The sequence below is a fragment of the Paracandidimonas lactea genome, assembly GCF_021653995.1.
Classification (GTDB): Bacteria; Pseudomonadota; Gammaproteobacteria; order Burkholderiales; family Burkholderiaceae_B; genus Allopusillimonas; species Allopusillimonas lactea.
On the sequence record NZ_JAJJOZ010000003.1, the window covers coordinates 285,847 to 341,580 of the forward strand.

Sequence of the window (55,734 nt, forward strand, 5' to 3'; positions counted from 1 at the left end):
GATGTGGCGGCTCGCATTGGCGGCGGTCGTTTCACAGGCGGCTGGATCGACCATCGCGCTGGGAGTGTGCAGCCCTTGGGCTATACGCGGGGGTTGGCGCATGCGGCGCTGGCGCAGGGGGCCCGTATTCACGGCAACACCCGTGTGACCAGCCTCAAAAGGGCAGCGGATCGCTGGCGGGTGGGAACAGAGCGTGGCCATAGCCTGACTGCTTCGCATGTTCTGATCGCAACGAATGGCTACACCGATGGCTTATGGCCGGGGCTACGGCGCACCGTCCTGGCCGCACAGAGTTTTCTGGTGGCGACACGCCCCTTGCACGGCAGCGAAGACACGATATTGCCTGGCCGGGAGGTCACCTCGGATTCGCGGCGTCTGTTGGTTTATTTCAGGCGCGATGCAGACGGCCGCTTGGTGCTCGGCGGCCGAGGGCCGTTCGACATGCCGCATGCGGCATCCGAGTGGGCGCATATCGAGCGGGCGGTAACACTGATGTTTCCGCGCCTGAAGGGCATCGAATACGAATACCGATGGCAGGGCAGGCTGGCAGTGACGGCGGATTTCATGCCCCATGTGCATGAGCCCGCGCCTGGCCTGAGTATCGTCCTGGGCTATAACGGCCGCGGCATCGCAATGGCAACCATGATGGGCAAAATGATTGCCGGCCGCATCCGGCAGGGACGGGCCGGTGACTTTCCGTATCCCGTTACACCCATCAGCCCGATCCCCCTGCATGGCCTGCAACGGTGGTACATGGCCGCGGGCGTGGCTTGGTACCGATTGCTGGACGCGCTGTCCTGATCCGGCCCGCGCGTGCGGGCCGGTTGGGGCGTCAGGCCACGCCGGCCTGCTGCGCCTGACGGTCGGCGTGGTAGGACGAGCGCACCATGGCGCCAACCGCCGCATGGGTGAAGCCCATGGCATAGGCTTCGCGTTCGAGCATCTTGAACACGTCGGGGTGTGCATACCGCAGGACCGGCAGATGGTGCTCGGATGGCTGCAAATACTGACCAATGGTCAGCATGTCGACATTGTGGGCGCGCAGGTCGCGCATGACCTCGAGGATCTCTTCGTCGGTTTCGCCCAAGCCGATCATCAGGCCGGATTTGGTGGGCACCTCGGGCTGCAGTTTCTTGAACTCAGACAACAGCTTGAGCGAGTGCTGGTAATCGGCGCCTGGGCGAGCCTGCTTGTACAGGCGGGGCACGGTTTCGAGGTTGTGGTTCATGACATCGGGCGGCGCGGCGTCCAGGATGCCCAGTGCGCGGTCGAGGCGGCCACGGAAGTCTGGCACCAGCACCTCGATGCGGGTGGAAGGCGAATGCTCGCGGACCTGGCGGATACAGTCGACAAAGTGTCCCGCGCCGCCATCGCGCAGGTCGTCGCGGTCGACCGACGTGATCACCACATATGACAGCTTCATGGCGGCGATGCTGCGCGCCAGATTGGCGGGCTCGTTGACGTCCAGTGGATCGGGGCGACCATGGCCGACGTCACAGAAGGGGCAACGGCGCGTGCATTTGTCGCCCATGATCATGAACGTAGCCGTGCCATGGCCGAAACACTCGCCGATATTGGGGCAGGAGGCTTCTTCGCACACCGTATGCAGATTGTGCTCGCGCAGGATCTTTTTGATGTCGTAGAAGCGGGAGCCGGGGGCAGCCGCTTTGACGCGAATCCATTCGGGCTTTTTCAGGCGCTCGGCCTGAACGACCTTGACGGGAATACGCGAGGTTTTGTCGGCCGACTTTTGTTTCTGGGTAGGATCGTAATCGGTGTTGCGCGGACGCACCGTGGGTTGGGAAACAGGCTGATCGACGGGTGTAGTCATAAAAAGAGTTCCTGGCAAGGCGTCGGCCCCGCACGGCGGGCGCCGGCATGCTTCACGCCGTGCGCCCCGGTAATAAGAAGAGACACTGCCTGGCCGGGGCCCGATCGGGGCGCGGGAGGCGGTTTCGGGCCGGCAGCACGCACCGCCGCCGCCCATACCGGGCGACCGAGGCCCTAGTGTAACGCCACGGCGCGGCGGATGCCCAATCGGCGCGGCGATATCGTCGTCTAGCCGAGACAGATCGCCCTGTTTGTTTTGCCGCAAAGACCCAGGCGCCAAAGTGGCGTTCAATAGTTGCAAGCGGCCCCAAAAGGGTCTTGGGGCGGCAGCCCGCCATTCCGGCCAACACAAGGGGGCCGGCCATTAAGGTTCAGGTATTGCAAACCATGTACAGCGCCAACATTGCCTCTGGCATCCCTCGCTCAACCCGTATTACATCGGCCGGCGCCGCCCGCCCGGCTCGGGTTGTTTGTTACGCCGCGCTGGCACTGGCCGCGTTGTTGGCCGGGTGTGACGGCGGTGCGGATGTGGGGACGGAAGGCAGGGCATCCATGCCGCGGCCCAAAGCCGTGCCGGCAACCACGATTCGTGCGGACGCCTCTGCTGGCGGCGCTGTGCCGATGGCGAGCGTCCAGCCTGCCGCGCCGCAAGCCGTGGCTGCCACGCCCATTATCGTGGATGGCCTTGAGTTCGTTGTACTGCCGCCCGCCGAGGTTTTCTATTACCCACCTGGCGAGTATCTCGAGGACGGTTATCCTGTGAACCCGCCGCAGTACGTGGCCACCTTCGAGCGCGACGTGAAAATCGCCCGCCGCCAGGTCAGCCAGGCTGAATATGCGGCCTGCGTGCGTGCCGGCGCCTGCAAGCCGCTCGACCGCGCCTTCCGCGAAAACACCGCGCCCGACCTACCCGCCATAGGCATCAGTTGGCGCGATGCCACGGCGTATGCGCAGTGGTTGTCGCAAAAGACAGGCCACCACTTCCGGCTTCCGGTATATGAAGAGTGGGTCTACGCGGCCGGCTCCGCCTACAAGGAAGACGTGCTGCTGGGTAACTTTAACCCAGCCGACCCCGCACAGCGCTGGTTGGCCGAATACACGCTGGAAACCCAGCGCAAGACGTCTGTGGATCCGGCCGTTCGGCCTTTCGGCAGCTTTGGCGAAAACGACCGAGGCCTATTGGATATGGCCGGCAATGTGTGGGATTGGACCGATACCTGCCACACCCGCCGTAAAATCGGCGGCGATGGGCTGCTTGACGCGACCGGCGACAATTGCGGTATCCGCGTGACGGCCGGCCCGCACCGCAGCTATATCACCGACTTCATTCGCGACCCTAAATCGGGGGCTTGCTCGGTGGGTGTGCCGCCCAGCAACCTGGGCTTCAGGCTGGTGCTCGATGAGTCGGCGCCCGTGCAGAGTACCGGCCCCAGCCTGCGCGAGCGCTTGGGCCTTGGTTGATACGGGGGCGTGGCCCTGTGCGCTCAGCCTTGCGGCGGCGCCTCGGGCGAGGCCGCGCGAGCCGGGTGGCCGCCTTCGGCAGTACGGATGAGTTCGTCCATATTGAGTACCACAATGCGCTTGCGCCCCGAGCTTACGATACCGCGGTCTTTCCAGGCGCTCAGCAGGCGACTGACGGTATGCAGCGTTGTGCCCGTCAGTTCGGCGATATCCTGTCGCGTAATCGGAAACTCGATCTCGATGCCTTCGTCTGTTTGTTCGCCCGACTCATCCACCAGGCGCAAAATGGCCCTGGCGACCCGCTGTTCGACTTCTTCTGTGGACAGCGCGCGGATACGAGAGTGGGCATCCTGCAGCCGCTGCCCCACTGTTTGAAAGGCAAACGACGCAAATTGCGGGTTGCCCGCAAGCAGGCGATCCCAGTCGGAATCGGGCCAGGACAGCAGGAGGCTTTCCTGGACGCCGATGGTGGTGGCGGGGTAGTGGGCGCGGCGCATGGCGTGCGCAATACCGAACACATCGCCCGGGTTGACATAGCGCACCACCACTTGCTCGCCGTCGGGCGTGATCTGCACGACTTTCAGGTGGCCTGTCAGCAATACAAAAAAACGCGCGGCAGGATCGCCCTGTTTGAACACGGTTTCGCCCTCGGCGATACGGTGTGTCTGGGCGTTCTGGAGCATGGCATCCAGGCTTTCATTGGGCAACGCCCGGAAGAGATCCAGGTTCCGGATAAGAGAACGGCTGAGCTCGATGGGCATGGTCTAAAAAATTACCTGTGGAATCAAGCAGATTCTAGCATCTGGCCCCGGCACGCAACAGCCGGATGTCTTTGGGTTTGAGGTGGGCTAAAGGTTCATGTGCCAACCTTATGCGCACCAACCTTATAGCTCACGATCTTGGAATGTTGCAAATTTCAGGGAAAACCCGAATTTTCGTGTCGGGAATTTGCGCTTACGCAAAGAAGGATGTCGCCCCCTCTCTCACAATGGAACCGTCAAATCCATGACGAATTCCTTGAGAGAAGGGAGATTAGAATGAAAGCGTTCCGTACAACCCTGTTTGCAGCGCTGGCTGTCACTTTTATGGCAGGGGGCGCCGTCCGTGCAGATACGGCCGACAAACTGGAACACGTCAAAGTCGATCTCGTGGCGCCCCCGATGGTGCACAAACATGAGCAGAAAGCGACGTCGGGCCCGAAGGTCGTGCAGTTCACGATGACGATCGAAGAAAAGAAAGTAGTGATCGACGATAAAGGCACGACGCTGCAGGCCATGACCTTCAATGGCTCCATGCCCGGCCCCACTATGGTGGTGCATGAGGGCGACTATGTTGAGCTGACCCTGATCAATCCGTCGAGCAACAAGATGCCGCACAACATTGATTTCCACGCGGCCACTGGCGCGCTGGGCGGCGCTAAGCTCACCGAAGTGAACCCTGGCGAGCAGGTTGTGCTGCGCTTCAAGGCTGACCGCACTGGCGCTTTCGTGTACCACTGCGCGCCTGAAGGCATGGTGCCTTGGCACGTTGTCTCGGGCATGAGTGGCACGCTGATGGTACTGCCCCGCGAAGGCCTGAGCGACGGCAATGGCAAGCAAATCAAGTACGACCGCATCTATACGATCGGTGAGTTCGACCTCTACGTCCCCAAAGATGAAGAAGGTAACTATAAAGACTACGCCACGGCGGCCGACAGCTTCAACGACACCATGGAAGTCATGCGGGGCCTGATCCCGTCGCACATTGTGTTCAATGGCAAAGTGGGCGCGCTGACAGGCGAGGGTGCCCTGAAAGCCAAGGTTGGTGAAACGGTGCTGTTCGTACACTCGGTGGCCAACCGCGATACCCGGCCTCACTTGATCGGCGGCCACGGCGACTACGTTTGGGCAACCGGCAAGTTCATCAACAAACCCGAGCGCAACCTGGAAACCTGGTTCATTCCCGGTGGTACCGCGGGTGTGATGGCCTACACCTTCAAACAGCCCGGTGTGTACGCCTACGTTAACCACAACCTGATCGAAGCCTTCGAGAAAGGCGCCGCAGGCCACGTCGTGGTGGAGGGCGAATGGAACAATGATCTGATGAAGCAGATCAAAGCCCCCGCCGCCATCCCGGGTGAAAAGCCGGCCGCCAAGCCCGCTGCCGCGGCGCCTGCCGCCCCGGCCAAGATCGCCGCTGCGCCCGTCGCCAAGAAGGTCGCAGCAGCCGCGGGTGGCTCGACACACGCTGCCGGTGAAAAGCTGTACAAGTCGGCATGTGTGGCCTGCCACAGCACTGGCGCCGCTAATGCGCCCAAGCTGGGCGACAAGAACGCCTGGGCACCACGGCTCGCGGCAGGTGAAGATGCGGTCATGAACGTCGCCTTCAAAGGCAAGGGCGCAATGCCTGCGCGGGGCGCTTCTTCGGCCGACGACGATACGCTGCGTGCTGCGGTTCGGTACATGATCAGCACCGTGAAGTAAGCCGAAAAGCGTAGTATCGGCGGTGTGCCAGTAGCCAGGAAGGGACACGAAAATCATCGGGAAAACACCGATCATGTAATGCAACAGCTCTGGCTACACTCGCTCCATGCCCCAGGCATGGAGCTTTTTTTTGTCCGGGCGGGCCTCATCGGTTATTCCCTTCCGCCTCAGGATCAGTCTTTATGTGCCCATCAGGCACAACGAAGTACGGCAGCGCATTCCTCCAACGCACACTCACAAGCAAAGGAAGGCAGCATGACGATCAAGCTCATACGCGGCACCCTGATGGCAACGGCCCTGGCGGCCGCCGGCCTTGTCTGCAGCGGTATCGCGCAGGCGCGCGACCTCACCATCGCCCTGCGCTCGGAGCCCAGCTCCATGGATCCGCAGTTTCATTCGCTGACGCCCAATACGCAGTTGTCCGAAACCATGTTCGACCCGCTGGTGCGTACCGACAAGAACGCCAAGCCGGTGGCCTGCCTTGCTGAATCATGGACGGTGGACGGCAACGTCTGGACATTCAAGCTACGAAAGGATGTCAAGTTCTCGGACGGCACGCCGCTTACCGCTGAAGACGTATTGTTCACGTATGATCGTGTGCCCAAGGTACCCAATAGCCCTTCATCGTATGCGCTCTATCTCAGTACGGTGGAAAAGGTCGAAGCGCCCGATCCGCACACCGTGAAGATCACCACCAAAGGGCCTTCGCCGGTGTTGCTTGCCAATCTGTCGCTGGTGCCTATCATGTCGAAGAAAGCCGCATCCGGCCCTGCGCCGGAAGGCAAGACGACGGTCGAGCTTAATCGCGGCGATGGCCTGGTGGGCACGGGGCCTTATAAATTCGTTTCATGGAAGCGAGGCGCCGAGATTGTGCTGGACCGCAACCCCTATTATTGGGGCGACAAGCCCGCCTGGGACAAAGTCACCTATCGGCCTATCACCAATTCCGCGGCCCGTGTGGCTGCATTGCTGGCGGGCGATGTAGACGTCATCGAAGATCCACCCACCGATGACCTCTCGCGGCTGAAACAGGACAAGAATCTATACGTGCAGGAAACGCCATCGGTGCGTGTGATTTATATCGCGCTTAACCAGGGCAATGAGCCGCCACCGGGCATGGAGGGCACTAATGGTAAAAACCCCATGACTGACAAGCGTGTGCGCGAGGCGTTGTCGTTGGCCATCGACCGCAAGGCGATTGTCGAGCGCATCATGAACGGGGTAGGCCAGCCGGCGGGCAATTTGCTTCCTTACCCCGCTTTCGGCACGTCCAAGGAGCACGAAAACGCGCCCGCGGCGGATACGGCCAAGGCCAAGAAGCTGCTTGCCGATGCAGGGTATCCCAACGGATTCACGCTGTCGCTCGGTTCGCCGGATGGCCGCTATACCAACGACAAGCGCATCGCCCAAGCGGTGGCGGCGATGTGGGCCCGTATCGGCGTGAAGACTAATGTCGAAACTATGGCGCCGCCGGTGTTCTTCAAGCAGCGCAATGCTTTTGCGTTTAGCACATACCTGGCGGGCTGGTCGGCCTCGTCGGGTGAAATGCTCAACCCGCTGACATCGCTTGTGGTCACCAAAACACCTGCCGAGGGGCTGGGCACCACCAACTGGAGCAAGTATTCCAATCCCGAAATGGACAAGCTTACGCTGGAGGCATCTCGAACACTGGATGACAACAAGCGTTCAGCACTGCTGCAGAAGGCGGGCAATATGGTGATGGACGACTATGGCATCCTGCCGCTGCAGTTCGAGCTGTCCGTCTGGGCCATGAAAAAGGATATCCGTTATGAAGGCCGGGTAGACCAGATGACGCTGGCCCAGGATATGACGTTGGTGAAGTAGCGGAGCGCGCGGCCTGTGCTCTCCACGATTGTCCGGCGCCTGCTGCAGACGATACTTGTCGTGCTGGTGATGTCGGCGCTGGTGTTTGCCGGCTTGTATGTGATCGGCGACCCGGTGCTGATGCTCGCCAGCCCCGAGGCGACAGACGCCGAGCGCGAGGCGATCCGGCAATCGTTGGGGTTGAACCTGCCGCTGTGGCAACAGTACGGCATTTTCCTGGGCAAGGCGGTGCGCCTCGATTTCGGCAACAGCTTCCTGAATGGCGAGTCCGCTATGCGGCTGATCCTGGAGCGCATGCCCGCCACGCTTGAGCTGGCCACGCTTGCCATGCTGCTGTCGCTGCTGATCGGCGTGCCCCTGGGCATCTACGCCGGCCTGAGGCCTCGCAGCGTGGCCGCGCGCGGCATCATGACCGGGTCGGTGCTGGGGTTCTCGCTGCCCAACTTCTGGGTCGGGCTGATGCTCATCATGCTGTTTGCCGTCATGCTGGGCTGGCTGCCGGCGGGCGGGCGCGGGCCGGTAGAGCAGTTTGGCCCGATTGAACTGAGCGTTTTCAGTTGGGAGGGCCTCCAGAATTTGATCCTGCCCGCGAGCACCATCGCGGTGGCCAAGTGCGCGCTCATCATCCGCGTCACGCGTGCGGCGGCGCGCGAATGTCTGCCGCAGGATTACATCAAGTTCGCCCGCGCCAAAGGTCTGCGTGAGCGGCGTGTACTGGGTGTGCATCTGCTCAAGAACATCATGATTCCCATTGTGACGATAGGCGGGCTGGAGTACGGCCAGGTCTTCGCGTTTGCAGTGGTGACGGAAACGATTTTTTCCTGGCCCGGTATGGGCAAGCTGCTGATCGATTCGATCATCACGCTCGACCGGCCGGTGGTGGTCGCTTATTTGATGTTGACGGTTGTGTTCCTGGCGTTTCTCAATCTTGCCGTCGATATCGCATACACCATTCTGGATCCGCGCGTGCGGCTGGGAGGCGGGTGATGGCAGCGTTGAGCGAAGACACCCACGTGCCGCCCCACGAAAGCCAGTGGCGCGTGTTCATGGCGCAGTTCGCAGCCAGCAAGTTGGCCATGTTCGGGCTGGTGCTGTTGGTGGTGTTCATGGTGCTGGCGTTGTTTGCGCCCTGGATCGCGCCCCAGAACCCCTACGATATCGCTACCCTGGATATCTTCGATGCCAAGCAACCGCCGGGCAGCACAAATATGGATGGGAGCCTGACTTACTGGCTGGGCACCGACGGTCAGGCGCGCGATGTGTTGTCGGCCATACTGTATGGCTTGCGTATCAGCATGATGGTGGGCCTGCTGTCAGTGTCCGCTGCCTTCGTCATTGGTGCCATTGCGGGCCTGGTGTCGGCCTATTTCGGCGGGCGCATCGATGCGGTCATTATGCGCATCGTCGATATCCAGCTTTCCTTTCCGTCCATACTGGTGGCGCTGGTGCTGCTATCCATACTCGGCAAGGGGGTGGACAAGGTGATTTACGCGCTGATCGCCGTGCAGTGGGCGTATTTTGCCCGCGCAGCGCGCGGGGCCGCCATTGTGGAGCGCAACCGCGAATATGTTGAGGCCGCCCGCTGCATGTCGCTGCCATGGCACCGCATTCTGTGGCGCCATGTGTTTCCCAATTGCGTACCGCCGTTGATGGTGATCGCCACCATTGACCTCGCCCATGCGATTGCGCTCGAAGCGACCTTATCGTTTCTAGGTGTCGGTGTGCCGGTTACGCAGCCATCGCTCGGCATGCTGATTTCGAACGGCTTCGAGTTCATGATGTCGGGCGATTACTGGATATCCTTTTTTCCTGGCTTGGCGCTGGCGCTGGTGGTGATCGCTATCAACCTCGCGGGCGATCACCTGCGCGACATCCTGAACCCGCGCAACGAGGTATGAGGCCATGGTGACCAACGCCCCTACAACGTTTATTGCCAACGCTCCGCTGCGTGCAGCGCCTCGTGTCGGGCGCGGTGGCGACGCGGCGGAGGCCAGGCATGGCGGCTGACCTTCTGCTCGACGTTCGAGGCCTGAAGACCTGGTTCCATACGCGCGATGGTGTGGTCAAGGCTGTCGATGGCGTCGATCTGCAACTACGGCAGGGGGAGATATTGGGGCTGGTGGGCGAGTCGGGCTCCGGCAAGAGCATTACGGGCTTTTCGCTCATGCGGCTGGTTGATGCCCCTGGCCGCATCGAGGCGGCGCACATGCGTTTCAACGGCCATGATCTGCTCACACTGTCGGACGAACAGTACCGGCGGTTGCGCGGTGAAGAGATCGCGATGATTTTCCAGGATCCGATGATGACTCTGAACCCGACGCTGCGCGTGGACACGCAGATGATCGAGGCAGTGCGCGCGCATCATCGTGTATCGACCAAGGCGGCGCGGGCGCGTGCGGTCGAGGTGCTGGGCATGGTGGGCATCCCGTCGCCGGCGGAACGGCTATTGGTGTACCCGCACCATTTGTCGGGTGGCATGCGGCAGCGCGTGGCCATTGCAATTGCGCTGCTGAATCAGCCGCGGCTGATCATTGCCGACGAGCCCACCACTGCGCTGGATGTGACAATACAGGGCCAGATCCTGTACGAGGTGCAAAAGCTGTGCCGCGAGTCGGGTACGGCCCTGATCTGGATCACGCACGATCTTGCCATTGTATCGGGGCTGGCCGACAGGCTGGCAGTAATGTATGCCGGGCGTATTGTCGAAACAGGCCTCACCGCTGAGATCGTTGGGGCGGCGCGCCATCCCTATACCCATGGTTTGATCGCCTCGATTCCCTCGATCGAGACGCGTGGTCGTCCGCTGTTTCAGATCCCTGGCGCCACGCCGTCACTGCTGAACCTGCCGGCAGGCTGTCCGTTTCGCGCGCGATGTTATCGGGCGACGCCGCAGTGCGAGCAAACGCCGCAATTGACGCTGACCGCCAGCGATGTCTTAACCGACAGTGGGCGCGACACGGCTGCGGTGGTACGAGGGACGGGAGGACATGTCGCCACTGTTTTGCCGCGAGAGGCGAATCACGATAGTGGGCTGCAGGCCAGGGCGAAGCGGGATGGTCATTGGGTGCGCTGCTGGCACGAAGGGGTAAGGCAATGAGTCATGCTGTGTCGAACCGCGTTGTGTCGGTGGGCACCGACACGGGCGAATCAACGATCACGCCCATCCTGAGCCTGCACGATGTGCGTCGCGATTATGAGCAGCCAGCCGACCTTGTCGCCCGGGTGGGTCGCATCTTGCACGGGGGCGGCGAAGCGCCGGTGGTGCGCGCGGTGGCAGGTGTGGATTTAGCGATCATGTCGGGCGAAGTGATTGGCATCGTGGGTGAGTCGGGATGCGGGAAATCCACGTTGGGCCGAATGCTCAGTGGCATTTTGCCGCCCACTGGCGGTGAGATCCGCTACAAGGGAACACCGCTGCCCGCGATGACCAACGCCGAGCGGCGGCGCTACGAACTGGATGTGCAGATGATCTTCCAGGATCCGTATTCATCGCTGAACCCCCGCATGCGGGTCATCGATATCATCGGCGAAGCGCCGGTCGTACACCGCATCGTGCCGCGTCGCGAGAAGGAGGCTTATGTAGCGCAGTTGATGCGCAAGGTAGGCCTGGACCCCGCCTATCGCTTCCGCTACCCGCATCAGTTTTCGGGCGGCCAGCGCCAGCGCATTGGCGTGGCGCGCGCCTTGGCGCTGAACCCGTCGGTGATTGTGTGCGATGAGGCGGTGGCTGCGCTGGATGTGTCCATCCAGGCCCAGGTGCTTAACTTGTTCATGTCACTGCGCGAAGAATACACGCTGGCTTACTTCTTCATCAGCCACAATCTGGGGGTCGTCAGCCATATCTCCGATCGTGTCGCTATCATGTATTTGGGGCGCATCGTTGAAATGGCCGATACCAGCACCATTTTCAACGCCGCGCACCACCCGTATACCCACGCGCTTCTCAAGGAGCTGCCTTCGTTGCGTACCGACAGGCGCCGATTCGACCCCATCAAGGGCGAATTGCCCTCGCCGCTGCACCCGCCGCCGGGCTGTCCGTTTCATCCACGCTGCCCGCATGCCATGCCGCGCTGCAAGGTGGAACGCCCCTTGCTGCGCGAAATTGGCGGCCCGTCGAGTCATGTCAGCGCCTGCCATTTGGATGACCGTGTTGTTTCATTGGATGCATTGGCCCAGGCCGGCGGCAAAGCAGCTTCCGCTGGCTACTTCGACGAGGTTCCATCATGAAATTCGCAGACGATGAATTCGCGCCCTATACGCTCAGCTATCCTTCCCGAAGCACCATTCCGCTGGTGTGCGATTCGCCCCACAGCGGCACGCAGTATCCGGCGGATTTTCAGCCCGCGCTCGCTATGGCCCTGCTGCGCTCGGGGGAAGACACTTTTGTGGAGGAGTTGTGGCAGGCGGTGCCATCAGTGGGGGGCACACTGCTGGCGGCCAACTTTCCGCGCACGTATATCGATCCGAACCGCGAGGTCGACGATATTGACCCGAATATGCTGGCCGAACCCTGGCCGATGCCGTTGCGCCCTACGGAAAAGTCGCGCATGGGGCACGGCCTGCTGTGGAGTTCGGCGCGCAACGAGGCCATCTATGATCGCAAGCTATGGGTGGCCGAGATTGAGAACCGCATCGGCACCTATTACGCTCCTTACCACGAGGCTCTGCGCCGCCAGCTCGATACCGCGCACGAGCGATTTGGCGTAGTGTGGCATCTCAACCTGCACTCGATGCCCTCAGACTCTTATGAACTGCTCGACATCGATACCGACAAGACACTGTCCGATTTCGTGCTGGGCGACCGCGACGGCACCACCTGCGACCCCACGCTGGTCGGTGTAATCGAGGATTTCCTGAAGAATCGCGGTTACTCAGTTGCGCGAAATGATCCCTTCAAGGGCGTGGCGTTGATCGCTCAGCTGGGCCGGCCGGCACACAATCGGCACAGCCTTCAGATTGAGGTGAATCGCGCCCTGTACATGGATGAGGCCACTTACGAAAAATCAGAAAACTTCGAGAACCTGCAACGCGATATCTCGGAGCTGACCGTGCAGGTTGCGGACTTTGTGCGTTCAGTGATGTAGACGGTGCACGCCGCTCAGGCTTCTTCCGCATCGATCAGGCTGTACAACGGCGCCTGCCCAGGGCGGTCGTACACCTGCCAGCGGATGTGGTCGGCCTCGATGTGGATGTCGGCCGTTGCCATGGTGTTTTCGTCATCGGGATCGTTGGGTGCGTTGCGGTAGATGGGTAGCTCGGCATCGCCCTGGTCTGCCAATATGGCCAGCGGGTTGATGTCTGCCGAGGCCGCCAGCAGGGCCTCGCCGCGCGCCTGCCTGTGCGCCGACGAATCAGTGATGACCTGTGGCAGGTCGCGGATGCTTGCATGAATGATGTGATTGGCATGCAGCGCAGGCTGCTGGATATCGACGACTGACACGCCCCGTGCCGTGAACTCGACACTGTACAGCGCGGTACGACCGCGCTGGGCCAGGCTGAGATGGAAGCCGCCCGCGCGTGGTGCATCGTTGAGCAGCGCAGCTGCTTCTTCGAGCGTAGCCAGATTGAGTATGGCACGTGTGAGTACCATCCGTGGCACGCCGGCACTTACCTGCCGTGCGCGAAGGTTGTTGACCGTCATGGCCAGCCCGCTGCGCGTGACAGCGAAGGTATGGCCGGGGATGGACGCCGGGTAGACGAAGGAGGCGAAATTTGCGCCGTTGTCGGGCGCCACAATGGCCAAGCCGCAGTGGTTGCGAAAGCGCGGGTCACCGTCTTCGTTGTGCGCAATGCGCGGGCCGTTGGCCGACGGCAATTGCACCGTTGTACAGCCATCGGGTGACATCGCCCAGATGTCGCCGCGGCAATTCCATAGGAATACATCGTCGGCATCGAGTTTCAGGCCATCGGCCAAGCCCTGCAGTTCTTCGTGAATGCGTGGAAAACGCTGTTGCACCAGTTTGCGCATGGTGCGGGCCGCATCACTGCCGCGCCACTGCATGACGCTGGCCCAGGACGGTGAGGTGACCAGGTATTCGTGTGCGATCGGGGCGCCGAATTCGCCCAGCGCCTTGCCAATGCTGTAGGGGCTGCCCGAGAGATGAAGGAGAGAGAGCATAATGCGTGATTCAGTGGTGACGCAAAGGCCGGTCTTCTATTGTGCGGCTTTTTATGCCGGATGGGAAACCGAAATATCCCCTAGACATGATTGCAGCCCATAACGGCAGCCCATGACTGCCGTTATGGCGCCAGATAGGCGCCGGTTTCGTGAAGCTCCGCTTCCGCGCGCTGCAGGCCTTGCACAGCGGCCGGGCCCGCACGGGCCAGCAGGTGTTCGATCAGGATCTCCACCAGTGCCAGCGCCGGTGCGCTGGACGGGAAGAACGATGAAGTTTCAGTGGAAAACACCAGTACACAATCGGCGTCCAGCGCAATTGGTGCTACAAGGCTGTCGCAGATCGCCAGTACGCGGGCGTCGGCTTTGCGGGCCGCTTGCACCACCCTCAGCGATTCGCGGGAGTAAGGTGCAAACCCGATCACGGCGACCGCGTCGGCCTTGCTAACGGCGCGCAGTTCCATTTCCAGTGTGCCCGCATCGCCGCGCAGCAAGGAAACCGTGGGCCGGAACAACCGGTACAGGTATTGGAAGGTGAAGGCAGGTGCGAACGATGCCCGGAAGCCGGCGATATGCACGTGCCGCGCCTGCGCAAGCAAGCCCACGGCTTCGGCCATGCGGCCGTCGTTCAGGTGTTCGAGCAGGCGCAGATTGTCGGCCTGCATGGCCACTGACCGCGCCAGCGCGTCAGGCGCGCTGGGCTGGCGGACGAGCTTGCGCGCTTGCGCGGCATAGCGCTTAGGAATGGCCTGAAGTGATTGTACGTAGACGCGTTTGAGCCCGTCCCACCCCTCATACCCCAAGGACTGCGCCAATCGTACCAGTGTGGCCGGCTGCACGCCGGCCTGCGTGGCGATCTTGCGCATTGATGCAAGCGGTATTTCGGCCGGGAAATCCAGCAGATAGCGTGCGCTCACCTGAAACTGGGGTGTCATGGCCGAAAACTCGCGCTGCAGCCGTGCGGTCAGTGCCTGCAGGGTGCGCGGCGCCGTGTCGGGTGATGAGGGCGAATTCATATCATGCATCGCGTTCTTGAGGTGGGGGTCATCAGCGTGTGCGGGTGGCGTGTCGGTATCGCGTTTCTATAAGGCATGTCTATATGCCGTGTCTGCATGGCGTGTAGTGCTCGCCGGTTCTTATTATCACCGCGCACGTTCCAGGTTGGCGGCCTTGCCCGGCCTGCGCTGCGCGCGTAGCCCCGAGTGTTGCATAAACCACAGCGGCGGCCGCCGGCCGATTGATTTATTTGTTGAGAAGTATATTATGAATGGAACATTTGTTGAATAGGCGGGCAGCCATGTCACACGTATTTCACCGTAATCCCAAATCTCACCTCGACGTTGCCGTGCGCGGCGAGGGTATCCAGCTGTTTGACCAGAACGGCAAGGGGTATATCGATGCGTCGGGGGGCGCCGCCGTCTCCTGCCTTGGGCATGGCCATCCCGATGTCATCGCCGCGATCAAAAAGCAGGTCGATGAGATCGCCTATGCGCATTCTTCCTTCTTTACCACCCAGGTGTGCGAAGACTTGGCCGATTTCCTCGCTGCGCGTGCACCGGGTGACCTGAATCACATTTATTTTGTGTCGGGCGGTTCCGAGGCTGTCGAGGCGTCGCTCAAGCTGGCGCGGCAGTACTTTGTCGAAGTAGGCCAGCCCAGCCGCCGCCACTTTATTGCGCGCCGGCAAAGCTACCATGGCAACACTCTGGGTGCGCTGGCCATCGGCGGCAACGAATGGCGCCGCAAGCAGTTTTTGCCGCTGCTGGTGCCGGCGCATCATGTGTCGCCCTGCTATCCCTACCGTGACCAGCGTGATGGCGAAACCGCCGAGCACTATGCGCAGCGCCTGGCTGATGAGCTCGACGCCAAAATCGTTGAACTAGGCGCCGAGAACGTTGCCGCCTTTGTGGCCGAAACCGTGGTTGGCGCCACAGCGGGCGCCCTGGCGCCGGTGGGTGGCTATCTGCAGCGCATACGCGAAGTCTGCGACCGCCACGGCGTGCTGCTGATCCTGGACGAGGTCATGTCGGGCATGGGCCGCACCGGTCACCTGTTCGCCTGCGCAGAAGACGGCGTGGTGCCCGACATCATTGCCATCGCCAAGGGCCTGGGGGCGGGTTACCAGCCCATTGGCGCCATGGTGGCCAGCAGCCGCATCTACAACACCATCGTCAACGGCAGCGGCTTCTTCCAGCACGGCCACACCTACATGGGTCATGCCACCGCTTGTGCCGCGGCCCTGGCCGTGCAGCAGGTGATTGAACGCGACCGCCTGCTTGAAAACGTCCGCGCGCGCGGCGAACAATTACGCAGTGAATTGCGCGTCGCACTGGCCGATCACCCCAATGTGGGCGATGTGCGTGGCCGAGGGTTGTTCGTGGGCGTTGAGTTCGTGGCCGACAAGGCTAGCAAGGCACCGCTCGACCCTGCCATGCAGATACATGCTGTGCTCAAGAAACAGGGCATGAAGAACGGCCTGATGATGTACCCCATGGGGGGCACCATAGATGGCGTGCGCGGCAATCATGCGCTGCTTGCGCCGCCCTTCATTTGCACGCCGGCCGATATTACCGAAATCGTTGCCCGTTTTGTGCAAAGCGTGCGGCAAGTCATGCCGGCCCAGGCTGTGCCACAATCATAGCGGCCGCTGCTGCCGCCTCGCTGCCATTGCTAAGGCACAGGCGTGCCAGTGCCGATATACGCCTTGCCTGTGTTGCGTTTGCAGCAATGGCCGCACGGGTGGGCATCGCGCCTGGCTGTTCGTGGCGCGGCGAGCGGCAATGCCCGGCGCTGCACTGCGCATTTGCCTGGCTGTTTTCAGCACATCAACACTCTACGCTCTAAGGAATAATCTCTGATGGCCCGTATCCCCTACGCGGATCTGAAAGATCCCGAAGTCAGCCCTCTCGTCGAACAGATCGTCGCCGAGCGCGGCAGTGTGCTGCACCTGTACCAGATGCTGCTGCAAAGCCCGCCCGTCGCACGGGGCTGGCTCAATCACCTCACAGGCATTCGCCACAATACGTCGCTGTCCGGCAGCCTGCGGGAAATGGTCATCATGCGCATCGCCCTGCTCAATGGCGCGCCCTACGAGGCCGATCAGCACGCGCCCATCGCCCTCAAAGAGGGCATGACGCAAGCGCAGCTCGATGCCCTTGACGATTGGGAGCCCTCAACACTGTTCAGCCCCGTCGAGCGCGCTGTGCTGGCCTATACGGACGCCATGACGCGCAACATTCAGGTGGCGGATGAGGTATTTGACGCCGTGCGCGAACATTTCGCCCCGCGTCAGCTTGTCGAGCTTACTGCCACCATCGCTACCTACAATATGGTCTCGCGCTTCCTGGAAGCGCTGCAGATCCACTCGCACGACGAGCGCTGAGCGTCCGCGCCAGCTCACGAGCTGGCTGTCACCATCCAGCCCCGCGGCTTGCCTGGCAATGCCTGGCGGCGCTGCGGCCCCGGTTGCACGACAGGCACGGGGTGATCGCCCCAAGGCCGGCGTTCAATGGTCCCAGAGGACGTCGGAGCGACCAGCGGCGCGGTTCAGCGCGCGGGCCAGTACGAAGCACAGGTCGGACAGGCGGTTCAGGTACTGGCGAACCACCTCACCCACTGGTTCGCTTCGGCCCAGTGTGATCACTGTGCGTTCGGCCCGCCGGCAGACGGTGCGCGCCAGATGTGCGATTGCCGCCGCCCGTGTGCCGCCGGGGAGGATGAATTCCTGCAGTTTTCCGAGTTCGGCGTTGTAATGCGCCAGCGCGTTGTCCAGCGATAGCACATGGTCTGTCTTCAGGGCAGTATGCCCAGGGATGCAGAGTTCGGCGCCCATGTCGAACAAATGGTGCTGGATATTGCCCAGCAGCGCGTCGATATCCGGCGGCAGCGTTTCCGCACGCCAAAGCCCGATCATGCTGTTCAGCTCATCCACATCGCCCAGCGCCGCAATTCGCGGCGCGTCTTTGTCGATGCGGCTGCCATCGCCCAGCCCAGTGGTGCCCTTGTCGCCCGTGCGCGTCGCGATGACGGAAAGCCGTGTTGCCATGATGCGGAACCTCTGCAAATATTCTGTAATAGGCCTTCTGCGCCATTCGGCGTTATGCTGAAGGTACTAAGGAGTGTAATGTATGTCTATGTTGAATGACCGCACTATGCAGATGCTGGCCGCCGCACTGGCGATCACTTCGTTCTATTCGGTGCAGGCGGTTGCACAGCAGGCCACCGCCAGCGGCGAGGTACGTCGTATCGACGCCGCCGCAGGCAAAGTAACGATCAAGCATGGCGCCATCTCCGATCTGGACCTTCCCGCCATGACGCTGGTCTATCGCTGTGACCCCGCCTTGCTCGCCCACATTAATCCTGGCGACAAAGTAACCTTCACCGCCAAGCGTGAGAACAACCAGTACGTGATCACCGCGATTTCAAAATAGCGGGGCGTAGGCAATACCGGGCATGGCATTCAATCTAGGCCCGGGCCGCAATTTAACAATCTGGCGGGATGGATGCAGCCTACCGGCCCGCGCACAAACGGGGAGGGGCGATCCCCGCTTGTGCGGTTTACAGCACGTACCGCGCCAAGTCTTCGCTGGCAGCCGCTTCGCCCAGCTTGTCGTTGACGTACGCGGCGTCGATGGTAATGGTTGTGCCGCTATTGGCTGTGGCGTCGAACGACAGGTCTTCCAACAGCTTTTCCATGACCGTGTATAGCCGCCGCGCGCCGATGTTTTCGGTGCGTTCGTTCACATTGAAAGCCAACTCGGCCAGGCGCTTGATGCCTTCTTGCGTGAAGTCGAGCGTGACATCTTCGGTGGCCATCAGGGCGCTGTATTGTTTGGTGAGCGAGGCATCGGTTTCGCACAGGATGCGCACGAAGTCGTCAGCGCTGAGGGAGTCGAGCTCGACGCGGATGGGGAAGCGGCCCTGTAGCTCGGGGATCAGATCGGATGGGCGCGAAAGATGGAATGCGCCGGATGCGATGAACAGAATGTGGTCTGTCTTGACCACCCCATACTTGGTGTTGACCGTGGTGCCTTCGACCAGCGGAAGCAGGTCGCGCTGAACCCCCTGGCGCGATACGTCGCCGCCGGAATGCTCCTGGCGGGTGGCGATTTTGTCGATTTCATCCAGGAACACGATACCATTTTGCTCGGCGTTGGTTACCGCCGCAGTGCGCAGGTCTTCTTCGTTGATGCGACGGCTGGCTTCTTCTTCGATGAGCAGCTTGAAGGCCTCCTTCACCGACATCTTCTTGGCTTTTTTCTTGTCGCGCCCCAGGCCCGCGAACATGCCGCGCAGCTGTTCGGTCATTTCTTCCATGCCGGGCGGCGCCATGATTTCCATTTGGGGCGCAGCCTGCGCGACTTCGATCTCGATCTGGGTGTTGTCGAGCTGGCCTTCGCGCAGCCGCTTGCGAAATACCTGGCGCGCGTTGTTTTCTTCGCGGTCGGGTTCGCCCTGCGCGTTGCGGGGCGGAGGTATCAGCACGTCCAGGATGCGGTCTTCCGCGGCGTCTTCTGCCTGTGTGCGTACGCGGCGCATTTCAACGTCGCGCGTCTGCTTGACCGACACGTCGACGAGGTCGCGGATGATGGTGTCTACGTCTCGGCCCACATAGCCCACTTCAGTGAACTTGGTCGCCTCGACCTTGATGAACGGTGCATTGGCCAGTTTGGCCAGGCGGCGGGCGATTTCTGTCTTGCCCACGCCGGTGGGGCCGATCATGAGGATGTTCTTGGGCACGATTTCGTGGCGCAGGGGCTCTGCCACCTGCTGACGGCGCCAGCGGTTGCGAAGCGCCACGGCCACGGAACGCTTGGCGCGGTCCTGGCCCACAATGTTTTTGTCCAGCTCGGAGACGATCTCCCCGGGCGTCATAGTGGTGGCTGACATAAGGATGATGTACCTGAGAGTGTGTGCCTGAAAGCCAAAGCGCGGCCTGCCTGCGCGGCGGCGCTTACAGGATTTCGATGAGATGGTTCTGGTTGGTGTAGATGCAGAGGTCGCCGGCAATCTCGAGCGACTTCTTGACGATCTCGGCGGGCGCGAGATCGGTATTGTGCAGCAGGGCCAGCGCGGCCGCCTGCGCATAGGCGCCGCCCGAACCGATCGCGGCCAGGCCGTGTTCGGGTTCGAGCACATCGCCGTTGCCGGTGAGCACAAGGGTGTGTGCGCTGTCAGCGACGATGAGCATGGCCTCGAGGCGGCGCAGCATGCGGTCGGTGCGCCAGTCTTTGGTGAGCTCGACCGCAGCGCGCATCAGGTTGCCTTGGTGCTTCTCGAGCTTGGCCTCGAAGCGTTCCTGCAGCGTGAACGCGTCGGCTGTTGCACCGGCAAAGCCGGCCAGCACGCGGTCGTTGTACAGGCGGCGAATCTTGCGGGCGGTGCCCTTGATCACGATATTGCCCAGGGTGACCTGGCCGTCTCCGCCCAATGCGACCTCGTTGCCGCGGCGCACGGAGACAATAGTGGTGGCGTGAAATTGTTCCATGGAATCTTCCTGTTGAAGGACAGAGATGGGGGCGGCGCCGGAAAATTCAAGGGCAGGCAGAACGCACTTTAGTACGAAGTGATTGTGGCATCGTCCCATACCTGCTGATGCGGGCGAGCAGCGCGCTTCGTGGTGCGCGGCCAAGCCATGGACGCAGTGCCAACAAAAAAGGCCCGTGCAGGGCCTTGTCAAGACTTTGGGCGGCGCCACGGCCGCCGCGGTGGGCATCAATGGCGTAACACACCCGGCATGTGCGATGCGCACCACGCACAGCGCCACCTCGACCCCCCGCGGGTCGCGGTGTGGCGCGCGCTGTATACGGCTTGCACGGCGTGCCTCGGGCCGGATCAGTCGCCGTACAGCTTCTGGCGCATTTCACGGCGCTCTTGCGCTTCGAGCGACAATGTGGCCGTGGGGCGGGCAAGAAGGCGTGGGATGCCGATGGGCTCGCCGGTTTCTTCGCACCAGCCGTATTCGCCCGTATCGATCCGCGAAATGGACTGCTGCACCTTTTTGAGCAGCTTGCGCTCACGGTCGCGGGTGCGAAGTTCCAGCGCGTGCTCTTCCTCGATCGTCGCGCGGTCGGCGGGATCGGGCACGAATTGGGTCTCACGCAGATTTTCTGTCGTGGCATCTGCGTTATTGAGGATCTCCTGCTCGAGCTCTTTCAAGCGATTGCGAAAGAATGCAAGCTGGTCCGCATTCATGTAATCGGCTTCAGGCATTGCCAGCAGTTCCTCTTCAGTCAGCAACTGACCCTGAGCCTTTGCGGCGGCTGATTTGCTAGCCATGATTGTGTCCTCTTGTTGTAGTGTTGGTACTTGGGAACCAGAATACTGCTAACGTAGCGCCAGTGCGCGTTTCGTCATCAGACCAAGCATTGTTCCAGCCCCCGGGTGAAAATTTCCTGGGGGAGTTTACGGCCTATGAATACCATCTTGGTATTAGGCTTTTCACTGGATAACCATGGTTTTCCAGGTTCTGCGCCCATCAGCATGTGTACGCCCTGGAACAGCATGCGGCGGTTGATCCCCTTCAGGTACAGGATACCCTTGTAGCGTAGCAGGTCGGGCCCGTATACCTGGACGATGCCGCCCAGGAATTCCTCGAGCCGCTCGGGGTCGAACGCTTTGTTGGAGCGGAACACGAACGCGCCGATCTGGTCGTCGTGGTGCGCATGATGGTGGTGATGATCGTGGCCGCACGCCGGACCGCATTCGCCTTCGTGATCATGATCGTGGTCATGGTCGTGATCATGGTCGTGGGCGGCGTCGGGGTGCTCGTTGGCCAGGAACTCAGGGTCGATATCAAGAATGCTGTTCAGGTTGAAACCGCTGACATCGAGCAATTTGCTGATGTCGGTTTCACCGAAGTTGACGGATTCGATCGAGGCGCGTGGGTTGATGTGCAGCAGGCGCGCGCGCAGGGTGGCGTAATCGGCCTCGTTGACCAGATCCTTCTTGGAAATGAGAATGCGGTCAGCAAAGCCCACCTGTTTCTGGGCTTCTTCCTGCTTGTCGAGTGTTTCCATGCCGTGCTTGGCATCGACAATGGTGATGACGGCATCGAGCCGGTAGTATTCGGCGATTTCGTCATCCATGAAGAAGGTTTGGCAGACCGGGCCGGGGTTGGCCATGCCGGTGGTCTCGATGATGACGCGCTCGAAGTTGAGCTGGCCCGCCTCACGTTTGACGCGCAGCTCGTTCAGTGTGCGCATGAGGTCGCCGCGCACGGTGCAGCACACGCAACCGTTGCTCAGTTCGATGATTTCTTCGTCGCTGTCCTGGACCAGAAGATCATTGTCGATGCTTTCGGGCCCGAACTCGTTTTCGATGACGGCGATGCGGCGGCCGTGATACTCGGACAGGATACGCTTGAGCAGGGTGGTTTTGCCCGCCCCCAGAAAACCGGTGAGTATGGTGACCGGCACCATTTTGCCAACATTTGCGGCGTTCATTGCTTGCCTCGCATGGCGCGGTGCGTGCCATGCATTGCGCCAGGTACAGCGCCGGAGGCAATGCAGGAAGGTACCGCGCAAAAAACTTCAACCTGCGATTACATCACAGCATGCCTTTTAGGGCAAATTATTGTGATGAAACGATTTTGTCATGGATTTGTGCCAGTTTCGGAGGCTGGGGCGTTAGTGGCAATGCCCTGCTTCAGGGGCCTCGCGGTGGCACTGGGCGCACAGCCCGCGCAGCTCGGTTTCGTGGCCCGAAAGGGCAAAACCGGCGGCGGCGACGCGCTCGGCGAGCTGGCGGTTGAGCGATGGATCGCTCAGCTCGGCCACGGCGCCGCAGCGCGTACAGACCACAAGCAGATCGTGCGGCGTGCCGGCGGCATCGAGGCAGGCCGTCCAGGCGTTGATGGCATCGAGCCTGTGCACCAGGCCTTCTTCGACGAGAAAGTCGAGTGCGCGATAGACGGTGGGCGGCGCTGCGCCAGGCTGCACGGCACGGATCATGTCGAGCAGTTCGTAGGCCTTGACGCTGCGGCGCTGGGCCAGCAGGATCTCGAGCACCTTGCGGCGGATGGGTGTAAGCCGTTTGCCCCGTTCGCTGCACAGCGCCTCGGCGGTATGCAGTTGCGTGGCAACGGTGGCGGGCGGGCGTGATTGTTTGTGCGGCATGGCTGCGCTCTGGATTCAAGCGGCATCGTCCAGATTGCAGGAAGATGCCGCCGTTCTGCAAAGAATTCATCAATGTTATAACATAACAGGCTCTGATGATCTAAAAATGTTCCCAGGCTTCCATGTCTTGCTTCCGCTCACCGGGCCCCAATGTTTCGAGTGCCTATCATGGTTCAGCCCTGCTCGCATCGGGCTGGCAGCGCTTGGCTCGGGTGCTGCCAGCGGTGCTGTTCCTGTGGCTGCTGGCCGGCTGGGGCTTGGGCTGGTGGTAAGCGACATGGCGGCCACAGGCCTCGCTCATACGTCGCTGTCCACCCAGGCGGCGTCGGGTGCTGGCAGGGTGCCTGGCCAAGGTTCCCAGGCAGCGCCGCGGTCGGTGCCGGGCCCAGATGTCGTTATTTCGCTCGACCAGGTGTCCATCGGTTGGCGTGATCGTATCGCGGTGCGCGACGTCACCGGCGCTTTCTTGCGCGGCTCGCTCACCGCCGTCGTCGGCCCCAATGGGGCGGGCAAGTCCACCCTGCTCAAAGGTATCACGGGCCAGGTCAGTCCCTTGCGTGGGCATATCCGAGTGGCCGATGGCGACGGTTCGCGCCTGGCCTGCCTGCCGCAGGCTGCCGAAATCGATCGCGGCTTTCCCATAACGGTCTATGATCTTGTGGCCACGGGCGCCTGGCGGCGCGTGGGCGCCTGGCGTGGTTTCGGCGCGGCCGAGCATGATCGCGTCCAGTCTGCGTTGCGTGTGGTCGGGCTGGCTGATTTCGGCCGACGCATTATTGGCACGCTGTCGGGCGGGCAGTTGCAGCGTGCATTGTTTGCGCGGCTCATGATGCATGAGGCCGATGTATTGCTGCTCGATGAGCCCTTTGCCGCGGTTGATCGCGCCACCACCGAAGATCTCATGGCGCTGATGCACCGTTGGCACAACGAAGGCCGTACAGTTATCGCCGTGCTGCACGATCTCGATTTCGTGCGCGCCCATTTCCCGCAAGCATTGCTGATGGCTGGTCAAGCGGTTGCCTGGGGGCCTACAGGCCACGTACTTACGCTTGAAAACCTGCACTTGGCGCGCCACCTCTGCGCCGGGGACTACCTGTGATCGCCGACCTTTGGCATTGGCTCGCGGGGCCGTTCATCGAATACAGCTTCATGCGCCGTGCGCTGGCGGGTGCATTTGCGCTCGCCTTCGCGGCGGGCCCGCTGGGTGTGTTCCTGGTGCTGCGGCGGCTCAGCCTGGTGGGCGACGCCATGGCGCATGCCATTTTGCCGGGTGTGGCGGTGGGCTTCCTTACTGCGGGGCTGTCGCTCAGCGCCATGACCATCGGCGGTGTGGTAACGGGGCTGTTGGTGGCGCTGCTGGCAGGGGCCGTGGCGCGCCTCACGCCGCAACGCGAAGACGCCAGCTTTGCCTCATTCTATCTGGTGTCGCTGGGCCTGGGCGTGCTTCTGGTGTCGCTGCGCGGCTCCAATATGGATCTCATCCATGTGCTGTTCGGTACGGTACTGGGGCTGGACGACGCCGCACTGATGCTGGTCACCGTTGTGTCCAGCATTACGCTGGGCAGTCTGGCACTTATCTTCCGGCCGCTGGTGGTCGAATGTCTGGATCCTCAGTTCATGCGCAGCCAGGGGGGCACCGGTTCGCTCATCCACATGGGGTTCCTGGCGCTGCTGGTGCTCACGATGGTGGCGGGCTTCCAGGTGCTGGGCACGCTCATGGTGGTCGGTATCATGATGCTGCCCGCCACGGCGGCGCGCTTCTGGGTGGGTACCGTCGGTCGGCAGATGGTGCTGGCGGCGGCACTTGGCGCCGTGTCGTCCTATGCCGGTCTACTGTGCTCGTACTACGCCAATGTGCCGGCTTCTCCCGCCATCATTCTGGCGGCAGGATGCATCTATTTATTATCAGTCTGTATCGGTCCCTACGGAGGTCTGCTCCAAGCTGTGCGCAAGGCGCATGCCCGTCGTGAGCGAATATCCCATCTTCCGGAGTAATCAATGAACCTCACACACCTTTCGACCACGTTGGTGCGCCGACGCCATGTCCTGGCTACGCTGGGTGCGGTTGTGCTGTCCCTGAGCGGCACAGTCTGGGCAGCCGGTCCGCAGGCGGGGCAGCGCATGCCGGTTGTTGCAACATTTTCCATTCTGGGCGATATGGTGCGCGAAGTCGGTGGCGATTATGTCGACGTCACGACAATCGTCGGGCCCAATGGTGATGCGCACGCCTTCGAACCTACGCCCAAGGACGTAAAGGCGCTGGCCAATGCCAAAGTGTTGGTCTTCAATGGGCTGGATTTCGAAGGGTGGCTGCCGCGCCTGCTCAAAGCCTCGGGGTTCCAGGGCATGCAGTTGCTGGCCTCCAAAGATGTAAAGGTGCGTCGCCTGACCGCCGACGATTTCATTGCGTTCGGCGACAACCATGGTGGTCATGACAATGCGCCGGGCGCAGCGGCGCAAGCTGGCGACAGCCATGCGCACGACAAGGCGCATGCGCACGACAAGGGTCATGAGCATGACAAGGGCCATGAGCATGACAAAGACGATGAGCACGATAAGGGCCATGGGCACGATCACCACGACCATGCTGTCGGTGATATAGATCCTCACGCGTGGCAAGATCTCACCAACGGCATTCAGTACGTGCGCAATATCGCCGATGGGCTGTCGCAGGCCGATCCCGCGCACGCAAGCTATTTCCGCAACCGCGCCACGATCTATATCGAAAAAATGCAGAAGCTCGACACCGAGATCAAGAGTGTGCTGTCGGATATTCCCGCGTCGCGTCGCACGGTCATCGCCTCGCACGATGCCTTTGGCTACTTCGGTGATGCCTACGGCATTCGCTTCATTTCGTTAGTGGGTGTTTCGGGTGAGGCCGACCCATCCGCGAGGGATGTTGCCCGTGTCACCGATTTCGCGCGCAAGCAAGGGGCGGCAGGCATCTTTGTCGAAAACGTTACCAATCCCAAGCTCGTGCGCCAGATCGCCCGTGAAACCGGCGCGGTGGTGGGCGGTACGCTGTACTCCGACGCATTGGCACCAGAGGGTCAGCCTGCTGGCACCTATCTGGGTATGTTCAGCTGGAATGCCGGCCGCCTGATCCGGGTGCTTAAGCCCGACCATAAATAGGCTGGGGCGCGGCGGGAGCCGGCGCCACACGGCCGTGGCGCACTGGCCTGCCATCATGCAGGCTGTGTGAACAGCCTGGGGCGCTTATACGCTTCACCGCTTCTTGGCGCGCGGGTGCGCCTGGTCATAGGCCTGGGCCAGGTGCTGGAAATCCAGCCGGGTATAGATTTGCGTGGTCGAAATATTGGCGTGGCCCAGTAGCTCCTGCACGGCGCGCAGGTCTTGCGCCGACTGCAGCATATGGCTGGCAAAGCTGTGGCGCAGGCTATGGGGGTGCACATGCACGGGCAACCCCGCCTTGATGGCCATTTTCTCGAGCTGGGCCTGCACCACGCGCGGGTTAATGCGCTTGCCTCGTGCGCCCAGGAACAACGCAGCGTCGGTATCGGTGTCTTCGTAGCCGCGCAGAAACTGGTGCCGTACTTCCAGCCAGCGTTCGATGGCAACAATGGCTTTGCCTCCCAGCGGCACGCTGCGCGTCTTGCCGCCTTTGCCCAGCACCACCGCTTCGCGTTCTTCCAGCAGGATCCAGCTTAGCGATTCGTAGCCGGCGCGGCGCACGGGTTGGCGGTCGAGGCTGACGAGTTCCGCCACCCGCAGCCCACTTGAATACAAGACCTCGAACATGGCTTGGTCGCGCCGTGCGATGGGGTCGTCCGCCAACGGCTGGCCCGGGCGATCAAGCAATACCTGCGCTTGTTCCACCGATAGTGCCTTGGGTAGGCCGCGCGGTATCTTGGGGGCGCGCACGCCTTTTACCGGGTTGGCTTTCATGCCCGCCTGCGGCGCCCACCACTGGTAAAACCCTCGCCAGGCTGCCAGCGCGCGCGCCAGGCTGCGCGGCTTGTGGCCGCCGGCATGGAGCCGTGCCACTGTTTGCCGTATATGTGCTTCTGTCAGTGTTTCGAGCGCCGCGCCAGGGTGGTTTGCAGTGAGATGGTGCAAGTCTTGCCGGTAGCCGCCCAGCGTATGCGGCGAATAGCGGCGGTTTTCCTTCAGATAGGCCAGCCACTGTTCCATGGCCGCCGGCAACGCGTGCATGGCGCCGGCCTCAAGCTGCGTCGGGTGTGCCTGGCTGGCCCAGCCGCGAAAGGCTTGCGCAGGCGAGCCGGCCTATGGTCTCCAGGAACACGGTGCCCATGTCCGCCGAAAAGTGCTCCGGGTCTGGCGAGCCGAGCACCAACAGGCCTACCGGGGAGTCCTGCGGCGTGGCGCGCAGCGGGACAATGGCGATCGAGCTTGCGGGCGCAGCCAGCCAGCCAGCTGCTTCGTGGCCAGCGATAGGGCCGCAATACGGCTTTTCGAGACTGCGGGCGTAGTCGCGGATGGTGTCTGTGACGTCTTCGGTGAACTCGTGATTTTCGAGGCCGGGCAGGTTCCAGAGCCGCAGGGCCACAGCGGGCAGGTCGAACATATCGCTCAGGCTGCGCAGGATGAGGCCGGGCAGTTGCTGGCGTGCGTCTTCGGCCAGCAGGCGGCAGCACCAGTCGGTCAGGGTGCCGCTGATGCGCTCATTGCCTGTGGCGTGCTGCATCAGGCCAGAAAGCTTCCATTCCAGGTCTTTGGTGCGAGCGCGCAGCATCATGATCTGGCGCTCGCCCAGCGAGATGGCGCGGGTTTCGTTTGGATGCGGTACACGAAGCTCGGAGAAAATATCGGCGTGATCGCGGAAGAAGCTGGGGTTTTCCTGTAAGAACAGGGCAATATTGTGGGCGGAAAAGTTATCTTCGCTCATGGGGTGTGTATCCTGTCAGTTGCGTGGGGAGGGGCGCCCTGGCGTGGTGGCTGAGATCAAGCCTGCAGGGCGTCACGCTCGCGGGCCTGGCGGACCAGCGCATCGGGATCGACCTCGCCGGCAAATACCACCGCGGTTGGCCCGCTCATGCGCAGGTTGGCACCGTCCCATTCGATGGTAAGTTGGCCGCCGCGCGTTTGTACGCGCACCGGGCTGTCGAGCAGGCCGCGCCTGATGCCGGCCACGACGGCCGCGCAGGCTCCAGTGCCGCATGCCAGGGTTTCGCCGGCGCCGCGCTCGTAGACGCGCAGGGCGATGTCGTGACGGCCCGTTACCTGCATGAACCCGGCGTTTACCCGGCGTGCAAAGCGTGGGTGTGATTCGATCAGCGGCCCCACCTTGCCGACCGGCGCAGCGTGGATGTCGTCGACCACCTGCACAGCGTGGGGGTTGGAAATGGCTACCAACGACAGGCGGGCTTCGCCCAGGCCCGGCAGCGGGAGGATCCATACGGTGTCTTCGCCATCGGTTTCGCTGGCCAGGCCCTCGGCATCAAAGGCGAGGTCGGCCGGCGCGAAACGCGTCTGGCCCATATCGACCACGACTTCGCCGTTGGCGGCGCTTTGCAGGGTGAGCAGACCAGTGCTGATTTCGGCGCGCAGCGGGTTGCGGCGCGAGAGGCCCTGGTCGTGCACGAAACGGACGAAGCAGCGCGCGCCGTTGCCGCAATGTTCGACCTCGCTACCGTCGGCGTTGAAAATGCGATAGCGGAAATCAGCCTCTGGGTGCAGCGGGGCCTCGACCAACAGGATTTGGTCGGCGCCGATGCCAAAATGGCGATCCGCCAGCGCGCGGGCGCGCTCGGGCGTCATGTCGATGTTTTGCCGCACGCCATCCAGCATGATGAAATCATTGCCGGCGCCATGCATTTTCACGAAGTTCCAAGTCATTTTTCCATTATCGTGCATTGCAATGGATTTGTCCGTAGCCGGGCGGCGACATGGAAAGGCTGCGCCCAGCTTATTCGGCCGCATTTGCGTGTGTCGGTATTTGTTGGGGCTGACGGTTGCGGTTGACTGCCGCGGCGGGCATGGTGGTGCGTGGGCATGCGCGATGGCCCGGCGGGTGTGGCGTGCGGGTCTGTGCGCTCAATAGACGCCGGGCGCGCCCTCGGGCCTGGTCTTGAAGCGCCGGTGCACCCAGTAATACTGGGCGGGATCGGCCCGCACCCAGTCTTCAATCAGGCGGTTCACGCGCGCGGTGGCCGCTTCAATGGTGTCCTCGCCAGGGAAGTCTTCAAGCGGCGGCTTGACCTCGATGACATAGCGGCCAGTCTCCAGGTCCAGGTGGCTGACTACGGGCAGCACAGTGGCATCGTACGACTGGGCGATCTGTGCAGTGGTTGGCAGCGTGGCGGCGGGCACGCCAAAGAATGGCGCAAACACCGCGCCTTTAGGGCCGAAGTCCATGTCGGGCAGGTAGTAAACTGGCAGGCCGTTGCGCAGGTGGCGGATCATGCCGCGCACGCCTTCCTTGCGGCTGATCAGGTGCACAGCGTTGAAACGTGCACGGCCTTCGCGGACGATATCATCGACCGCCTCATCGCTTTGCCGGGTATAGATGGTGGCCGACTCGGGCACGTCCATCGTCATGCGGGTGGCGGCCGCATCAAGGCCGATGAAGTGGGGTGCAAGCAGCAGGATGCGCTGTTTGGCCGCCATCAGTCGCTGCATGTGCTCGAAACCTCGCAGCTCCATTTGGGCACGGATTCTTTCAGTGGTGCCGAACCAGCACAGGCCGCGGTCAACCACCGATTGCGCAAGCAAATGAAAATGCCGTTGAACCAGCGCTTCGCGCGCTTGCTCGCCCAGTTCGGGAAAGCACAGGGCAAGATTGGTGCGCACGATATGGCGCCTGGACTTCAGCAGGCGCGGCGCCAGCCAGCCCAGCGCGCGGCCCCAGCGCAACCGGGTGGGCGTGGAGCAGTTGCCGAGATAGTGGAAAAGCTTGCGCAGCAGAAAAACCTTGTTTTTGGGCGTCATTGGCAGTGTGGGGGCCACGCAACGGGGCGGGCGTAGGGCCGGTAAAAAGAAGAAGACAGCAAGGCAATATTGCGCCGGCAGACCCTGGTGCCGGTGCATGAATTTTATGCCCGCCGGTATTTTCGCTTAAAATACTTTTCATCGCCGAGTTAACCGACAACTTGCGGGGCGATGGCGCCCGGCGTAAGCCGGGAGGCATAAATACCGCTAAAGCGTCGCGCCTGATCCAACTGCTACGCAGATGTCCGAGGTGCAACGCGTTTCGTTCAACCTCATGCCGCGCTTCCACAAGGGGCCGGCGCACCATAGGACGTTACCGCCGTGGCAACTAACAACGATTTTCTCTTTACCTCCGAATCCGTCTCCGAAGGCCACCCCGACAAGGTCGCCGATCAAATCTCCGACGCCGTTCTCGACGCCATTTTCACGCAAGACCCGAACGCGCGTGTTGCAGCTGAAACATTGTGCAACACCGGGCTGGTCGTGCTGGCTGGTGAAATCACCACCACCGCCAATGTCGACTATATCCAGGTTGCGCGCGATACCATCAAGCGCATTGGGTACGACAACACCGAATACGGCATCGACTATAAAGGCTGCGGCGTATTGGTGGCCTACGACAAGCAGTCGCCCGACATCGCGCAAGGTGTAGACCGTACCAGCGAAGACGCGCTTAACCAAGGCGCTGGCGACCAAGGTCTGATGTTCGGCTATGCCTGCGACGAAACCCCCGATCTGATGCCCGCGCCCATCTGGTACGCGCACCGCCTGGTGCAGCGCCAGAGCGAGCTGCGCAAAGACGGTCGTCTCCCTTGGCTGCGCCCCGACGCCAAGTCGCAAGTCACATTCCGCTATCTCAATGGCCGGCCCGCCGAGGTCGACACGGTGGTGCTGTCTACCCAGCACGCCCCCGACGTTTCGCAGGCCGATATCCGCGAAGCCGTGATCGAAGAGATCATCAAGCCCAGCTTTGCCGAAGGCTTGATCACGCCCAAGACGCGCTTCCTGGTCAATCCCACTGGCGTGTTCGTCATCGGCGGCCCGCAAGGCGATTGCGGCCTCACGGGGCGCAAGATTATTGTCGACACCTACGGCGGCGCGTGCCCGCATGGCGGCGGCGCGTTTTCGGGCAAAGATCCTTCCAAGGTCGATCGCTCGGCGGCCTACGCTGCCCGCTATGTGGCCAAGAATGTGGTGGCGGCCGGCCTGGCGCGCCAATGCCAGGTGCAGGTCAGCTACGCCATCGGCGTGGCCGAACCTATCAACATTACGGTCTACACCGAAGGCACCGGCATCATCCCCGACGAGCAGATTGCTCGCCTGGTGCGCGAAACCTTCGACCTGCGTCCGAAGGGCATTATCAATATGCTGGATCTGCTGCGCCCCATCTACAGCAAGACGGCGGCCTACGGGCACTTTGGCCGTTCGGAGCCCGAGTTCAGCTGGGAAGCCACCGACAAGATCCAGGCACTGCGCCAGGCGGCCTGATCGCTTGAATGCCGGTGACCGCCTGCGGCGGCCACCGCGCGCCACGCCTGGTGCCTTGGCAGCCCGCCTGCCATTACACAGCCTTCGTCAGGGCGGGGCAATGCGGTTGGTGTAGCATCATGTTGTGTGGTGTTGTTCCACCGGCCCAGGCCGGTTGCCCGTCATTGTTTTTGCGCGCGGTTGTTTTTCGCCGCGCATTCTGGAGCCATTCATGAAAATCACAGAGGTGCACCGTTCGTCTTCCGCCCTGAGTGGAACGGGCGGCGGTGGTGCCTTGGGTGGTGTCATGGAGGCTTCTGCCAGCCGCGCCCACGACGAGGCCCGCAGCCTGTCGGTGACTGATTCGCCTTGTGTAGCGGTATGTTCAACCCTGTACGACGACATCTGCCGCGGCTGCGGCCGTACGGCGATGGAAGTGGCCAACTGGGTGTTTCTCGACGAGGCCGAAAAACGCGAGATCTGGGCCCGCATTACTGTCCAGGGCTATCCGCGACGCAAGCTCAAGAAGTAACCGCAAACAGGCCTTTTGGTGACCGGGCGAGGGCTTGGTTGCATAACGTGGCGTTGCAATGTTGCGCTCTGCGGCTGTTTCGGCTTTACGCTACAATTCTTCGACTACGCACAGTGCGCTAGCCTGTGCATCCTGAGGGGCGCTGCAACGGCGTGGCTTCGGCAGCAAGCATGCTCCGCCACCCGCTAGGCTCAGGTAAAACCGTTTCGAACGGCGCTCATCGTTACCCTGTACGGGCAAGGATGAGCACATGGCATACGTGACGCGCAACCGGCCAGTACAGGTTTATGGAAAACTACGCCATGAATACTGTTGCTGACGCCACATTCTCCGACTACAAAATCGCCGATATTGCTCTGGCAGGCTGGGGCCGCCGCGAGATCGCCATTGCCGAAACCGAAATGCCGGGCCTGATGGCCACGCGCGACGAATACGCCGCGGCCCAGCCGCTCAAGGGCGCTCGTATCGCCGGCAGCCTGCACATGACGATCCAGACGGCGGTGCTGATCGAAACCCTGAAAGCGCTGGGCGCCGACGTGCGCTGGGCTTCGTGCAATATCTTTTCCACGCAGGATCACGCCGCCGCCGCCATTGCGGCCAGTGGCACGCCGGTGTTCGCCATCAAGGGTGAAACACTTGAAGACTACTGGCAGTACACGCACCAGATCTTCGAATGGCCCAACGGCGAACACGCCAACATGATCCTTGATGACGGCGGCGACGCCACGCTGCTACTGCACCTGGGCGCGCGCGCCGAAGCCGATGCTTCCGTGCTTGCCAACCCCGCCAGCGAAGAAGAACGCGTGCTGTTCGCGGCCATCAAGAGTACGCTGGCGCGTGACGCCAAGTGGTATTCCACTCGCCTCGCGGCCGTGCAGGGCGTGACTGAAGAAACCACCACTGGTGTGCATCGCCTTTATCAGATGTCGCGCAAGGGCGAGTTGGCCTTCCCTGCCATCAACGTCAACGACTCGGTCACCAAATCCAAATTCGACAATCTGTACGGTTGCCGCGAGTCGCTGGTCGACGGCATCAAGCGCGCCACCGACGTCATGGTGGCTGGCAAGATCGCTGTGGTGTGCGGCTTTGGCGATGTAGGCAAGGGCTGCGCCCAAGCGCTGGCGGCGTTGCGCGCCCAGGTATGGGTCACCGAAATCGACCCCATCTGCGCGCTGCAGGCGTCCATGGAAGGTTACCGCGTGGTCACGCTCGAAGAGGCGGCCGATAAGGCCGATATCTTTGTTACTGCCACAGGCAACTACCATGTGATCACCCGCGATCACATGAGCCGCATGAAAGACCAGGCGATCCTGTGCAACATCGGCCACTTCGACAATGAAATCGATGTTGCGTCCATTGAGGACCTGAAGTGGGAAGAGATCAAGCCGCAGGTCGACCATGTGATCTTCCCCGATGGCAAGCGCATCATTCTGCTGGCCAAAGGCCGCTTGGTGAACCTTGGCTGCGCCACCGGGCATCCTTCTTTCGTGATGTCGGCCTCGTTCACCAACCAGACCATCGCGCAGATCGAGCTTTTCACACGTGGCGAGGCCTACGAAAAGGGCCAGGTATACGTCTTGCCGAAGCATCTTGATGAAAAGGTCGCGCGCCTGCATCTGAAGAAACTCGGCGTGCACCTCACCGAGCTGAGCGCAGAGCAGGCCGATTACATCAGCGTGCCTGTGCAAGGCCCCTACAAGCCCGATCATTACCGTTATTAATGGTGTTTCGGGCGCCGCACGGCCCCGCCGCCCGATCATGGGTGGGGTGCCGTCGGCGAACAGCCGAAGCAGCGAGCCGACTGCAACCTGTTTCCCGCGTCGCGGGGTTTTGAAGGAGCTTCATTATGGAACTGATACTCGTCTGGATCCTGAACGCCGTCGCCCTGTTGATCGTGGCGTATCTGTTGCCCGGCATCACGGTTGCCTCATTCGGCTCGGCACTCATCGCGGCGCTGGTGCTGGGCCTGCTGAACACGCTGGTCAAGCCGGTGCTGATACTGCTCACCCTACCCATCACCATTGTCACGCTGGGCCTGTTCCTGCTGGTGCTCAACGCGCTGGTGTTCTGGTTTGCGGGGTCGGTGCTCAAGGGGTTCCAGGTAAATGGTTTCTGGTGGGCCTTGCTGGGCGCCTTTATCTATAGCGTCGTCTCGGGCGTGCTTTCGCGCCTGCTGACGACTTGATTATTTGAACACCCTGCTGCGCGGGGTGCGGAGTTTCTCAGGATGAGTAGCAAACAGACGGTCAGCCTGGAGTTTTTTCCACCGCGCGATATTGCGGCCCAGGAAAAACTGGTGCGTTCAGCCAAGCAATTGCTGGCTGTGCGGCCTGAGTACGTAAGCGTGACGTTTGGGGCCGGCGGGTCTACCCGCTCTGGCACGGCTGACACAGTGCGCATGATGCAAAACCTGGGTTGTGATGCGGCACCCCATCTGTCGTGCATCGGTGCCACACGCGCCGTACTCGGCGAAATCCTGGACGCCTATCGCCAGCATGGGGTGCGGCGCCTGGTCGCCTTGCGCGGCGATCTGCCGTCGGGTATGGGGGGGGATGCCGGCGAGCTGCACTATGCGAGCGAGCTGGTTGCCTTTATCCGCCAGCACAGCGGCGATTGGTTTCATATCGAAGTGGCTGCCTACCCCGAAACCCATCCGCAGGCAGCTAGCGGGCAGGCTGATCTCGCGCATTTCGTGCACAAGGTGAATGCCGGGGCCAACAGTGCCATCACCCAGTATTTCTTCAATGCCGACGCGTACTTCGATTTTGTGGACAGGGCGCGGGCCAAAGGTGTAACGGTGCCTATCGTGCCAGGCATCATGCCCATTACCAACCACACCCAGTTGGCGCGGTTTTCTACCATGTGCGGCGCCGAAATCCCGCGTTGGGTGCGTCAGCGCCTCATTGATTTTGGCGACGACAAAGCCTCCATCAAGGCCTTCGGCGTAGACTTCATCACGCGCATGTGCCAGCAATTGCTGGATGGCGGCGCGCCGGGTCTGCATTTTTATACGCTCAACAGCGCCGAGGCCACGCTGGCCATCTGCCAGCACTTGCGGCTGAACTGAGCGACAGGGCCGCGGATGCGCGGCATGGCCGTTCGGTGTGGCTTGGTGCTTGGTGCCTGTTGCGGCTGCCGCGCAGGCCGGGTGCTTCAGCCCAGTACGGGCGCAGGCTTGGCCCAGCCCTTGTCGGTCAGGATGGCGTCCAGCCGGACGTCATGCGGGGCGGGCTGGTAGGTGTCGGCCGACAGGTCGCCCGTGGCCCAGGCAATGCCGATGGTGACGAAGCGCTGGCCGGATGCCTTCAGGGCGGCCAGGGTGCGGTCGTAGTAACCTTTGCCGTAGCCGACGCGGTCACCCTGGCGTGTATACCCCAGGGTGGGCACCAGCACGATGTCTGGCGGCGGCGCGAGCTCGCCGGCTGGTTCCTGGATACCATAGGCGCCTAGGCGCATCGGCGCGTCGGGCGTCCACAACCGAAACTCTAGTGGTGCGCTTTCGGCCGTGACGACGGGCAGGGATACGCGGTATCCTTCTTCCTCAACCCATTGCTGCAACAGTGGTTGCAGGTCGGGTTCGTCTTTCATAGACCAGAAGGCAGCAATCGTGCGGGGTTCGGGCAGGCCTGCCTCGCGCAGGCGCGTACGGTTCGTGGCCAGCCACGTAAAAAGTCGGCCGCGTATCAGTAGTGCGCCCCGGCTGCGGTCCGTCGGGTTCTGGGCCTCCCGGCGTTGTTTAAGGCGTATGCGCAATGGGCCTGCTTGTGTGTCAGTGCTGTCGGTCATGAGTGTGTCAGGGGAATGAATCACGATGTTATCCAATAAGAAACGGTATCAGAAATCCGTGGATGTGTCCGCCGTACCCCCGGCCGTCAGGCTGCGGGCGGGCGCCTGTATGGTGCTTGCGCTGGCATTGGCCGGCTGCGGCAGCACAGACGGCGCGCGCGATGCGCACGCAGGGGCGCCCAAGTCCCAGGCTGTTGCGCCAGCGGCGGTTCCTGCTACCGATATCGTGCAGGTGGCGTCATTGGTGCCCGTGCCGCCAGCAGGTGGCCAGGCCGGGCCGGTTACGCTTGCCGTGCCGCCCGAAGCGCGCCAGGCGGTCGTCGATGCGCGCGCAGCCAGGCAGGCCAGGCAGTGGGATCGCCTCGACGCCCTGGTGCCGGTGGCGGCCGCGGACCACGTGCTTGGCGCCTATGCCGAATACTGGTCGCTGTCGCGTGCATTGGCCGACGACACGCAGCCTGTCCCAGACGCGCGCATTCGCGACTTCATGGCACGGCATGCGGGTACGTATCTGGCCGAGCGCATCAAGGGCAGTTGGGTAGTTGCCGCTACCCGCGCGGGCGATTACCGCCTGGCCGCCAGCCTTGCTCCCGTGGCCAGCGCCACAACTTCCGAAACATGCTCATTGTTGCTGTCCAGGCATATGGCGGGCCAACGGGTTACGGCGCAGGCGGTGCTCGACGCTTTCAAGCCCAACAGCCAGTGCTGGTCCATGATGGACCAGATGGCGGAAAGCAAGGTCGTCGGTTGGGACCAAATGGTGTTCGAGCTGCGCACTATTCTCGAGACCAACAAGGCTTCGCATGCACAGCGCATGGCAGCCGTAATGTTCAGCCCGGCCGAAATGGTGCAGTATGCCGCGCTGATGAAGAACCCGCGCAAATGGCTGGACGGCCGCGCCGCGCCCAGCAGCAAGGCCGATATCGAACTGGTTACGGTGGCACTGTCGCGCCTCGCTTATGGCGATAACCGGGCCGAGAATGCGGCGTATGTGCAGAGCAAATGGGGCAATGCGCTGCCCAAAGACAATATCGGCTGGGTCTGGAGCCAGTTTGGCCTGGTTGCGGCGTTGAAAGTAGAGCAGGACGCCGCGCAGTGGTACCGGCGCTCGGGCACAGCGCCCTTGTCAGACTATAACCACGCCTGGGAGGTGCGCGCCGAACTGCGTCAGCCAACAATAGACTGGAAGCGTGTTGAGCAGGCGATTAAACGCATGTCCGAACGCCAGGCTTCCGAAACGGTATGGATGTACTGGGCAGGGAGAGCGATGATGGCGCAGGGCCGGCATGATGCGGCCCGCGCCAAGTTCGAAGCCATTGCGCCCGTTTTCGATTTCTATGGGCAGCTTGCCAGTGAAGAGTTGGGCCGCACACCGTCGCTGCCAGCCGCGCCGGCGCCGGTGTCGGCGGCTGAGATGGCCGAGGCCCGTGCCAATCCTGGTTTGCGGCGAGCGATTGCGCTGTTCGATTTGGGCTGGCGCCCTGAAGCCGTGCCGGAATGGAACTTCGCTATTCGCGGCATGAGCGACCGCCAGCTGCGCGCCGCCGCCGAGGTGGCCCGCCAGGAGCACATCTATGACCGCGTCGTGAATACATCACTGTTGACACGCAGCGAGGTCGATTTCTCGCAGCGCTTCATTGCGCCATTCGAAGGTCGCGTCACGAAAACAGCTCGTGACATCTCGTTGGACCCGGCCTGGGTCTACGGCTTGATTCGGCAGGAGTCGCGGTTCATCATGAATGCGCGGTCCAGTGTGGGTGCTTCGGGGTTGATGCAACTGATGCCTGCTACGGCGCGCTGGGTGGCCAAGAAGATCGGCATGGCTGATTTCACGCCGGCGTCGGTCAACGACTTTGAAACCAATACCGTCCTGGGCACCAACTACCTGAATATGGTGCTGAACAAGCTGAATGGCTCGGAAGTGCTGGCTACGGCGGGTTACAACGCTGGCCCCAAACGGCCGGTGCTTTGGCGCTCCAAGCTTGCGGCGCCGGTGGAGGGTGCGATTTTCGCCGAAACGATCCCGTTTACCGAGACACGGCTGTACGTGAAGAACGTTATGTCCAATGCTACCTATTACGCCATGCTTTTCACGGGCCGGCCTCATTCGCTCAAGCAGCGGCTGGGCACGGTGACGCCCGAGGCTAATCGGACGGTGGCGTTGCCCTGATGGCCAAGGGCGCGGATCCCGTTCTCGCGGGGCTGGAGGTCTATATTGTTGGCGGCGCGGTGCGCGATGCCTTGTTGGGCCTGCCTGCGGGCGATAGCGATTGGGTGGTGGTAGGCGCCACGCCCGAAGACATGTCGCGTCGGGGGTTTATCCCCGTTGGTGGCGACTTCCCGGTGTTTCTGCATCCGCGCACGAAAGAAGAATACGCATTGGCGCGCACCGAGCGCAAATCGGGGCGCGGCTACAAGGGCTTCACGTTTTATACCGGCACCGATGTCACGCTGGAAGACGATTTGCGTCGGCGCGACCTCACAATCAATGCGATTGCCCGCCGGCCCGATGGCACGCTGGTCGATCCACTGGGTGGCCTGGCTGACCTGCGGGTGCGCGTGCTGCGCCATGTCGGGCATGCTTTTGTCGAAGACCCTGTACGCCTGTTGAGGCTGGCGCGCTTCGCCGCGCGTTTTCACGACTTTTCCGTAGCACCCGAAACCATGGCGCTGGCGCGCCGGTTGGTGGCCGATGGCGAAGTCGATGCGTTGGTACCTGAGCGGGTCTGGAAAGAAGTGGCCAAGGGGCTGATGACCAGCCATCCTGCTCGGATGTTCGATGTGCTTGAAGATGCGGGTGCGCTGGCGCGCGTATTGCCTGGGCTGGCCTACGACCGCAAGGTGGCTGGCGCCGCGCTTGCCTGCGCGGCGCAGGCGGGGCTGGGCCTGGCCGCGCGCTTTGCGCTGTTGTGCCGTACGTCGCCGTCGCCGCAAGATATCGGGCGACACGTGAAGGCGCCGTCCGAGTGTATCGACTACGCGCGGCTGCTGCCCGATGTGGTGACCGCGCTGCGCGGCACGGCACACGATGCCGCCACGCCGGCGCAAGCATCAGTGCGTGGCAATACGCGGGGCCACGAGCCCGCGCAGACGTTACCGCCAGCAATGGGTGCGGCATCCGAGTCCGCATCACGTTCCCGCATCGCGTCGGGATACGACCTTGCGCATACGCCAGTAATGGGCGTGTCATCCGAGCCGGCGGCGTGGCTGGCGCTTATGGAGCGCTGCGATGCCCTGCGCAAGCCCGAACGCTTTCTTGATCTGCTCGCCGCCGCAGCCTGCGTGGTAACGGTGGATATCGACGCATGGCGTGCCCGGCTTCAAGCCGTGCGTGGCATCGACGCGGGTGCCATCGCGCGTTCGGTTGGAGGCGACCCTGCCCGCATCAAGCCGGCGCTTCATGCGGCGCGGCTAGAATCTTTGACACAAACAGCAGCCGGCTGAACAAGAAGACAGGCGCACGCCGACCGGGTGCTAAAACGGCACGTGCGCATAAGTACGAACGCCAGCAGTGGTCAGACGAAGGCGACTTCCACCCAGCCCAAGCCTTTCAGCCGGGCGTTGACGGTGGCGCCGGGCTCAGCGAACAGGACGCCGGAGCATGAACCGGTGGTGATGATCTGGCCTGCGCGCAGGCCGCCCTGGCGCTTGCCTGCATGGTTGGCAAGCCAGGGTAGCAGCCGCAGCACGTCGCCGGCCGCATTGCCGCCGATGGCGGAAAATACCTGCTCGTCGTTGAACAGTAGCTCTACATGCTGCGTCAACTGGTTGATGGTGAAGTTGGTGTCGCGCCCTTCGCCGACCACCAACCCGCCATGGCTGAGCGAGTCGGCTAGCGCGGAGTATGGGTCGACCTGAGTGCGGTCGGAGTAGCGGGACTCGATCAGTTCAATGACCGGGTGAACGGCGCCGACGGCGGCCAGCACTTCATCCAGGGAATAGGCTTTATCGCGGGCGGGCAGGTCGCTTTTGAGTTGGAAAGCGATTTCGGCTTCGATGCCACGCAGCCGAAAATCGCTGGATGACAGACGCACGGGCGCCTTCATGATGCCAGAGGCAGGCAGCGGTGCGCAGTTGGGCTCTCCGTCGGGGCTTGAGGCACCGACTTTCCAGCCGCCGATGGGGCCGATCTGGGCGATGACGGCGTCCTGGATGGCGTAGGCGTCGGCTTCGGTGTTGGGGCGGCATGCCGGCGCGAGTGCGTTGATCTGGGCAGAGTGCGCCCTGGCGTTCAGGAGTTGCTGCGCCGCTTGTGCGATGTGGTCGTTGGTCATGCTGTGGTGAAGAGATGTGGGTGATGGGCGGGCATCATGTACCGCCGTCCTGTCCCGCAGTGTACCGCGCCGTGTGGGGGGCGATCACAGGCGGTCGCGCCGGTCTCCGCGCTGGAAGCCCGTCAGCGGCCCGCCGATATCGCGCCCAATGGCAAGTACTTTGAACAGCTCTCCCATCTCGGCTTCGGAGATCAGCTTTTGCACGGCATTCATGGTGCTGGCATGCTCGGCAGCGGCCATGGGGGCGGTTGCCGCAGTGTTCTTCGCTGGCAGCAGCAGTTCGGGCAGGCCGGCATTGAGCAGGTAGCGTGCCTGCGAGCAGTAGCCCAGCACCTCAAGGCCGCCTTCCAGTGCGGCATCGGCCATGGCGGTGAAATCGACGTGCGCGGTGATGTCTTGCAGGCCAGGCAAAATGAGTGGCTGCGCATGGGTCTGATGACGGTAGTGGCACATCAGCGTGCCCTCCGCTCGTTGCGGGTGGTAGTACTCGCTGCGCGGGAAGCCATAGTCGACCAGCAGCGCCGCGCCGCGCCGCAGCCAATGGCCCATTTGCCTGATCCAGGCTTCGGCCTGTAGGTTGATTTCGGAGCGGTAGCCGGGCAGGACGGGCATGCGGGTGGCGACGTGCGCGCGCAGGTCGTCGGGAGCGGGCCGCATAGCCCATGTGAAGTGCGGCGCGGTTGCTTTCTCTTGCGCGTTTTGCGGGGCTGTAGCAGCGGTCGGCGCGTCGTCTGCGGCCGGATCGGGCGCCTCGCCAGCGTTGGTGTTGGTGGCGTATTGAACACCGAGCTCCATCAATTTCCCGTCGGCTGCCCACTGGAACATGCGGGCAGGCATGGCGTCCAGCACTTCATTGGCCAATACGCAGCCTTCAAAAGCGTGTGGCAAGGCGTCAAGCCAGCGCACGTTGGCGTTGAGCGGCGCCAGGCGCTGGCGCTGACGTTCACGCAGGTCGGCGGAGACATCGATGATAAGGTATTCGGGTTCGATGCCCGCCTGCCGCAGGGCGGGGATGACGGCAGCGGCCAGTGCACCGGAGCCGGCACCGAACTCGAGCACACGTTGGCTGCCCGACAGCTGAAGTACTTGCGCGACGCTGCGGGCGATGGTTTGACCAAACAGGGGGGTGAGTTCGGGGGCGGTGGTGAAATCGCCTGTAGGCAGATCGCTGCCGAACTTGGCGCTGCCGGCGGCGTAGTAGCCAAGGCCAGGTGCGTACAAGGCAAGGTGCATCCACTGGTCAAACGGCAGAAAGCCGCCGGCCTGATCTATGGCCTGCGCAAGATGGCGCGCGACCTCGTCGGAATGGGCGCGAGCGTCGGGGTCAGGGGCGGGCAGACCGGCTGGTTGCTGGATGGATCGGTTCATGGCGAGGTCTGGAGTATGGCGTGTGAGGCCTTGCCTGTAAGGGCTGGCACGTATGGGATGGCGTTACTGGTCGGGATCTTGTTTCTGTTTCAAGACCCAGAGCGAATGGCACATGGATACGAGGAAGCCGATGAGCAGGCCGGCCATGATGGCCACCAGGAAGTTGTCGAAGACGATCCAGAGTGGCAGCGAGAGCATCAGGGAAAGCAGCAGAGGTTTGCGGGCGAGCTGTTTCATACTGGCCATTTTAGCCGTTCGCTTTTGCTGCGTAGAAGTGGATCTTGTCTCGGTTCGCGTTCTTAAGCCCGTCGCTGTCGTGCATACGGGCCTGGGCGACAGCGATGCAGCGGGAAACTTCTAAGGGGGCGTGCGCACGCAAAAACGGGACAGGTGGTTCCTGTCCCGTTTTTGCGTGGGTAAAGCGTCTACCGCTTATGCGTAGCTGCGGCTGCGAGGGGCGGGTTTAGCGCTCTTTTTGAACGACGGGCGGCCAGCAGGTTTGTCGCCACGGGGGGCGAAGCCGGGGCGGCTGTCGTGCTTGGCGCCGTTGAAGGCGGGGCGGCTGCTGCTAGGCTTGCGGTCGCCGAACGCAGGGCGATCGCCATAACTGCGGCGGTCGTCGCCGGCGCGACGGTCGTCAAAGCTGCGGCGCTCGCCGAAGCCGGGGCGGTCTTCGGGGTTGCGGCGGTTATCGGCATTGTCGCGGTTGCCAAAAGGCTTGCGGTCGCCGAAAGATTTGCGCGCACCGGAGTCGTCGCGGGCTTCGAAATGAGGCTTGCCGCCGAAACGCGGCTTGCCTTCAGAGTGCGGCCGATCTTCGAAGCGAGGTTTGCCTTCAAAGCGTGGCTTATCGTCGAAGCGGGGCTTGCCTTCAAAGCGCGGTTTGTCGTCGAAACGCGGCTTGCCTTCGGAACGCGATTCATCGCCGAAACGGGGCTTGCCCTCGTAGCGCGGTTTGCCGCCGAAACCTGGCTTGCCGCCACGCGGTGCGAAGTCTCTGCCTTTGCCTTTGCGCTCGGTATAAGTGGGGCGCACCGATTTAGTGGGCTCCAGGCCTTCGATTACCTCGGCCGGGATAGGCTGGCCAATGAAGTGTTCAATGCGGCGCACCTTATGGCGCTCGGACGTCATGGCCAGCGTGAAGGCCAGGCCATTGCGACCCGCGCGGCCGGTGCGGCCGATGCGGTGCACGTAGTCTTCGGCTTGCATGGGCAGGTCGTAGTTGACGGCGTGGCTGATACCTTGCACATCAATGCCGCGCGCGGCAACATCAGTGGCAACCAGAATCTGCACGCGGCCTTTTTGCACCTGGGTCAGCGTGCGGGTGCGCTGGCGCTGGTTCATATCGCCATGCAGCGCGGCGGCCGCAAAACCTTGGTCAGCCAGTTTGTCGGCCAACTCGTCGGCCGCACGCTTGGTGGACGTAAAAACAATGGCTTGCTCGAGGTTTACGTCGCGCAGCAGGTGGTCCAGCAAACGCATTTTGTGCTGATTGTCGTCTGCATACAGCAGGCTTTGCGTGATATTGGTGTGCTTCTGGCGATGGCCCGAGATCACGATCTGCTCGGGCTCGCGCATCATATTGGCAGCAAGGCGTGCCACGGTGCCATCGAGCGTGGCCGAAAACAGCAGCGTCTGGCGGCTCTCCGGCGTACGGGCAACAATGTTCTCGATGTCTTCGATGAAGCCCATGTCAAGCATGCGGTCGGCCTCATCCAGCACCAGCGTATGAACGGTGGAAAGATTGACGCGCTTGGCCTGCAGGTGATCGATCAGGCGGCCAGGCGTGGCTACCAGCACATCCACGCGGCGCGACAGCGCCTTGAGCTGGGCGCCATAGGGCATGCCACCCACCACGACCGCGATGCGCAGGTCTTTGATGTGCGCGCCGTATTGGCGCGTGGCTTCGGCCACCTGCATGGCCAGCTCACGAGTGGGGGTGAGCACCAGCACCTGCACACCCGTGCCCTTGTTTGCCGGCATACTGGCAATGCGGTTCAAGGCGGGCAGCATAAAGGCGGCGGTCTTGCCGCTGCCGGTTTGCGAAGACACCATGAGATCCTGCCCAGCCAGAGCCTTGGGGATGGCCTGTGTCTGGACGGCGGTGGGCTCGGTAAAGCCCGTTTTCAGAATGGCGGACAGCAAGTTGGGCGAGAGGCCCAGAGTTTCGAAAGACATGAGTATCCTTGGCCGCGCAAAAGGCGGCATATCAATGGCAGGGGCTGCTTTTAGTATGAAAAGCCCGTTGCGCTGGTTGATTGGAGCATCGTGCCGACCGGATCAACCAGATATGCCGCGTTGAGAGGATACGCGGCGCAAGGCCAGGAGGTCAGAGATCGATGGCGCCGCGGCATGGGTGCTGAGGGATCAGTCAACTGCTATGACACAGCGTGTGTGCTGTATGAAAATGCCGGCGCGATAAATTGTGCAGTGCCGCGATTATATAGGTATTTTTCGTCTAGGGTAAACCCCTAATTTTATTGGGCTTGTTTTCTAGTGGGGATTTCGCAACAGATTACACGCGGAGCGCACTGAAAAGCACGCGGTGGTGCAAGGTTCAGAAGCTCGCGCGGCGCGCTTTTTTTGGCAATTACCGTACAGGTACAGCAGCGCCCAGGCTGGGGGCCGCCGCAAGAAGGCCCTGCCGCGCGGCCGGCGATGAATGGGCGCCGGCCAACGCGGGCGCGCTGTCAGCCGAACAGCGCTTGCAGCGCGACGCCAGGGTCGGGTGCGCGCATAAAAGCCTCGCCGACCAGGAAGGCATTGACGCCATGTTCGCGCATGGTGTGCACGTGTTCGGGCGTGAGAATGCCGCTTTCGGTGACGACACGCTTTCCTTCGGGGACATGAGGCAGCAGGTCGAGCGTAGTGTTCAACGAGGTTTCGAAGGTGCGCAGGTTGCGGTTATTGATGCCCAGTAGCGAGGTATTGAGCTGCAGCGCTGTGTCCAGCTCCGCCCGATCGTGTACTTCCACCAGCACATCCATGCCCAGCTCGGTCGCTACAGTTTCGAATTCCTTGAGCTGTGAGGATGTCAGCGCCGCCACGATCAACAGGATGCAATCGGCGCCAATAGCGCGTGCGTGGATGATCTGATACGGATCAATGATGAAATCTTTGCGCAGCACCGGTAGCGTGCAGGCTGCGCGCGCCTGGCGCAGGTGGTCGTACGCACCTTGGAAGAACTGCACGTCGGTGAGCACCGACAGGCAGGCTGCGCCGTGCGCCGCATAGCTGGCGGCAATTTCGGCTGGATTGAAGTTTTCGCGGATGACGCCCTTTGACGGCGATGCCTTCTTCACCTCGGCGATGACGCCGGGCTTGCCTTGTGCAATCTTTTCTTCGATGGCGCGGGCAAAGCCGCGCAGGTCTTTGCGGCTTTTGGCTTCGCGCAGCACGTCGGATTCGCTGCGCATCTGGCGTGCCGTGGCTAACTCAGCCTTTTTTGTTTCGAGAATCTTGGCAAGTATGTCGTTCATTTTTTCAACCTCCCGGTGTAGGCCCGGAATTGCTCCAGCTTGTCGCGTGCGGCGCCACTGGAGATCGCCTCGAAGGCGAGTTTCAGGCCTTCCTTTATTGAGCTTGCCCGATTACCGGCATAAATTGCCAGCCCGGCATTCAACCCAACGATATCACGTGCCGGCCCATCGACGTTGTTCAGGGCATCCATGACCAGCCGCGCGGATTCCTGGCGGTTGGCGACCCGGATAGAACGATTGGACACCATGGCCATACCGAAGTCTTCAGGATGGATCTCATATTCGCGCACTTCGCCGTTGCGCAGTTCGCCGACCAGGGTGGCGGCGCCCAGCGAGGCTTCGTCCATGCCATCCTTGCCGTGCACGATCAGCACATGCTTGGAACCCAGCCGTTCGAGTACCCGTACCTGTATGCCCACCAAGTCGGGGTGGAAGACGCCCATGAGTTGGTTGCCGGCGCCGGCGGGGTTGGTCAGCGGGCCGAGAATATTGAAAATGGTGCGCACGCCGAGTTCTTTACGCACTGCTGCAACGTTCTTCATGGCGCCATGATGGGCGGGTGCAAACATAAAGCCCATGCCGACATTGCTGATGCAGTCGGCGACTTGCTCGGGGTTTAGGTTTATGTTGAACCCCAGCTCTTCGAGTACATCGGCACTGCCGGACGAGGACGAGGCGCTGCGGTTGCCGTGCTTGGCGATGCGCACGCCTTGCGATGCTGCCACGAACATGGCGGCGGTGGAGATGTTGAAAGTACTAGAGCCGTCGCCGCCGGTGCCGCACATGTCGAGCAGGTCGTCGGGGTCGGGCGCATTGACCGGCAGGGCAAACTCACGCATTACCTGGGCGGCTGCCGTGATTTCGCCGATCGTTTCCTTTTTGACGCGCAGGCCCATGATGAGCGCGCTGGCGATTTGCGGCGATACTTCGCCCCGCATCAGCATGCGCATCAGATGCAGCATTTCGTCGTGGAAAATTTCGCGGTGTTCAATGCAGCGGGTTAGCGCTTCGGTAAGGCTGATTGTCACAGTCGGTCCTTTGTATCTTATGTGGTGGGCCCGCCGTCGTGTTTGGCTGCGGGGTTGGCCGGTGAGCGTCCGTGCAGGGTGGCGCTACCGACCGAAAAATGTCAGAGTGCGAGAAAGTTCTTCAGCAGGGCGTGGCCGTGCTCGCTCAGTACGGATTCGGGGTGAAACTGCACGCCATACAACGGTAGTGTCTTGTGGCGTACGCCCATGATCTCGCCGTCGTCGGTTTCGGCGGTGACGTGCAGGCAATCGGGCAGCGATTCGCGCTCGATCGCCAGTGAGTGATAGCGGGTTACCGTGTACGGTGAAGGCAGGCCGGTGAATACATCGGTGCCTTCATGGGTGATGTCGGACACCTTGCCGTGCATGATCTGTTTGGCACGCACAATATTGCCGCCATAGGCTGCGCCGATAGCTTGATGGCCCAGGCATACGCCCAAGATGGGTTTTTTTCCCGCAAAATGCTGTATCAGCGCAATGGAAATGCCCGCCTCGGCGGGCGAGCACGGCCCAGGTGAAACACAGATGCGGTCAGGGTTCAGGGCTGCGATTTCTTCGACCGTGGTTTGGTCGTTGCGCAGAACGCGCACGGTTTCACCTAGCTCGCCAAAATATTGAACGAGGTTGTACGTGAAGGAATCATAATTGTCGAGCATCAGCAGCATGACGGCTCCCGCGCGGGCGTGGTGAGGGTAAGGGTGTGCGCATGACGACGGCCATTGCGCGCGCGCAGTGGCGCAAGCGGCACAAGGCGTGTAGCCACGGGGCAGATGTTTTTCGAGAGGGAGGGTGGTAACAAGGACAGTCTCCTGAGTCAGGGAGCCGCCGTACCGGGGAAGAGGGATTTCGAACCTGTGCCATCCAGAACGGCGGCAAGGTGCGAATGTAAGACGCAACAACGAGCCGCTTCCTAACGGAAGCGCCACCACTGAGCAAGTCGGGAAGTTGCGATGGATTTCATGCGAGCAATTCTACAACCTGAATGACGCTTTGTCGATGAAGCAGCCCGAAGGTGTTGCACAATCTTTGTATATAAGATAAACCTAATATAATGGGATTTAACTTATTACGCTGTCCGTGCGGCACGGCGTGTGCAGGCATTCGGCAGAAATTGGAACGGCAGTAGAAACATACAGGGGTATAAAGATGAACACGTATACAGAGGACTCGCCGGCAATAGGGCAGGCGGACGGCGGTGCGGCATACACTGGCCATTCGGCTGGTGGCCATATGGCCGATGACGCGGCAAATGCTGTAATGGGCGCCCGGCCTGGTATCACGGCTTTTCACGACGAAGCCACCGGTTCGCTGACTTATCTCGTGTCCGATCCGCAAACCCGGCGTGCAGCGGTCATCGACCCTGTGCTCGACTATGATCACCGCAGCGGCAAGCTCACCACGTCGAGCGCCGATCAGGTACTCGAGACTGCGCGTCGGCACGGCCTTGAAATCGTGCTATTGCTTGAAACCCATGCTCATGCCGATCACCTGAGCGCCGCGCACTACCTGCAGCGGCGCACGGGCGCCCGGCTCGCAATTGGCGCGCATATCCGCGACGTGCAGCACATATTCCGCAAAGTCTTCAACCTGGACGACGTCTCGGGCGAGGGGCGCGAGTTCGATCGCCTGCTGGCCGACGGCGACTCCCTGGAACTGGGCGAGTTGCGTATCGAGGTTATATACACCCCCGGCCATACGCCCGCCTGTGTTGCCTACCGTATTGGTGATGCCGTGTTTGTAGGCGACACGATGTTCATGCCCGATTACGGCACAGCACGTGCCGATTTCCCGGGCGGGGATGCGCGCACACTGTATCGTTCCATCCGCAAGCTGCTGGCTCTGCCGCCGCAAACGCGGCTGTTCATGTGCCACGATTACAAAGCGCCGGGGCGGGATCACTATGCTTGGGAAACCACAGTAGCCGAGCAGCGCGCCGGCAACGTTCATGTGCACGACGGGGTCAGCGAGGACGACTTCGTGGCCATGCGCACCACACGCGACAGCAGCCTAGCGGCGCCAGTGCTGCTGCTGCCTTCGATCCAGGTCAATATCCGCGCAGGCCGGCTTCCCGCCCCGGAACTCAATGGCACCCGCTACCTGAAAATCCCGCTGCGCCTGTCTGGCGATATGGACGAATGAAGGGCGAAGGCCGGATGGGGAAAAGTGGCGCCTGGGCGCGCATAGGTGGGCATATGGTGGGCGCATAGTGGGCGCGGAGGCCGGCGTGGCAGGGCTTGCCTTGGGGGAAACGCTAGGATGCAAGAATAGCTCCGGCGCGGCCGCCGCCCTATACTGTGCTGTTTCCCAAGACCACCGCCGGGCAGGCGGGATTTCCAGCTCATTATGATCATCTCCGCCTCCACCGACTACCGCGCTGCCGCGCAGAACCGTTTGCCGCCTTTTCTCTTTCACTACATAGACGGCGGCGCCTATGCCGAATACACCCTGCGGCATAACGTGGACGATCTGGCAGGCGTTGCCCTGCGCCAGCGGGTGCTGCGCAATATGGCCGATCTCAGCCTCCAAACCACGCTCTTCAACGAGACGCTCTCCATGCCGGTGGCGCTGGCGCCGATCGGTCTGGCGGGTATGTGCGCGCGCCGCGGCGAAGTACAGGCCGCGCGGGCAGCTGATAAAAAAGGCATCCCGTTCACGCTGTCCACGGTGTCCGTGTGCCCGATCGAAGAGGTTGCGCCGGCCATACAGCGCCCCATGTGGTTTCAGCTCTACGTGCTGCGCGATCGCGGCTTTATGCGTAACGCGCTGGAGCGGGCTAAGGCGGCTGGCGTCACCACGCTGGTATTCACGGTCGACATGCCAGTTCCGGGCGCGCGTTATCGCGACGCGCATTCGGGCATGAGCGGGCCTTATGCAGGCCTGCGTCGTTATATCCAGTCTGTATTGCGGCCCGCCTGGTCGTGGGATGTGGGCCTGCTTGGGCGCCCCCACGACCTGGGCAATATCTCCAAATACCGCGGCAACCCAACCGGGCTGGAGGACTATATCGGGTGGCTGGGCGCCAACTTCGACCCATCAATCTCCTGGAAAGACTTGGAGTGGATCCGAGAGTTCTGGGAGGGCCCAATGGTGATCAAGGGCATTCTGGACCCTGACGATGCGCGCGATGCGGTGCGCTTCGGCGCCGACGGCATCGTGGTGTCCAACCATGGCGGGCGCCAACTCGACGGCGTGCTGTCTTCGGCGCGGGCGCTGCCGGCTATTGCCGATGCGGTCAAGGGCGAGTTGGCCATCCTGGCCGACTCGGGTGTGCGCAATGGGCTGGACGTCGTGCGCATGATCGCGCTGGGCGCGGATACCGTACTGCTGGGCCGCGCCTTTGTTTACGCGCTGGCCACGGCTGGCGAGGCGGGTGTCGCCAATCTGCTTGATCTGATCGAAAAAGAAATGCGCGTGGCGATGACGCTCACCGGCGCGAAAACCATAAGCGAGATCACGCCGAAGCTGCTGGCCAAGCCGTTGTAATACCGCGCCCACTGTATGCACAGGGCTGCGGGCGGAACGGGCCGCCTTGGCGGGGTTGCGGCCGAGGCTGGCAGCGGTCGGCGTGTTGCTTCGCCGCTGCCCGGCGGCCGGTGGATACCGGGCATGCTCCGCGCCAACTGCGGCGGCCCCGCCGGGACATGCGGATGAACCCGTGCAGCGTCAGCGTCCGCGCGCTCAGATCGGCTCGTCCAGCCCAAACTGTACCTGCTCGGCTGCGCGCAGCACCGCGCGCGCTTTCTGCTCGGTTTCCTGCCATTCTTTTTCGGGGTCGGAATCGGCCACGATACCTGCGGCAGCCTGAACGTACAGCATTCCGTCCTTGATGATGCCGGTACGGATGGCAATGGCAAGGTCCATTTCGCCGCCGTAGCTCATGTATCCGGCCGCGCCGCCGTAGATACCCCTGCGCACGGGTTCGAGCTCGTCGATGAGCTCCATGGCGCGCACCTTGGGGGCGCCCGTGAGCGTGCCGGCTGGGAAGGTGGCGCGCAGCAGGTCGATATTGCTCATGTTCTCGTCCAGCTCGCCGGTGACGTTGGACACCAGATGCATGACGTGCGAATAGTGTTCGATGGTCATCGTGTCCGTCACCTGCACCGTGCCCGTCTTGGAGACGCGGCCGATGTCGTTGCGGGCCAGGTCGATGAGCATGACATGCTCGGCGCGTTCCTTTGGGTCGGCAAGCAAGTCTTCGGCCAGCAGGCGGTCTTCCTCGGGGGTTGCGCCGCGCTTGCGGGTGCCGGCCAGCGGGCGAATGGTGCCCAGGGTCTTGCGCTGGCCGTGTTCTTCGACGACTTCCTGGCGCACCAGAATTTCGGGCGATGAACCCACCACCTGGAAGCTGTCGAAATTCCAGTAGTACATATACGGCGACGGGTTGAGTGAGCGTAGCGCGCGGTACAGCGACAAGGGCGAATCACGGAAGGGCTTGGTGATGACCTGCCCCACCTGCACCTGCATCAGGTCTCCGGCGGCGATGTACTCTTTGGCCTTGAGTACGGCCTTGATGTAGTCGGCCTTGGCGAAATCGCGCTGCTCGGTGGTTTGCAGGCTTGCGTAGGCGTAGGGGATGACGACTGGCGTGCGCAGTTTTTCGCGCAGGGCTTTGATGCGGCGGCGCGCGCGTGCGTAGGCTTCGGGCTGGCCGGGGTCGGCGTACACCATCAGGTAAGTGCGGCCTGCCAGGTTGTCGACAATGACCAGTTCGTCGACATGCAGCAACATGATGTCGGGCGTGCCGTGTTCCTGCGAATTGGGGAAGGGCTTGGTGGCGGGGCCGAGGCGCGGTTCGATGTGCCGCACGGTGTCGTAGCCGAAGTAGCCCGCCAGGCCGCCCGCAAAGCGCGGCATGCCCGGCAGCATGGCAACCTTGAAGCGTTGCTGGTACGCCTCGATGAAGGCCAGCGGATCGCCTTTGTAGCGTTCGGCCACTTCGCCGTTGTGCAGCACTTCGGTAACGTTGCCGTTGGCGCGGATAACGGTTTTGGCGGGCAGGCAGATGAAGGAGTAGCGCCCGATCCGGTCGCCAGCCACCACGGACTCCATCAGGCAAGTATTGCGTCCGCCTTCAGGCCCGCTATGCGCAAGCTTCAGGTAGATGGCCAGCGGCGTGTCCAGGTCGGCGTAGGTTTCGGCGATGAGGGGAATGCGGTTGTAGCCTTGCGCGGCCAGGGCGTTGAACTCGATTTCTGTCATGGTTGGTCTCTGTTGGGGTATTCGACAGGCCGGACAGATCGCTACAACAAAAAAGCCCGGCCGATTGTGAAGGTTCCGGGCTTGTGCTGCGAGGTAATTTGCTGACGGCACGGTAAGGACGGACCTTGGTGCCGGGAGGGGATTACCGCTACCCAGAACGCAAACGCCACCAGCGCCAGTTGGCGCGGGGCGTGGTGCCGTAATACAGGGTAGCGTTCATGTGTTCTGGGTTTGCGGTTGGCGGTTGGCAGCCCAGCCGGCTGCGTCCGCGATAGTCGCCACTATATCATCGACATCGAGTTCGCGCACGTCGCGGCCTTCGTTGTAGCCGTAAGGCACTGCCAGAACGGCCATGCCCGCGGCCTGGGCCGCCTGGGCGTCGTTGACTGAATCGCCAATGGCCAACGCTTGCCCGGGGGCCACGCCCAGCAACTCGCAGGCATGCAGCAGCGGCATCGGATCCGGCTTCTTGCGCGCGCACGTGTCGCCGCATACCACGTGTGCAAAGTACGGCGCCAGGCCGCAGTGCGCCAGCAGCGGCAGGGTGAATTCTGTAGGCTTGTTGGTGACCACGGCCAGCTTCACGCCCATCCCTTGAAATGCCTGCAGGCCCTCCAGTACGCCAGGGTAGAGCGCCGCGCGGCGGCCGTTGATCGTGTGGTAGTGGTGGTGAAAGCTATCGAGCCCGGCCGCCAAGGCTTCCGCGGATGGGCCGATGCCCTGTGGATTGTTGGCCAGGGCGCGCTCTACCAGCACAGTTGTACCCTTGCCCACATACGTGGCGATGACGTCATCGGGCAGGCGGGACATGCCCAGGCTTTCCCGCATGGCGTTGGTGGCGTCGGCGAGGTCAGGGATGGTGTCGAGCAAGGTACCGTCAAGGTCCAGTAGTACAGCGTCGAATTGCATGGGGCGTCCGTTTGTTGGAGAGCGTTGGTGCGATCTGGTAAGGGCGTGTGGCCGAAGGCCGTGTGGTTATTGACTACGAAGGTGTAGGCTGGGCGGCGTTGCCCACGTGCACTTGCTTTAGCGGCGGGCTGCGGGCGGGCATGCGCTCAGGCGGACAGCCGTTCGGCCTTGGCGATTTCGGCGCGCATGGTGTCGATGACCGCCTTGTAGTCGGGCTGACCGAAAATGGCGGAGCCCGCCACGAAGGTATCGGCGCCCGCTGCGCGAATGGCGCCGATGTTGTCGGCCTTGACCCCGCCGTCGATCTCGAGCGCGATCTGCTGCCCGCCCGCATTCACCCAGGCGTCGATGCGCTGGCGCGCCTGACGCAGCTTATCGAGTGTGCCGGGGATGAACTTCTGCCCGCCGAAGCCTGGGTTGACCGACATCAGCAGCACGATGTCGAGTTTGTCCATGACGTAGTCCAGGTATTCGAGCGGCGTGGCGGGGTTGAACACCAGGCCGGCCTTACAGCCGTGCTCGCGGATCAGCGACAGGCTGCGATCCACATGGCGCGTGGCCTCGGGATGGAAGGTAATGATGTTGGCGCCCGCTTTGGCGAATTGCGGGATAATGGCGTCCACCGGCTCAACCATAAGGTGCACATCGATGGGGACGGTGGTGTGCGGGCGCAGCGCCTCGCATATCATGGGCCCCATGGTCAGGTTAGGCACATAGTGGTTGTCCATGACGTCGAAATGTATCCAGTCGGCGCCAGCGGCGACAACGTTGACGACTTCTTCGCCCAGCTTGGCGAAATCTGCCGCCAGCAGGCTGGGGGCGATGCGGGTGGGGCGGGAAAATGGCATAGACATGGCTTGCAGGTTGGGCAGTGGGCCGGTTCAAAGCGCCGCGACGGCGAATGTGTAATTATTGCAGTTTAGCGCTGCCCGGTGCATGGCCAGGAACCCCAGCATGAAACCCTACGATTTCTCCGTTACCGTTACACCCCAATATTTGCCAGACCAGTCCGACCCGGACGCGCAGCAATACATATTTGCCTACACGGTGCGCATCACCAATACCGGTACCCAGCCGGCACAGCTCATCAGCCGGCACTGGGTCATCACGGACGGCGAGCAAAAAACCCAAGAGGTACGCGGCCTGGGCGTCGTCGGCCAGCAGCCGCTGCTCGCCCCAGGAGAAACATTCGAATACACCAGCGGCTGTCCACTGCCCACGCCAGTTGGTACCATGCGTGGCACCTATCACTGCGTGGGCGAAGACGGCCAGCCATTCGACGTGCCCATCGCTGAGTTCGTACTGGCCATGCCGCGCACGCTGCACTGATTGCGCGGGCACCGCGCGCGGCGCCCGTATCTACCGTATCCTGTACCGAATGCGCCGCCCGTTGCCATGCTTTTGTCGCAAGTCTATCGTTTGCCTATCCGCCTCTTCGTCCGCTCGTCCGTTCGTACGATAAAAACGCATAACATGAAGAAACTTCTGCTTTCCTGTGGCCTGCTTGCGCTGCTCGCCGCCTGCGGTACCGTCCCCCCCGAACAGCCCGGTGTGGGCGCGCCCGGGCAGCCTGAAGCGCCACCGGATATCGCGGCGCAGCCGTTGGTGGTGCCATCGCTGGCTTCCATGCGCGATACGCCGCCGCGTGCGCTGGCCGGGCGATTCCAGCTCGCGTCGTGGGCGTCGCTGCCTTCATGGCGTGAAGACGGGCTGGAGCATGTATGGAAGGCGTTCATCAACAACTGCAAGGGCTTGATGCGTCCGATCTCGGGTTCGCTGGCCGCCCAGGCGCGTGCCACCCCCAGGGTCTGGCAGCCCGTATGCGCGGCTGCCAGCCAGTCGGGCATCTCGACGCAGGACGCCAATGCGGCCCAGGTGCGCCAGTTTCTCGAAGCCAATCTGCAGCCATGGCGCTTGCTCGATGCGGCGGGTAAACCGGCCCGCAACACGGTGACGGGCTATTACGAGCCCACGGTGCAAGCCTCGCGCACGCGCGAAGGCGCATACCAATGGCCGTTGTACGCCGCCCCGGATGATCTGCTCACCATCGACCTGGGCGCCGTCTACCCCGAGCTGGCGGGTAAACGTGTGCGTGGCAAGCTGCAGGGGCGGCGTGTGGTGCCTTACGACACACGTGCCGAGATCGCCGCTTCGCCAGACCGCCAGCCGCCCGTCATTGTGTGGGTCAACGACCCGGTCGAGGCTTTCTTCCTGCAAATCCAGGGGTCTGGCCGCGCGGTGCTTCCCAATGGCAATACCCTGCGCCTGGCATATGCCGATCACAACGGCCGGCCGTATATGTCTATTGCGCGCTGGCTGGCCGACCGCGGAGAGATGCCGCTGGCACAGGCGTCGATGCAGAACATCAAAGCGTGGGCGCGCAAGAATCCGGCACGGGTGCAGGAGATGCTGAACGCGAACCCAGCCATGGTGTTCTTTCGCGACGAAACTATTACCGATCCCGAGTTGGGGCCCAAGGGTGCTTATGGCATCCCGCTGATTGGTGGGCGTTCCGTGGCGGTGGACACCAGCTTCGTACCGCTGGGCGCGCCGGTGTTTCTGTCCACGACGCACCCGGGCTCGGGGGCGCCTTTGCGCAGGCTGATGCTGGCGCAGGACACGGGGGCGGCCATCAAGGGTGCGGGCCGCACAGACTTTTACTGGGGATCGGGCGACCAGGCCGGCGAGCAGGCGGGCCGTATGAAGCAGCAGGGCGATACATGGGTACTGTGGCCCAAGGGCGCGGGTGCGCCCTCGGCTCGTTGAGACTGCGGCGCACTCATTATGGCAATACACGGCAAGATGCATAAAGAAGCAATCCTGGTTTGTGGCGGCGGTATCGCCGGCCTGGCGGCAGCCCTGGGCTTGGCCCGCGCAGGCTATCCCGTCACCTTGCTTGGCCCGCGCAACGCCCCGCAGGCCTATGTAAACGATCACTATTGCCCGCGGGTCTACGCGATGTCCGGGGCCAGCAAGTCGTTTCTGTCGCAGCTGGGTGTATGGGATCTCATGGACATGCGTCGGGTGACGCCGGTGCAGGGTATGGAGGTGCATGGTGACGCCCAGGGCGTTGTCAACCTGCATGCCTGGCAGGCGGCGCAGGACGCGCTAGCCTGGATTGTCGAATCCAGCGAAATGGAAAAGGTGTTGCGGCAGGCGGTGCAGGTGTACGGCTTGCCCTGGATAAATGAAAAGTTTGCCTCGCTGCATGCCGGTACGGTGTGTACGGATGCGGGTCGCGAGATTACGCCCGCACTTTTAATTGGGGCTGATGGCGCGCGCTCACCGGTGCGCCAGGCTGCCGGCATCGCGCATCATTCGCGCCCTTATGGCGATACCGGCATCGTGGTGCACCTTGATGCAGAATTGCCGCACCAGAATGTTGCCGTGCAATGGTTTACCGGCGACAGTGTGCTGGCCTTGCTGCCCATGCCCGATACAGCCCAGGGGCCGCAGGTTTCCATGGTGTGGTCGCTGCCAGCGGCCACCGCCGACGAATGGATGGCTCTGCCCGACGAGGCGCGGTGCGTGCATATCGAGTCGCACTTGGCGGCAGCCACGGGCGGGCGTCTGGGCGCGCTTCGGGTGCGCAGCACACCTTTTGCCTTCCCGCTGTTCATCGAGCATAGCGACATGGTGGCGCCGGGTGTGGCGCTCGTCAGCGACGCGGGGCACAGAGTGCATCCGCTCGCGGGGCAGGGCCTGAATCTTGGGCTGGGCGATGTAGAGGCGCTGGTGAACGTGCTGGCCGAGAAAGAACACTTCCGCCGTGCGGGTGACCTGCGGCTGTTGCACCGATATCGCCGCGCACGCGCCGAGCCCGTGCTGGCGATGCGGCTGGCCACCGATGGCTTGCACCGCCTGTTTGCCGCGCCAGGTGTGCCCATGGCTTGGGCCCGCAACGCGGGTATGCTGGCAGCGGATCGCTTGCCTTTCGTCAAGCGGCTGCTGATC

The 55,734-nt window shown here is 62.3% G+C and carries 52 protein-coding genes and 1 riboswitch (2 of these 53 cut by a window edge); of the genes, 27 read left to right on the plus strand and 25 right to left on the minus strand.

Translation table 11 applies throughout. The features are described 5' to 3' along the window. On the plus strand, window positions 1-801 hold the 3' portion of the coding sequence (locus tag LOL23_RS08175) for an NAD(P)/FAD-dependent oxidoreductase (protein ID WP_160980284.1). The gene continues 492 nt to the left of window position 1, outside the view; the window shows 801 of its 1,293 coding nt (coding positions 493-1,293); the start codon falls outside the window, past its left edge; the stop codon is at window positions 799-801. 31 nt (window positions 802-832) lie between these two features. On the opposite strand, the gene lipA is transcribed toward LOL23_RS08175, so the two are convergent. Further along, window positions 833-1,831: a lipoyl synthase gene (gene lipA, locus LOL23_RS08180; RefSeq protein WP_160980286.1), complete on the minus strand. Its 999-nt coding sequence runs from the start codon at window positions 1,829-1,831 to the stop codon at window positions 833-835. Window positions 1,832-2,217: 386 nt separating this feature from the next. Between lipA and LOL23_RS08185 the strand changes: the two genes are divergently transcribed. Continuing rightward, complete coding sequence (locus LOL23_RS08185; RefSeq protein ID WP_237173452.1) at window positions 2,218-3,291, plus strand: formylglycine-generating enzyme family protein; 1,074 nt, start codon at window positions 2,218-2,220, stop codon at window positions 3,289-3,291. Between the two features lie 23 nt (window positions 3,292-3,314). Here LOL23_RS08185 and LOL23_RS08190 read toward each other — a convergent pair whose 3' ends face one another. Beyond that, complete coding sequence (locus tag LOL23_RS08190) at window positions 3,315-4,052, minus strand: Crp/Fnr family transcriptional regulator (protein WP_160980288.1); 738 nt, start codon at window positions 4,050-4,052, stop codon at window positions 3,315-3,317. A gap of 276 nt (window positions 4,053-4,328) precedes the next feature. On the opposite strand from LOL23_RS08190, the gene nirK reads away from it, so the two are divergent. The 7 genes from nirK (at window position 4,329) to LOL23_RS08225 (ending at window position 12,682) form a co-directional block, all read left to right on the plus strand. Then, the gene (gene nirK, locus LOL23_RS08195) at window positions 4,329-5,753 is read left to right on the plus strand and encodes a copper-containing nitrite reductase (protein WP_160980290.1); all 1,425 of its coding nucleotides are present in this window, start codon (window positions 4,329-4,331) and stop codon (window positions 5,751-5,753) included. A gap of 285 nt (window positions 5,754-6,038) precedes the next feature. Next, a complete protein-coding gene (locus LOL23_RS08200; RefSeq protein WP_237173495.1) occupies window positions 6,039-7,598 on the plus strand; it encodes an ABC transporter substrate-binding protein in 1,560 nt (519 codons plus the stop codon). Between the two features lie 15 nt (window positions 7,599-7,613). Next, window positions 7,614-8,585: an ABC transporter permease gene (locus LOL23_RS08205; protein WP_160980292.1), complete on the plus strand. Its 972-nt coding sequence runs from the start codon at window positions 7,614-7,616 to the stop codon at window positions 8,583-8,585. Beyond that, window positions 8,585-9,496 (plus strand): ABC transporter permease, encoded by a 912-nt coding sequence (locus LOL23_RS08210; RefSeq protein WP_160980294.1) that lies wholly within the window; start codon window positions 8,585-8,587, stop codon window positions 9,494-9,496. Before LOL23_RS08205 ends, LOL23_RS08210 begins: the two co-directional genes overlap by 1 nt. A 98-nt stretch (window positions 9,497-9,594) precedes the next feature. Next, entirely contained in the window at window positions 9,595-10,695 is a 1,101-nt protein-coding gene (locus LOL23_RS08215) for an ABC transporter ATP-binding protein (protein WP_160980296.1), read from the plus strand. Then, window positions 10,692-11,825: an ABC transporter ATP-binding protein gene (locus LOL23_RS08220; protein ID WP_160980298.1), complete on the plus strand. Its 1,134-nt coding sequence runs from the start codon at window positions 10,692-10,694 to the stop codon at window positions 11,823-11,825. Before LOL23_RS08215 ends, LOL23_RS08220 begins: the two co-directional genes overlap by 4 nt. Continuing rightward, a complete protein-coding gene (locus LOL23_RS08225) occupies window positions 11,822-12,682 on the plus strand; it encodes an N-formylglutamate amidohydrolase (protein ID WP_237173453.1) in 861 nt (286 codons plus the stop codon). The genes LOL23_RS08220 and LOL23_RS08225 overlap by 4 nt, the downstream gene beginning before the upstream one ends. A 14-nt stretch (window positions 12,683-12,696) precedes the next feature. Here the strand turns inward: LOL23_RS08225 and LOL23_RS08230 are convergent, their stop codons facing one another. Both LOL23_RS08230 and LOL23_RS08235 read right to left on the minus strand, forming a co-directional pair. Further along, entirely contained in the window at window positions 12,697-13,716 is a 1,020-nt protein-coding gene (locus tag LOL23_RS08230) for a C45 family autoproteolytic acyltransferase/hydrolase (protein ID WP_237173454.1), read from the minus strand. Between the two features lie 122 nt (window positions 13,717-13,838). Then, window positions 13,839-14,729: a MurR/RpiR family transcriptional regulator gene (locus tag LOL23_RS08235; protein WP_160980304.1), complete on the minus strand. Its 891-nt coding sequence runs from the start codon at window positions 14,727-14,729 to the stop codon at window positions 13,839-13,841. Between the two features lie 281 nt (window positions 14,730-15,010). Here LOL23_RS08235 and LOL23_RS08240 point away from each other — a divergent pair, with 281 nt between their 5' ends. Further along, window positions 15,011-16,354, plus strand: coding sequence for an aspartate aminotransferase family protein (locus LOL23_RS08240; RefSeq protein WP_160980306.1), 1,344 nt, complete (start codon window positions 15,011-15,013; stop codon window positions 16,352-16,354). 216 nt (window positions 16,355-16,570) lie between these two features. Then, window positions 16,571-17,095, plus strand: coding sequence for a carboxymuconolactone decarboxylase family protein (locus tag LOL23_RS08245; protein WP_237173455.1), 525 nt, complete (start codon window positions 16,571-16,573; stop codon window positions 17,093-17,095). Between the two features lie 123 nt (window positions 17,096-17,218). Here the strand turns inward: LOL23_RS08245 and LOL23_RS08250 are convergent, their stop codons facing one another. Then, window positions 17,219-17,758, minus strand: a complete 540-nt coding sequence (locus LOL23_RS08250; RefSeq protein WP_237173456.1) for a cob(I)yrinic acid a,c-diamide adenosyltransferase — start codon at window positions 17,756-17,758, stop codon at window positions 17,219-17,221. A gap of 82 nt (window positions 17,759-17,840) precedes the next feature. Here LOL23_RS08250 and LOL23_RS08255 point away from each other — a divergent pair, with 82 nt between their 5' ends. Beyond that, window positions 17,841-18,143 (plus strand): copper-binding protein, encoded by a 303-nt coding sequence (locus LOL23_RS08255; protein ID WP_237173457.1) that lies wholly within the window; start codon window positions 17,841-17,843, stop codon window positions 18,141-18,143. 127 nt (window positions 18,144-18,270) lie between these two features. On the opposite strand, the gene hslU is transcribed toward LOL23_RS08255, so the two are convergent. The 5 genes from hslU to LOL23_RS08280 all read right to left on the minus strand — a co-directional run bounded on the left by hslU (window position 18,271) and on the right by LOL23_RS08280 (window position 22,829). Then, a complete protein-coding gene (gene hslU / locus LOL23_RS08260) occupies window positions 18,271-19,602 on the minus strand; it encodes an ATP-dependent protease ATPase subunit HslU (RefSeq protein WP_237173458.1) in 1,332 nt (443 codons plus the stop codon). A 64-nt stretch (window positions 19,603-19,666) separates the two neighbouring features. Next, window positions 19,667-20,200 (minus strand): ATP-dependent protease subunit HslV, encoded by a 534-nt coding sequence (gene hslV / locus LOL23_RS08265; RefSeq protein ID WP_160980316.1) that lies wholly within the window; start codon window positions 20,198-20,200, stop codon window positions 19,667-19,669. Window positions 20,201-20,547: 347 nt separating this feature from the next. After that, a complete protein-coding gene (gene dksA, locus LOL23_RS08270; protein ID WP_160980318.1) occupies window positions 20,548-20,991 on the minus strand; it encodes an RNA polymerase-binding protein DksA in 444 nt (147 codons plus the stop codon). 77 nt (window positions 20,992-21,068) lie between these two features. Continuing rightward, window positions 21,069-22,157, minus strand: coding sequence for a CobW family GTP-binding protein (locus LOL23_RS08275; protein WP_237173459.1), 1,089 nt, complete (start codon window positions 22,155-22,157; stop codon window positions 21,069-21,071). A gap of 183 nt (window positions 22,158-22,340) precedes the next feature. Next, a complete protein-coding gene (locus tag LOL23_RS08280; RefSeq protein WP_160980322.1) occupies window positions 22,341-22,829 on the minus strand; it encodes a Fur family transcriptional regulator in 489 nt (162 codons plus the stop codon). Window positions 22,830-23,205: 376 nt separating this feature from the next. Between LOL23_RS08280 and LOL23_RS08285 the strand changes: the two genes are divergently transcribed. Genes LOL23_RS08285 through LOL23_RS08295 form a run of 3 tightly spaced genes read left to right on the plus strand, consistent with a single transcriptional unit; the run spans window position 23,206 to window position 25,961 of the window. Next, window positions 23,206-23,928: a metal ABC transporter ATP-binding protein gene (locus LOL23_RS08285; RefSeq protein WP_439652080.1), complete on the plus strand. Its 723-nt coding sequence runs from the start codon at window positions 23,206-23,208 to the stop codon at window positions 23,926-23,928. A gap of 50 nt (window positions 23,929-23,978) precedes the next feature. Beyond that, window positions 23,979-24,824 carry a metal ABC transporter permease gene (locus LOL23_RS08290; RefSeq protein WP_160980647.1) on the plus strand — a complete coding sequence of 282 codons (846 nt, stop codon included), beginning with the start codon at window positions 23,979-23,981 and terminating at the stop codon, window positions 24,822-24,824. Between the two features lie 3 nt (window positions 24,825-24,827). Further along, complete coding sequence (locus LOL23_RS08295) at window positions 24,828-25,961, plus strand: metal ABC transporter solute-binding protein, Zn/Mn family (RefSeq protein WP_237173460.1); 1,134 nt, start codon at window positions 24,828-24,830, stop codon at window positions 25,959-25,961. Between the two features lie 93 nt (window positions 25,962-26,054). Here LOL23_RS08295 and xerC read toward each other — a convergent pair whose 3' ends face one another. The 4 genes from xerC to LOL23_RS08315 form a co-directional block, all read right to left on the minus strand. Next, window positions 26,055-27,002 (minus strand): tyrosine recombinase XerC, encoded by a 948-nt coding sequence (gene xerC / locus LOL23_RS08300; RefSeq protein ID WP_160980326.1) that lies wholly within the window; start codon window positions 27,000-27,002, stop codon window positions 26,055-26,057. Window positions 27,003-27,012: 10 nt separating this feature from the next. Beyond that, entirely contained in the window at window positions 27,013-27,696 is a 684-nt protein-coding gene (locus LOL23_RS08305; RefSeq protein ID WP_160980328.1) for a DUF484 family protein, read from the minus strand. A gap of 56 nt (window positions 27,697-27,752) precedes the next feature. Further along, window positions 27,753-28,664, minus strand: a complete 912-nt coding sequence (gene dapF / locus LOL23_RS08310; RefSeq protein WP_160980330.1) for a diaminopimelate epimerase — start codon at window positions 28,662-28,664, stop codon at window positions 27,753-27,755. Between the two features lie 180 nt (window positions 28,665-28,844). Then, entirely contained in the window at window positions 28,845-29,738 is an 894-nt protein-coding gene (locus LOL23_RS08315) for a lysophospholipid acyltransferase family protein (protein ID WP_160980332.1), read from the minus strand. A gap of 321 nt (window positions 29,739-30,059) precedes the next feature. On the opposite strand from LOL23_RS08315, the gene metK reads away from it, so the two are divergent. The 5 genes from metK (at window position 30,060) to metF (ending at window position 34,804) form a co-directional block, all read left to right on the plus strand. Next, complete coding sequence (gene metK, locus LOL23_RS08320) at window positions 30,060-31,226, plus strand: methionine adenosyltransferase (RefSeq protein WP_160980334.1); 1,167 nt, start codon at window positions 30,060-30,062, stop codon at window positions 31,224-31,226. Between the two features lie 286 nt (window positions 31,227-31,512). Then, a complete protein-coding gene (locus LOL23_RS08325) occupies window positions 31,513-31,737 on the plus strand; it encodes a DUF1289 domain-containing protein (protein WP_160980649.1) in 225 nt (74 codons plus the stop codon). A 128-nt stretch (window positions 31,738-31,865) separates the two neighbouring features. Next, window positions 31,866-31,963, plus strand: a riboswitch (S-adenosyl-L-homocysteine riboswitch). Window positions 31,964-32,039: 76 nt separating this feature from the next. Continuing rightward, window positions 32,040-33,458 carry an adenosylhomocysteinase gene (gene ahcY / locus LOL23_RS08330; protein WP_160980336.1) on the plus strand — a complete coding sequence of 473 codons (1,419 nt, stop codon included), beginning with the start codon at window positions 32,040-32,042 and terminating at the stop codon, window positions 33,456-33,458. Between the two features lie 125 nt (window positions 33,459-33,583). Further along, the gene (locus tag LOL23_RS08335) at window positions 33,584-33,922 is read left to right on the plus strand and encodes a phage holin family protein (protein WP_160980338.1); all 339 of its coding nucleotides are present in this window, start codon (window positions 33,584-33,586) and stop codon (window positions 33,920-33,922) included. Between the two features lie 42 nt (window positions 33,923-33,964). After that, window positions 33,965-34,804, plus strand: a complete 840-nt coding sequence (gene metF / locus LOL23_RS08340) for a methylenetetrahydrofolate reductase [NAD(P)H] (protein WP_160980348.1) — start codon at window positions 33,965-33,967, stop codon at window positions 34,802-34,804. Between the two features lie 86 nt (window positions 34,805-34,890). Here the strand turns inward: metF and LOL23_RS08345 are convergent, their stop codons facing one another. Then, entirely contained in the window at window positions 34,891-35,523 is a 633-nt protein-coding gene (locus LOL23_RS08345) for a 5-formyltetrahydrofolate cyclo-ligase (protein WP_160980651.1), read from the minus strand. Between the two features lie 25 nt (window positions 35,524-35,548). Here LOL23_RS08345 and LOL23_RS08350 point away from each other — a divergent pair, with 25 nt between their 5' ends. Then, complete coding sequence (locus LOL23_RS08350) at window positions 35,549-37,693, plus strand: lytic transglycosylase domain-containing protein (protein ID WP_439652076.1); 2,145 nt, start codon at window positions 35,549-35,551, stop codon at window positions 37,691-37,693. Continuing rightward, the gene (locus tag LOL23_RS08355; protein WP_160980352.1) at window positions 37,693-38,967 is read left to right on the plus strand and encodes a tRNA nucleotidyltransferase/poly(A) polymerase-related protein; all 1,275 of its coding nucleotides are present in this window, start codon (window positions 37,693-37,695) and stop codon (window positions 38,965-38,967) included. Before LOL23_RS08350 ends, LOL23_RS08355 begins: the two co-directional genes overlap by 1 nt. 71 nt (window positions 38,968-39,038) lie before the next feature. Here LOL23_RS08355 and LOL23_RS08360 read toward each other — a convergent pair whose 3' ends face one another. The 7 genes from LOL23_RS08360 to LOL23_RS08390 form a co-directional block, all read right to left on the minus strand. Then, a complete protein-coding gene (locus LOL23_RS08360; protein ID WP_237173462.1) occupies window positions 39,039-39,797 on the minus strand; it encodes a 2-keto-4-pentenoate hydratase in 759 nt (252 codons plus the stop codon). 84 nt (window positions 39,798-39,881) lie between these two features. After that, complete coding sequence (locus tag LOL23_RS08365; protein WP_237173463.1) at window positions 39,882-41,165, minus strand: class I SAM-dependent methyltransferase; 1,284 nt, start codon at window positions 41,163-41,165, stop codon at window positions 39,882-39,884. Window positions 41,166-41,228: 63 nt separating this feature from the next. Further along, window positions 41,229-41,411, minus strand: coding sequence for a hypothetical protein (locus tag LOL23_RS08370; protein ID WP_202411763.1), 183 nt, complete (start codon window positions 41,409-41,411; stop codon window positions 41,229-41,231). Between the two features lie 186 nt (window positions 41,412-41,597). Then, window positions 41,598-43,343 carry a DEAD/DEAH box helicase gene (locus tag LOL23_RS08375; protein ID WP_237173464.1) on the minus strand — a complete coding sequence of 582 codons (1,746 nt, stop codon included), beginning with the start codon at window positions 43,341-43,343 and terminating at the stop codon, window positions 41,598-41,600. A gap of 512 nt (window positions 43,344-43,855) precedes the next feature. After that, window positions 43,856-44,644, minus strand: a complete 789-nt coding sequence (trpC, locus tag LOL23_RS08380; protein WP_160980360.1) for an indole-3-glycerol phosphate synthase TrpC — start codon at window positions 44,642-44,644, stop codon at window positions 43,856-43,858. After that, window positions 44,641-45,672, minus strand: coding sequence for an anthranilate phosphoribosyltransferase (trpD, locus tag LOL23_RS08385; RefSeq protein ID WP_160980362.1), 1,032 nt, complete (start codon window positions 45,670-45,672; stop codon window positions 44,641-44,643). The genes trpC and trpD overlap by 4 nt, the downstream gene beginning before the upstream one ends. A gap of 101 nt (window positions 45,673-45,773) precedes the next feature. Beyond that, window positions 45,774-46,337 (minus strand): aminodeoxychorismate/anthranilate synthase component II, encoded by a 564-nt coding sequence (locus tag LOL23_RS08390; protein WP_237173465.1) that lies wholly within the window; start codon window positions 46,335-46,337, stop codon window positions 45,774-45,776. Window positions 46,338-46,929: 592 nt separating this feature from the next. Between LOL23_RS08390 and LOL23_RS08395 the strand changes: the two genes are divergently transcribed. Both LOL23_RS08395 and lldD read left to right on the plus strand, forming a co-directional pair. Beyond that, the gene (locus LOL23_RS08395) at window positions 46,930-47,811 is read left to right on the plus strand and encodes an MBL fold metallo-hydrolase (RefSeq protein WP_160980653.1); all 882 of its coding nucleotides are present in this window, start codon (window positions 46,930-46,932) and stop codon (window positions 47,809-47,811) included. A gap of 204 nt (window positions 47,812-48,015) precedes the next feature. Further along, a complete protein-coding gene (gene lldD / locus LOL23_RS08400; protein ID WP_160980375.1) occupies window positions 48,016-49,155 on the plus strand; it encodes an FMN-dependent L-lactate dehydrogenase LldD in 1,140 nt (379 codons plus the stop codon). Window positions 49,156-49,350: 195 nt separating this feature from the next. Here the strand turns inward: lldD and trpE are convergent, their stop codons facing one another. The 3 genes from trpE to rpe all read right to left on the minus strand — a co-directional run bounded on the left by trpE (window position 49,351) and on the right by rpe (window position 52,628). Beyond that, complete coding sequence (gene trpE / locus LOL23_RS08405; protein ID WP_237173466.1) at window positions 49,351-50,871, minus strand: anthranilate synthase component I; 1,521 nt, start codon at window positions 50,869-50,871, stop codon at window positions 49,351-49,353. 216 nt (window positions 50,872-51,087) lie between these two features. Next, window positions 51,088-51,780 carry a phosphoglycolate phosphatase gene (locus LOL23_RS08410; protein WP_237173467.1) on the minus strand — a complete coding sequence of 231 codons (693 nt, stop codon included), beginning with the start codon at window positions 51,778-51,780 and terminating at the stop codon, window positions 51,088-51,090. Between the two features lie 146 nt (window positions 51,781-51,926). After that, complete coding sequence (rpe, locus tag LOL23_RS08415; RefSeq protein ID WP_369414107.1) at window positions 51,927-52,628, minus strand: ribulose-phosphate 3-epimerase; 702 nt, start codon at window positions 52,626-52,628, stop codon at window positions 51,927-51,929. A 106-nt stretch (window positions 52,629-52,734) separates the two neighbouring features. Here rpe and apaG point away from each other — a divergent pair, with 106 nt between their 5' ends. From apaG to LOL23_RS08430, 3 genes are all read left to right on the plus strand, one after another. After that, window positions 52,735-53,109: a Co2+/Mg2+ efflux facilitator ApaG/CorD gene (gene apaG / locus LOL23_RS08420; protein ID WP_160980383.1), complete on the plus strand. Its 375-nt coding sequence runs from the start codon at window positions 52,735-52,737 to the stop codon at window positions 53,107-53,109. Window positions 53,110-53,253: 144 nt separating this feature from the next. Continuing rightward, window positions 53,254-54,546, plus strand: a complete 1,293-nt coding sequence (mltA, locus tag LOL23_RS08425; protein WP_160980385.1) for a murein transglycosylase A — start codon at window positions 53,254-53,256, stop codon at window positions 54,544-54,546. Between the two features lie 36 nt (window positions 54,547-54,582). Continuing rightward, a protein-coding gene (locus tag LOL23_RS08430; protein ID WP_160980387.1) for an FAD-dependent monooxygenase crosses the window boundary here: on the plus strand, window positions 54,583-55,734 show its 5' portion. Its footprint extends 33 nt past the window's final position; the window shows 1,152 of its 1,185 coding nt (coding positions 1-1,152); it begins with the start codon at window positions 54,583-54,585; its stop codon lies beyond the right edge, outside the window.

Excerpts from the sequence above, each read along its gene's own strand:
- lipA (WP_160980286.1), bottom strand. The coding sequence starts at position 1,831 with ATGACTACACCCGTCGATCAGCCTGTTTCCCAACCCACGGTGCGTCCG.
- LOL23_RS08185 (WP_237173452.1), top strand. The coding sequence starts at position 2,218 with ATGTACAGCGCCAACATTGCCTCTGGCATCCCTCGCTCAACCCGTATT.
- LOL23_RS08190 (WP_160980288.1), bottom strand. The coding sequence starts at position 4,052 with ATGCCCATCGAGCTCAGCCGTTCTCTTATCCGGAACCTGGATCTCTTC.
- nirK (WP_160980290.1), top strand. The coding sequence starts at position 4,329 with ATGAAAGCGTTCCGTACAACCCTGTTTGCAGCGCTGGCTGTCACTTTT.
- LOL23_RS08200 (WP_237173495.1), top strand. The coding sequence starts at position 6,039 with ATGGCAACGGCCCTGGCGGCCGCCGGCCTTGTCTGCAGCGGTATCGCG.
- LOL23_RS08210 (WP_160980294.1), top strand. The coding sequence starts at position 8,585 with ATGGCAGCGTTGAGCGAAGACACCCACGTGCCGCCCCACGAAAGCCAG.
- LOL23_RS08215 (WP_160980296.1), top strand. The coding sequence starts at position 9,595 with ATGGCGGCTGACCTTCTGCTCGACGTTCGAGGCCTGAAGACCTGGTTC.
- LOL23_RS08220 (WP_160980298.1), top strand. The coding sequence starts at position 10,692 with ATGAGTCATGCTGTGTCGAACCGCGTTGTGTCGGTGGGCACCGACACG.
- LOL23_RS08225 (WP_237173453.1), top strand. The coding sequence starts at position 11,822 with ATGAAATTCGCAGACGATGAATTCGCGCCCTATACGCTCAGCTATCCT.
- LOL23_RS08230 (WP_237173454.1), bottom strand. The coding sequence starts at position 13,716 with ATGCTCTCTCTCCTTCATCTCTCGGGCAGCCCCTACAGCATTGGCAAG.
- LOL23_RS08235 (WP_160980304.1), bottom strand. The coding sequence starts at position 14,729 with ATGAATTCGCCCTCATCACCCGACACGGCGCCGCGCACCCTGCAGGCA.
- LOL23_RS08240 (WP_160980306.1), top strand. The coding sequence starts at position 15,011 with ATGTCACACGTATTTCACCGTAATCCCAAATCTCACCTCGACGTTGCC.
- LOL23_RS08245 (WP_237173455.1), top strand. The coding sequence starts at position 16,571 with ATGGCCCGTATCCCCTACGCGGATCTGAAAGATCCCGAAGTCAGCCCT.
- LOL23_RS08250 (WP_237173456.1), bottom strand. The coding sequence starts at position 17,758 with ATGGCAACACGGCTTTCCGTCATCGCGACGCGCACGGGCGACAAGGGC.
- LOL23_RS08255 (WP_237173457.1), top strand. The coding sequence starts at position 17,841 with ATGTCTATGTTGAATGACCGCACTATGCAGATGCTGGCCGCCGCACTG.
- hslU (WP_237173458.1), bottom strand. The coding sequence starts at position 19,602 with ATGTCAGCCACCACTATGACGCCCGGGGAGATCGTCTCCGAGCTGGAC.
- hslV (WP_160980316.1), bottom strand. The coding sequence starts at position 20,200 with ATGGAACAATTTCACGCCACCACTATTGTCTCCGTGCGCCGCGGCAAC.
- dksA (WP_160980318.1), bottom strand. The coding sequence starts at position 20,991 with ATGGCTAGCAAATCAGCCGCCGCAAAGGCTCAGGGTCAGTTGCTGACT.
- LOL23_RS08275 (WP_237173459.1), bottom strand. The coding sequence starts at position 22,157 with ATGAACGCCGCAAATGTTGGCAAAATGGTGCCGGTCACCATACTCACC.
- LOL23_RS08280 (WP_160980322.1), bottom strand. The coding sequence starts at position 22,829 with ATGCCGCACAAACAATCACGCCCGCCCGCCACCGTTGCCACGCAACTG.
- LOL23_RS08290 (WP_160980647.1), top strand. The coding sequence starts at position 23,979 with ATGCGCCGTGCGCTGGCGGGTGCATTTGCGCTCGCCTTCGCGGCGGGC.
- LOL23_RS08295 (WP_237173460.1), top strand. The coding sequence starts at position 24,828 with ATGAACCTCACACACCTTTCGACCACGTTGGTGCGCCGACGCCATGTC.
- xerC (WP_160980326.1), bottom strand. The coding sequence starts at position 27,002 with ATGCACGCGTTGCCGGCGGCCATGGAACAGTGGCTGGCCTATCTGAAG.
- LOL23_RS08305 (WP_160980328.1), bottom strand. The coding sequence starts at position 27,696 with ATGAGCGAAGATAACTTTTCCGCCCACAATATTGCCCTGTTCTTACAG.
- dapF (WP_160980330.1), bottom strand. The coding sequence starts at position 28,664 with ATGCACGATAATGGAAAAATGACTTGGAACTTCGTGAAAATGCATGGC.
- LOL23_RS08315 (WP_160980332.1), bottom strand. The coding sequence starts at position 29,738 with ATGACGCCCAAAAACAAGGTTTTTCTGCTGCGCAAGCTTTTCCACTAT.
- LOL23_RS08325 (WP_160980649.1), top strand. The coding sequence starts at position 31,513 with ATGGAGGCTTCTGCCAGCCGCGCCCACGACGAGGCCCGCAGCCTGTCG.
- ahcY (WP_160980336.1), top strand. The coding sequence starts at position 32,040 with ATGAATACTGTTGCTGACGCCACATTCTCCGACTACAAAATCGCCGAT.
- LOL23_RS08335 (WP_160980338.1), top strand. The coding sequence starts at position 33,584 with ATGGAACTGATACTCGTCTGGATCCTGAACGCCGTCGCCCTGTTGATC.
- metF (WP_160980348.1), top strand. The coding sequence starts at position 33,965 with ATGAGTAGCAAACAGACGGTCAGCCTGGAGTTTTTTCCACCGCGCGAT.
- LOL23_RS08345 (WP_160980651.1), bottom strand. The coding sequence starts at position 35,523 with ATGACCGACAGCACTGACACACAAGCAGGCCCATTGCGCATACGCCTT.
- LOL23_RS08350 (WP_439652076.1), top strand. The coding sequence starts at position 35,549 with ATGTTATCCAATAAGAAACGGTATCAGAAATCCGTGGATGTGTCCGCC.
- LOL23_RS08355 (WP_160980352.1), top strand. The coding sequence starts at position 37,693 with ATGGCCAAGGGCGCGGATCCCGTTCTCGCGGGGCTGGAGGTCTATATT.
- LOL23_RS08360 (WP_237173462.1), bottom strand. The coding sequence starts at position 39,797 with ATGACCAACGACCACATCGCACAAGCGGCGCAGCAACTCCTGAACGCC.
- LOL23_RS08365 (WP_237173463.1), bottom strand. The coding sequence starts at position 41,165 with ATGAACCGATCCATCCAGCAACCAGCCGGTCTGCCCGCCCCTGACCCC.
- LOL23_RS08370 (WP_202411763.1), bottom strand. The coding sequence starts at position 41,411 with ATGGCCAGTATGAAACAGCTCGCCCGCAAACCTCTGCTGCTTTCCCTG.
- LOL23_RS08375 (WP_237173464.1), bottom strand. The coding sequence starts at position 43,343 with ATGTCTTTCGAAACTCTGGGCCTCTCGCCCAACTTGCTGTCCGCCATT.
- trpC (WP_160980360.1), bottom strand. The coding sequence starts at position 44,644 with ATGAACGACATACTTGCCAAGATTCTCGAAACAAAAAAGGCTGAGTTA.
- LOL23_RS08390 (WP_237173465.1), bottom strand. The coding sequence starts at position 46,337 with ATGCTGCTGATGCTCGACAATTATGATTCCTTCACGTACAACCTCGTT.
- LOL23_RS08395 (WP_160980653.1), top strand. The coding sequence starts at position 46,930 with ATGGGCGCCCGGCCTGGTATCACGGCTTTTCACGACGAAGCCACCGGT.
- lldD (WP_160980375.1), top strand. The coding sequence starts at position 48,016 with ATGATCATCTCCGCCTCCACCGACTACCGCGCTGCCGCGCAGAACCGT.
- trpE (WP_237173466.1), bottom strand. The coding sequence starts at position 50,871 with ATGACAGAAATCGAGTTCAACGCCCTGGCCGCGCAAGGCTACAACCGC.
- LOL23_RS08410 (WP_237173467.1), bottom strand. The coding sequence starts at position 51,780 with ATGCAATTCGACGCTGTACTACTGGACCTTGACGGTACCTTGCTCGAC.
- rpe (WP_369414107.1), bottom strand. The coding sequence starts at position 52,628 with ATGCCATTTTCCCGCCCCACCCGCATCGCCCCCAGCCTGCTGGCGGCA.
- apaG (WP_160980383.1), top strand. The coding sequence starts at position 52,735 with ATGAAACCCTACGATTTCTCCGTTACCGTTACACCCCAATATTTGCCA.
- mltA (WP_160980385.1), top strand. The coding sequence starts at position 53,254 with ATGAAGAAACTTCTGCTTTCCTGTGGCCTGCTTGCGCTGCTCGCCGCC.